The sequence below is a fragment of the Modestobacter muralis genome (assembly GCF_010682105.1).
In the GTDB taxonomy this organism is placed as follows: domain Bacteria; phylum Actinomycetota; class Actinomycetes; order Mycobacteriales; family Geodermatophilaceae; genus Modestobacter; species Modestobacter muralis.
In genome coordinates, this window is record NZ_JAAGWH010000063.1 from 1 (window position 1) to 57,671 (window position 57,671).

The following is a 57,671-nucleotide window of genomic DNA, read 5'->3' on the forward strand; positions in this document are numbered from 1 at the left end:
GACACCGGCACCGGCACGGACACCGGCACCGGCACGGACACCGGCACCGGCACGGACACCGGCACCGAGGCGCAGCCGGTTCAGTACGTCACTCAGGCCCAGGTCGCCGAGGCCCGCGTTGCCGTCGCAGAGGGCACCTGCGTCCCGGACGCCGGCACGGAGACCCCGAACACCCCGGAGACCCCCAGCGAGCCGGGCGACCCGACCACCGACACTCCCTCCTCCGAGGCGCCCGAGGCTGACCTCGTCGACGCTCCCCGCAATGTCAAGGCCACCGTGGGCATCTCGTCCATCCTCATCACCTGGGACGCTCCGGCCGACGCCAGCGGCATCGCCGGCTATGAGGCATTCGCCCTGCCGGACGGCGCACAGAGCGACGCTGACCTGGTGGCGTGCATCGACGACGCCGAGGCCCGTGCTTGCCTGCTGGGTGTCCCGGCCGGCCAGGCCTACTCGGTCGGTGTCTACGCCTTCGACGACGAGGGCAACCTCGGTGAGCAGGGCGAGTTCGTGACCACGACCGTCGTCCCGGCGGTCGAGGTCGCCACATCGGTCCCGGTCGGCAACGCCGAGCTGAAGTCGGCCGATGGCTCCGTCGACAAGATCACCGCAGGTCAGAAGATGACCTTCGTCGGCAGCGGCTACCTGCCCCTCTCCACCGTCACCCTGGTCGTCTACTCCGAGCCGCGCGTCCTGGGCACGGTCCAGGCCGACGAGGACGGCAACTTCACCATCGAGGTCACCATCCCGGCCGACCTGGCCAACGGCGAGCACAGCCTGGTCGCCAGCGGCGTGGACATGAACGGCAACCCCTACGTCATGCGCGCTGACTTCACCGTCACCGGTGGCGTCGCCACGGCTGCCTCGACTGGTGGCCTGGCGTACACCGGCGCCTCGATCGCCCTGCCCCTGATCGGTGGCCTTGCGGCCGTTGGTGCCGGCGGTGGCCTGATCGTCGCCTCGCGTCGCCGCAAGAACGCGTGACCTGTGCCGCCGGTAGGCGGTGAGACACACGGTCGGGCCCCGCTCCTCACGGAGCGGGGCCCGACTGCGTGGTGGAGCCCGCTTCAAGGCGTCGGCTCGCTTACGCTTTTCCGTGGCGTGCACCTGTCGTGCGTCACGAGGACAACCGGGGAGGGCGCTGTGGACCCGAGCCGTGGTCAGCGTGACGAGCGGGACCGCACCCAGCGGATGGGCCTCGTGTCCCAGCCGGGTGGGCGCAGTGTCCGAGGCGACCTGCCGCCGGTGCCGGGCCGCCCGCCCGTGCCGCCGACGACGCCCCGCTGGGAGACCGGGACCGACCAGCAGTCGGGCCTGCACGGCCTGCGCTGGGACGAGACGGCGACCGACGTCCGGCACCAGGACGACCGCTACGACGACGACCGCTACGACGACGACCGCTACGAGCACGACGGTCACGAGGACGACCGGTACGCCGACGACCGGTACGAGGACGACGGTGCCGGTGATCGGCGTCCTCGCGACCCGCTGTGGCAGATCGCGGTGCGCGGCGTCGGCCAGCTGTTGGTGACCGCCGGGCTCGTGGTGATGCTGTTCGTGTTCTACGAGGTCTACGTGACCGACTTCCTCAACGACCGCACGCAGAACCAGCTCAGCGACCAGATCCGCGAGCAGTGGGACGCCGCGCCGTCCACCGACCCTGCCGCCGACCAGGTGGCCCCGCCGGTGGGGGCGCCGGTCGCCGTCGTGCGCGTCCCGCGGCTGGGCGAGGACTACGAGAAGGTCGTGCTGGAGGGCACCGACGAGGACGAGCTGTCCCAGGGGCCGGGCCACTACGTGGGCAGCGCCATGCCCGGGCAGCAGGGCAACTTCGCCCTGGCCGGCCACCGCGTGGGCAAGGGCTCGCCCTTCCTCGACGTCGACACACTGCTCCCCGGTGACCCGATCGTGGTCGAGACCGCCTCCAGCTGGTACGTCTACCGGGTGCTCGGCACGCCCGGGACGACCGACTACGGCGTGGACGCCAACGGCGTGCCGGGCCAGCAGATCGTCACCCCGGACCGGGTGGACGTCATCAACCCGGTGCCCGGCGGCACCGCCGACGGCGCGCCGGCCGGGGCCTACTTGACCCTGACCACCTGCCACCCGAAGTACTCCGCGCGGCAGCGGCTCATCGTGCACGCGGTCCTCGACGGCGGTCCCATCAGCAAGGCCGAGGCGCCCGACGGTCCTCCGGCACTCCAGGAGGGCTGACCCGTGTACGGCTGGATCTGGCGGCACCTGCCCGGCCCGACGGCGAGCAAGGCGGTGCTGGCCCTGGTGCTGGTGCTCGCGGTGGTCGCCCTGCTGTTGTTCGTCGTCTTCCCCTACGTCGAGCCCCGGCTGCCCTTCAACGACGTCACCGTCGACCGATGAATGTGACCCGCTGCCCCTCCCGCCTCGCAAGCTCGGCGTGAGCCTCTACAGCGGGGCCGGAGGAACAGCGGGGCCTGTGGGCTGAGGGGTCAGCGGCCGCTGCGGCTCGGGCGGCGGCCCTGGCGGGAGCCGGAGCGTGAGCCCGGACGCGAGGACCGGCCGGCGCCCTCGCGGGGTGCGCCCTCGCGGCCGGGGCCGCGGCCCTTGGCCGGGCCGGCGCTGCACGGGCGGCAGGTGGTGAACCACGGCGCGATGGACGTACCGCACTCGACGCACTTGCCGGACCGGCCGATGGAGATCGCGTCGGGCAGCAGCTCGGTGATCGTCTCGGCGCAGGCGTCCTCGAGGTCGGCGGCGTCGTCGCTGTCCAGGCCGGCGACGCCGGGGAACTGGCGCAGCAGGGTCTGGGCGTCCCGGGCAGCGGCCGCGGCCTGCTCGTAGTCCTCGACGGTGCCCTTGACCGGGTACTCCGGCAGGATCGTCTCCACCGGCACGGGCAGGCCGATGGCGTGCTGCAGCGCGGCGCGGGCCAACACCAGCCAGCGGGTGCGCCGCGGCGGGTTGTAGTCGATCGCCAGGTTGACAAGGCGCCAGACGGTCTGCAGGTCACCGGCCTCGCCGAGCGGCCCCTTGAGCATGGGCAGCAGGGCGTGCACGCGCAGCACCAGGCTGGTGACGTCGTCGGCGGTCATGCCCTCGTCGCGGGTCGCAGCGCGGGCCCAGGCCGACCAGCGGGTCAGCGCCTCGGGCAGGTCGACGGCCTCGTGGGCGCCGAGGTCCTCCAGCTCCGGGCGCAGCCGCGGCATGCGCTTGGGCAGGTCGCTCATCTCGTCGCCGCGGGCGACGGCGGCACCGGCACCGACCAGGGCGCCCACCGGCTTCAGCCCGGCGACGCCGATCAGGATGCCGACCTGGCCGTGCCCGGTGAGGCCGTAGCGGCCCGCGCGCCCGGCGATCTGGGCGACCTCCCAGGTGCGCAGCGGCCGCAGCTCCTGGCCGTCGAACTTGGTCGTGTCGGCGAAGAGCACCGTCGTGGCCGGGACGTTGATGCCGTGGCCGATGACGTCGGTGGTGACCAGGACGTCGAGCTCGCCCTTGGTGAACCGGTCGATCACGTCGCGGCGGGTGGCCGGGGGCAGCGCGCCGTAGAGGACGCCGACCTTGCCCGGGCGGTGCTGGTCGAGCTCTGCGGCCACGGCGTAGACCGTCTTGCGGGAGAAGGCGACGACGAGCGTCTGGGGCTTCACCCCGTCGACGCGCACGGGGGAGCGGAGGACGTCGAGGCGGGACAGCCGCTTGTGGTTGACGACCTGCACCTGCTGGGCGTCGGTCACCAGGGGCTTGAGCACCAGGTAGGCCTCGGCGGCGGAGATGAGGTGCATCTCGCGGTACTCGCCGGTCAGCAGCAGCCGGGCCCAGTGGTGGCCGCGGTCGGGGTCGGTGACCCAGTGCGACTCGTCGAGGACGAGCATCTCGCCGCGGTCGGGGGCCTTCTCCACGGTGCAGCAGACGATCGGCGCGTGCGGGTCGATCTCCTCCTCGCCGGTGGACAGGCCCACGGTCCCGGCGGGCAGCTGGGCGGAGAGCTTGGCGTAGGCCTCGTGGGCCAGCTGACGCAGCGGTGCGGCGTACACGCCCCGGCCGATGGCGGCCAGCGCCTGCAGCGACTCGTAGGTCTTCCCGGAGTTCGTCGGGCCGAGGTGGAAGACGACCTTCTCCGGCCGGGTGGTGCGGGTGGGCAGCTCGGGGGCAGCGCCGTCGACCCAGATCTGCTGGGCGCGCTTCTCGTCACGCGCCGCGGTGCGGTCGGCGTCACGGGCCACGGTCTCGCGGGCGGCGGAGCGCTCGCGACGGCGAGCGGGGGCGTTCGGGGACACGGTCACAGGCAGGGAGGTCCATTTCGGAGCTGGGGCAGGCGGGAGATCGACGCGCGTGAGCGCGGACCTACACGGAGTGGAACGCCGCCATCGCGTACATCATGCCCTAACGAGAGGACAGACGGCTCCCAGCGGGATGTTAGGCAGGAAGTGACCAGCGATCAAGGGCCTAGGATCCGATCAGGATCCATTCCACAGTCAGATCCTGCCCACTATCTGCACGAATGTGCCCATGTCACGGTTTGGTAACGCGACGCACCATCGGCTCGGCGGGTCGTAAGCGGGGGGTCCGGCGGTGGTCTGGTGCCCCCAGCGCCCGGACCTCCGGGTGACGAGCCCGGCGTTCCGGGCACCATCCCAACTGGGGTTCGACGTGCGCTTCTCCTCCCCGACCCGTCGTGCGGCCGGCCTCCTGGCCGTCACGACCATCGGCCTGTCCACCGCTGTCCTCAGCGTCTCCGGCGTCGCCTCGGCCGCCGACTTCGTCCCCACGCCCGGTGAGTCGTACTCGTTCACCAGCAGCGCCCCGTGGGACGCCGAGGACACCTCCTATGACGTCTTCGGTGCGACCGGCCTGACCGTCCCGGCCGGGTACTGCAGCGTGGAGTGGGACGTCAACGCCGCGATGGGTGGCTACTCCAGCACGGCTGACCGGGGTGTGGGCCGCAGCACGTCGGGGACCACCGTCGTCACGGCCGAGCAGCAGTACGTCTTCGCGCTCGGTGAGGACGGCGGCGACGCCACGTTGCCCAAGGCTGCGGTCCTCTCGGACACCGACCCGGCCGTCGTGCTCTCGCCCGCTGTTGCGGGTGCCGGTGGCACCGGCGGCGCCGTCGGCGGCCAGCCGGGTACCGGCGACGAGGACAACGGCTGGGGCGGCGGCGGTGGCGGTGTCACCAAGGTCAGCCTGGGCGGCACGGTCGTCGTCTCCGTCAAGGGTGACATGGGCGGCGCCACCGAGGCGCTGCCCCCGACTGGTGGCGCCGGTGGCGGTGCGGACGTCGCGCCGGCGTCCTTCGTGCCGGGCGCCGCGATCGCCGACGGCTCGCGGGTCAGCGGCACGGTCTTCCCGTGTGACGTCCCGGTGGTCATCGAGCCCGAGACCCCGGTCGTCACCGACCCGGGCACCGGCAACCCCAGCGACCCCGGCACCAGCGACCCCGACGGCGAGTACGACGAGGTCACCGGCGCCCCGACCGCCAACTGGGTCTCCGGCGTCGAGGGCGGGCTGGAGTTCCAGCTCTGGATCAGCAGCCTGGACTCCGAGAACCCGGTGACCGGTGTCGAGTACACCCTCGACGGCGGGAAGACCTGGAAGGGCGTCGCCACCGAGAACCTCGAGGACTTCCAGTACTCCGGCACGATCACCGGCCTCGAGTCGGGCGCGACCTACTCGGTCTCCTTCCGCTTCACCACCAAGAACGGCGTCACCGAGGCCTCGGAGACCCTCACCGGCCGCACCGCGGTGCCCGGCCCGCTGGACGTCAAGGCCGTCGCCGGCCCCGCCTCGATCAAGGTGAACTGGTCCGCCCCGGCCAGCCTCGAGGACGTCGCCGGCTACCTCGTCACCGGTGCCCCCGAGGGTGCGCAGAGCAGCGACGGCGCGATCGAGTGCCAGCCCGCCTCCGCCCTGGGCACCTCCTGTGCCGTGCCCGCCGTCCCCGGCACGACCTACGTCCTCGCCGTGCACTCCCTCGACGCCGACGGTGAGCCGCTCGGCAGCTCCGACTGGGTCACCGTCGGGCCGGTCCTCGCCTCCTCCGTCGCCACCTCGCTCCCCACGGCCGACGGCACGCTGACCAGCAACGACGCCGACGGCAAGGTCGTCGCCGGTGAGCAGATCACCATCAGCGGCAAGGACTTCCTGCCCGGCTCCACCGTCGACCTGGTCGTCTACTCGACCCCGGTCAAGCTCGGCACCGCCACCGTCCTCGCCGACGGCACCTTCAGCGCCACGGTCACCCTGCCCAAGGACCTCACCAACGGCACCCACCACCTGGTCGCCTCCGGTGTCGACGTCAACGGCAACCCGCGCGTCCTGGTCGTCGAGGTCACCGTCTCCGGTGGCACCGCCGTGCTGGCCTTCACCGGCTTCTCGGCCCTGCCCATCGCCGGCGCCGGTGCGCTGGCCCTGATCGCCGGTGGCGGCCTCCTGGTCGTCTCCCGTCGTCGTCAGGCCGCCTGACCTCCCCGCACCACCTGCTCGTCGCTCCGGCTCCGTCCCGCACCCACGGGGCGGGGCCGGAGCCCGTTGTACGGCTGGTCCGGCCGACCGGCCGGTCACATCCCGCCGGGACGGTGGCCGGCCGATCCCGGTGGAAGTGGTCGCCGGTCTCCCGGTCCGTAGGATCAGCCGGCAGTGGCACGGAGCGGCGACGCGTCCGTGCTGCCAGGAGGGCTCGCCTAGTGGCCGATGGCGGCGGTCTTGAAAACCGCTAAGAGTTCACAGCTCTTCGTGGGTTCGAATCCCACGCCCTCCGCTGACCTGCACGTCGGCACGTGGTTTGGACAGCGTGGACGTTACTCGGACGTTGGCGCAGTCAATTTGCAGCCATTGCAGCGGGTGCAGCGCCTCTCACGCCGCTGCGCGGCTCCGTCGTCGATGACGCAGAGCGACGCCCGTTGCGGGTGTGCTGCAGTTCCGGCCGGAACGTGCGGCGTTGCTACGTCCGTACTTCAGACAGGTGGCGTCCGTCCCGGTCTCAGCAGCGGCAAAGTCGCTGAGGTGGCGGGCCTTCGGCCCGTCACCATCGTTGATGTCTGCTGCCTCGCTGGCCGGCGCCCGTCCCGGTCTAACTCGGCTCGGGGCACTCTGCCATCGGCTCGGGCCGACGCGTCGATCCAGCGGTCTGTTGGTACGGCCCTGTGGAGTTCGCGGAATGCCGGTGGCTGGCTCACGACAAAGGCGGTCCAGTCCCGGCTATTGATGTCACTTGGAACCCGCTCAGGTGGGCGGTGGCGTCACCCGACACATGCACGGTGACGAAGAACGACGTACCCGACCTGTCAGGCGCTTGCGATCCGGAGCGTCCGGTAGCCGCCCTCTGGAGCCGTCTTGCGGTTGCGCTCCGAGAGCCGCATCCCTATGAGGGGCTTCCGATGGAGTGGCACGTGGAGGACGCTTCGGGCGGGAAGTGGCATGTGGTGAGGATCGCTGGTCCCGACGTTCGGCAGCCGAGAGTCATCCTGGGCAACCCCAGCATCCCTTCCCAAATCTTGCCGTGGGGACCGGTCACTCTGACCGTCTGCACGCCGCCCTCCCCGTGGGCTGTCCACATCTGTGGAGGGGACGAGGTCGCGTGGCAGAACCTGCTTATCCACGTTGGGTCCAATGGGGCCTGGCCGCTGCCCGGGGGAGTCGAGGTCGTGGCGTCGGGGCGCTATCTGGTCGTCTACGGTCCGGGCGGGCGGATGTTGCTCTGGCGTTGAAAACACCTGCACGGTCACAACTCTGGTCTCAACCTGTCCCATCGGCCGTACCGCCACGATGAGTCGCGGGGCCTGCGACGGTCCCGCCTGCGACAGCGGTGAGGAGCCTGGCTGCAGCATGCGGCCAGGCTCCTCGCGCGCGCTGTGACTGGAAGATCAGGCGAACCGGACTCGCGGGCTTGGATGGGGCCCGCCGCGCAGCCAAGCGGCTGGTCCGAGCCACTCAGGCCTCACGTCCTGGCCGGGCGAGGGCAGCGAGAGCGGTGCCACGCGTGGGCAGCTGCGAGGAGCGCGTGGGTGCGGTCGATCGTGCCCGCCGACCAGCCGCGGGCAGTCAGATGCTGAAGCCAGTCGTCGACCTCCGCTTGGGAGATCGTCAGCATGGGCCGCGCCCCGAGGCCGGTGGACCGGATCCGGTAGGTGTGGTGGGCGCGGTGGTTCAGTCGGGTCTTCTCCTTGAGGTCGAGGTGCTCCACACGGACGTGAAGGAAGGCGTTGACGACCTCGGAGACCGTCAGCTGCGGCGTGGAGGTCGGTCCGCCGGACTCGCCCCCCATCGGGACGCCCTGCAGCAAGCGATCAGCCGTGGCGAAGCGGGCGCGGTCTGCCGAGCTCCGTCGGTCAGTTCGGGCGGGCGGACGCTGCCTCGTTGCCGCTGCGGGGTGGCGCCCGGCGCGCCCGTGGTGAGCAGCGCTGCGGTGATGCGAGGGGAGCGGGGCTGAGGTGGAGCCGATTGCGCCGTGCCCTGCGTTGGAGACAGCACACTGCTTGGGAGCGTCGAGAGACTGGGACTTGGACATCGAGATTTCCTGTCGTCTGTGAGGAGGTGCACTTGTCACTGGCGACGAGGGTTATCGACTGGGTCGTCGGCATCGGTCGCCGAAGCGGACGCCTTATGAGCAGCGCGGGCTCGTATTCGGCACGCGGTCATACCCACCCGCCGTGTTCAGCGATGAGGCCGTTAGGAGTGACACGTGACCCCGATTCGACCTTCGACGGTCATCGCGCAGCCCCTTATGGGCATCAGGGGCGACGGCACCTGAGGGTCAACCGAGTACCCATCGGGGCGATGAGCCTGCCCGTCTGAAGGTCTCGGCGCGCAGGCCAGAGCTGGAGCGTTGCATGACGGTGCGAAATCGTGGGTCGATGCCCTGAGCCAGGGCGGCGGCGGTCTGGAGCCGGCAGATTCCTAAGAGCATGCGAGACCGGCTGGTTGGGGACGTAGATTCGCTCGGTGGGCAGCCTCGGTGAGCAGTGGTTCGATCACCGTCTGGCGACGGTCGTCTCGGCGGGTGATCGACGGCGGATGACCGCGCTGCCTCGCGGTCGCCATCGAGGTCACCGGCTGGTGTGTGGCGAATGCTCGATGGTGCTGGCGTGGGATCACTGCCCGTGGGAGCCACCGGCACCGCTGTTGATGTGCAACCGGTGTCACGCCATCAACGACCTCACCCGCAGCGTCGGAGCTCTCACGCTGCCTACCTGACCGTTCACTGGCGGCCGGCGCCAAGGCTTGGGCTGGCAGTTGACTTGTGCACCAACTTTTGGGGCACCTAGGGTGATGGGTGTGACCATCCCCCGGCCCAGCGTCGTGTTGGATGAGCAGCTCTGCTTCTCCCTCTACCGGACCTCGAGGGCGCTGACTGCGCTGTACCGGCCGCTGCTGGACCAGCTGGGCATCACCTATCCGCAGTACCTGGTGCTGATGGCGCTGTGGGAGCAGGACGACCAGACCGTCCGCGAGCTCAGCGACCGCGTCGACCTGGACGCGGGCACGATGTCGCCGATGCTCAAGCGGATGGCCGCCCTCGAGCTGGTCACCCGGGAGCGCAGTGCCGCTGATGAGCGGCAGGTGCGGATCCGGCTCACCGAGGCCGGCTACGCCCTCAAGAGGTCCGCCTGCGGGGTCTCCGCTGCGCTGCTCGAGGCCCTCGCGTTCGACGCCGATCGCATCACCGAGCTCCAGCAGGAGCTGGACGAGGTCCTCCAGCGGGTCAGTTCCCGCATCCCCCGGCGAGCGGCGTAGGCCAGTCAGCAGCGGGCCGCAACAGGAGAGGTGTCCGCAGCGACCGGGGCCGTCGAGTCCCCGAGCCTGCCGCAGGTCGGTAGATAGTCAGTTCAAGGTCACGGCCCCGCACCACGGCGGCTGACGTGCCGTAGCGGTGAGGGAGATCGTGCAGATCAAGGAAGGTGCCCTGTACGGGCCTGCGTTCGACTCGTGGCCGGCGCCGGGGCTGCTGCTGGACACGCAGCTGGTCATCGTCGACGCCACCGCCAGCTACCTGCGGGCTGTGGGCCGGGCCCGAGACGACCTGGTGGGCCACTACGTGTTCGACGTCTTCCCCGACAGGGCGGGACATGGTGAGGCGAGCCCGCTGGAGGTCTCGATGCGCACGGCACTGGAGACCGGGCTCCCGGACCGCCTGCCGCTGCTGAGCTACCCGGTGGAGGAGGCCGGCACGTCGGTCCAGCGGTGGTGGAGCGTGGTGAACATCCCGCTCCCGGGTGTCGACGGCCGACCGGTCGGGCTGTTGAACGCGGTCGAGGACCTCACCGAGATGATGGCCGAGCAGGAGAGCAGCCGGCTCGCCCGGGCGGTGGCTGAGGACCTGCGGCGTCAGTCGGAACGGCTGTCCAGTGACCTGCTCGCCCGGCACCAGGACCTGCAGCAGGTCCGGCGGGCCGAGGCGCGCACCGCCCGGCGGCTGGCGGCGCTGGCGGAGGTGTCGCTGGCATTGGCCGGTGCTGAGACGGTCGAGGCACTCACCGACGTGGTGATCGCCGGGCTGGGTGCCCTGGGCGCGGACGGTGGGGCCGTGGGGGTGCTGGACGAGACCGGCACTCACCTGCGGCTGAGCATGACCGACTCCCTGGGGATGGACGCGCGGCGGGTCTTCTCGATGATCCCGATGGGCGTGGAGCTGCCGGCGACGGTCGCTGCCCGGACCGGGGAGCCGCTCTTGCTGGGCGATCGTGTCATCGGTTCGGCGTTCTCACCCGACATGGCCGAGGTCTATGCCACCGCCGGGAGGGAGGCGTGGGCGGCGTTCCCGCTGCAGGTGGAGGACCGGCTGCTGGGCTCGATGACGGTTGGCTGGGACGCACCGCAGGACTTCGCGGTCGGGGACGTGGAGTTGCTGACCGCGTTCGCCGCCCAGTGCGCCCAGGCCCTGGACCGGCTGCTGCAACGGCAGGCCGAACGATCGGCGGCCACGGTCAGCCGGGCAATGTCGGAAGCGCTGCAGCGCAGCCTGCTCACCCCACCGGTACAGCCAGATCACCTGCAGATCGCCGTGCGCTACGTCCCGGCCGTGCACGACGTCCAGGTCGGCGGTGACTGGTACGACGCGTTCCTGGTCTCCGACGGCAGCATGCAGCTGGTGGTCGGGGACGTGTCCGGGCACGGGCAGGAGGCGGCAGCGGCGATGGGGCAGGTGCGCAACGTGCTGCGCGGCATCGCCCACACCATGGTCGAGCCCCCCGCGGCGGTGCTCAGCCAGCTGGACCTGGCCATGGAACACCTGGCGGTGGACACCCTGGTCACTGCCGTGCTGGCCAAGGTCGAGCAGACCGAGGCCGAGGCCGCGGCCGGGATGCGGACGCTGCGCTGGTCCAACGCCGGCCACCCACCGCCGGTCCTCATCCATCCCGACGCGACCGCGGAGCTGCTGGAGCGGCCGGTCGACCGGCTGCTGGGGGTCGACCCGGACAGCCCCCGCCGTGATCACACCGCCAGCCTGGCCCCCGGGTCGACCGTGCTCCTCTACACCGACGGGCTCGTGGAGCGCCGCGGCGTCCCGCTGGAGGAGGGTTTCGAGTGGCTGCGCTCAGCGGCGCAGGCCCTGGCCGCGCGTGACCTTCCGCTCGAGCAGTTGTGTGATGAGCTGCTGGCACAGCTGGGCGGTGAGGCCGACGACGACATCGCGATCCTCGCGATCCGCGCCCATCCGGAGGACCGCCCGCGACCGCCGGAGGCAGGCCCATCGGTCCTGCCGGATGACCTCACCACCGGTTAGCAGTCCGGGTGACGGCCTCCCCGACCGTTTTCAGGTTCTCTTCTTGATGCGGGCCCAGACCAGCTTGTGGTCGGGTTGGTAGTGCACGCCGTGGGCGGTGGTGAGGTCGGCGATGACGTAGAGGCCGTAGCCGCCCTGGCCGGCGGGTCGCTCCCGTGCGGGGGTGGGTGGGAGTTGAGGGGCGCTGTCGATGACGACGACGAGCCAATGGTGCTCCTCGTCCCCGATGTGCAGGCTGGAGGGAGGGACTGCGTGCCGGATGGCGTTGGAGGTCAGTTCGTCGATGACCAGGATGGCCTGGTCGACGGTGTCCTCGACGGCTGGTGTGGGTTCTTCCTCTCTGGCCACGTCGAGTGAGGAGAGCAGGAAGTCCCGAACCTGCCGGCGGACCAGGCTCAGCCCGCGCAGGGACTGCAGTTCCAGGACCAGTCGTGGATTGACGGCCTCGGGGAGGGGGCGGTCGGTGTGCCAGGAGGCGAAGGCCTCGGCGTAGTGCGTCGGTGTCCGGGTGGGGTCGCTCATGCGGTGGGGTCCTCCTGGCCTGAGCGGTCCCGGCGATGCAGCCGGATGGCGACGAGTGCGACGTCGTCGGTGGGGCGCCTGTCGACGAGGCGGGTCAGGAGCCCGTCGCACAGCTCGTCGAGGCTCGCACCGGCCAGTTCGGTCGCGACCGTGGTGAGCCGGTCGAGCCCGGCGTCGAGATCGGAGTCGGGGCGTTCGACGAGCCCGTCGGTGTAGAGCAGCACAGTGGAACCCTGATCAAGGGCGATGACCTGCTCGCTGCGGGTGGTGGCCGGATCGACTCCCAGGAGCAGGTCGCCCTTCGCAGCACCCAGCAGGACGTGACTGCCGTCGGCGTGCAGGACCAGGGGCGGGGGATGCCCGGCGTTGGCCCAGCGCATGCGGGTGACCCCCCGGTCGGCTTCATCGGGAGTCTGCTCGAACCGGGCGATGGCGGCGGTGGCGAGGGTGCTGATCTGCAGCAGCTGCATGGTGGTGTCCACCCCGCGCAGCACCTCGGCGGGCCCGGCATCGCTGTAGCCGGCGATCCCGCGCAGCAGGCTGCGGAGCTGGCCCATGGCTGCGGCCGCGGCGGTGTCGTGACCGACGACGTCACCGATCACGATCGTGGTGGCGTCCCCGGGCTGGAGGAAGGCGTCATACCAATCGCCACCGACCCGGGCGGCCTGGCTGGCGGGCAAGTAGCGGACCACGATCTGAGCGTTGTCGGGCTGGGGTGGGTCGGTGAGCAGGCTGCGCTGCAGGTCCTCGGCCAGTTGGGCGCGGGTCTGGCTCACCCGGCTGGCCTGTAGGGCGGCGCCCAGGCGGTCGGCGATGTCCTGGGCGCTGGCTTCGCTGTCGTGATCGACGGGCCGGTCCGGGGAGCTCAGCAGGGTGAGCGCGCCCAGCACCGCACCGTGGGCACGCAGCGGGTGGACCGACCCGCGCGGGGGGCCCAGCCGGTCCAGGTGGACCCGGGCGGGGGCGTTGACCGGCACCGTGGCGATGGTCTCCGCGGTCAGCAGCTCAGTGACGCCGGTGCGCAGGGCGCGGGCGAAGGGTGCGTGCGGTGGCAGGTCGACCAGGCGCATCTGGGCGTACTCCTGCAGCGCCGAGCGCAGGTGCTCATCGTGGTGCCAAGAGCTGAGGTCGCGGGCGCGGCCGTCGGGACCGATCTCGGTCACGATGCAACTGTCGGCGAGCGCCGGCACCACCATCTGCGGCAGGCGGTGCAGCAGGACGTGAACGTCACCGGAGTTGAGGGCGTGGGAGATCTCGGCGACCAGGGCGAGTCGTGCGGCGGTGCGCGCTGCCCGCTGGTCTCCTTCAACCCGGGCGGTGACGTCGGAGAAGTACACCGACAACCCATCGGGAGTGGGCCAGGCCCGCAGCTCGTACCAGCCATCCAGCGGCGGTGGGTAGTAGGCGGGGAAGTTGACCGGCTCACCGGTGCTGACCGCCCGCCGATAGCTGTCCTCGAAGACCGATCCGACGGCGGCGGGGAACTCCGCCCAGATCACCCGCCCCAACAGCTCCTCGCGGCTGCGGAGCAGGATCTTCTCCGCAGCGGCGTTGACGTGGGTGAACCGCCACTCCCGGTCCAGGGAGTAGAAGCCGGCCGGCATCGCCTCCAGCACCCGGACGACCGCGAGCTCGGTGTCCCGCTGGTCGGTGACGTCGTAGGCCGCACCCAGCAGGCGCACCGGTCGCCCGTCGGGGTCGCACAGCCGGCGTCCCCGAGCCGAGATCCACCGGGTGTCCCCGCTGGGCAGACACACCCTGTAGATCGAGGCGAAGTCGTTGCCCGTGCTGATCGCGGTCGCCAAATCGGCGGTGACCCGGTCCAGGTCGTCGGGGTGCAGCCGGTTGTTGAACCCGTCGATCGAGCTGTCGAAGGTGCCGAGGTCGAAGCCGAACATCTCGATGAGCCGGTCGTCCCAGTCCAGCCGGCCGGAGACGAGGTCCCAGTCGAAGGTGCCAATGCCGGCCGCGTCGATGGCCAGCTCGCCGCGGAGCCGATCAGCCTCCCGAGCATCGAGGAGCGTCCGGTCCTCTGCGTCGTCCACGTCGTCCTCTCTGCGGCGGTGGCCTGAAGCAAGTCTGCCCGCGGCTGGTCACCGGCCAGTGGGTGATCATTCACTGCGCGCGTCTCGTTGCGTACAACAATCGATGCCACCATGCGGTGCCGCCGCCGCAGCCTGATTGACCGAGCGACCGAGCGACCGAGCGACCGAGCGACCGAGCGACCGAGCGACCGAGTGACCGAGCGGACGGTCGCTCAGCCGTAGGCGTCCGCTCGGTGGGAGATGCGAACGACCTGGACCCGGACCTGCTCGTCATGGATGGAGTAGATGACCCGGTACTGGCCACGCCGGGCGGAGTAGTAACCCTCCAGGTTGAAACGCAGGGGCTTCCCGACCCGGTAGGGAGCCTGGGCCAGTGCGCCGAACAGGAAGTCCACGACGGCTGCGGCCACCGCCTCGGGCAGGTCGCGCTCGATGGCGCGCTTGGCTTGAGGGGACAGGACGACCGTGTACGACTCGGGGGTCACGCTCGGCGCGCGGCCAGCGCGGCTCGGATCTCCGCCTCGTCGTGCACCGTGCCGGCAGCGATATCGCGCTCGGCCTGGCGGATGTCAGCCATCGCCTGGGGGTCTGACTGGATCGCGAGGGTCTCGACGAGGGACTCGTAGTCCTCGGCGGCGAGGAGGACGGCGACCGGGGTTCCGTTCTTGGTGATGGTGACGCGCTCATGGGTGCCCGTGACGTTGGAGACGACCTCGCTGAATGAGGCCTTCACCGATGCCAAGCTCTGCGTGACCATGACCAGAATAGTAGTCATAGAAGTGATAGTCGGCAAGCACTTGCCCGGCGCTGATCAGGCGATGTGGTGCTCCCGCGGGCTCGTCCACGTCCTCACCATTTGGGGACCAGTACGTTTCGTTAGTGACCGACGTGCCTGAGATGCCGGCTGATCCGACGGAGCACCTCGGTGAGGTGATGAGCCGGGTGGCCCGTCAGCTGCAGGAGGAGCACGGGGACGTGGAGGGCACGTTGCAGGCGATCACCGCCTCGGCGGTGGCCGCGGTGCCCGGTGCGGTCGAGTGCGGGATCAGCTACGTGATCGGCCGGCGGAAGGTGGAGCCGCGGGCCTGGACCAGCGAGCTGCCCAAGGCCGTCGACGGCCTGCAGGACGAGATCGGCGAAGGACCTTGTCTGGACGCGATCTGGGAGGAGCAGGTGGTCCGGGTCGATGACGTCCGCACCGAGCAGCGTTGGCCGCGGTTCGCCGTGCGGGCCGCGGACCTGGGCGCGGGCAGCCTGATGTGCTTCCAGCTGTTCGTCGAAGGCGACAACCTCGGAGCGATGAACCTCTACGCCACCGAGGTCGGTGCCTTCAACGAGGTCAGCCAGGAGGTCGGCTTGATGTACGCCGCTCATGCCGCCATCGCCTTGGCCGGCGCTGAGCACGAGCAGAACCTGCACAGCGGCATGCGCAACCGGGACCTCATCGGCCAGGCCAAGGGCATTTTGATGGAGCGCCACAAGCTCACCGCCGACCAGGCGTTCGGCGTCCTGGCGCGCACGTCCTCGCTGACCAACCGCAAGCTCAACAACATCGCCGACGAGCTCACCAGCACCGGCCAGCTCCCTGACCACTGAGACCTTGGTGCCGCTGAGCCGCAAGGTCGCCAGGCTCGAGCCGCAGTAACCCAGAAACGGTCAGTGGCCGTCCATTCGGGCCGTTGATTTCGGGCACGGGTTCTGGGCCGGTTGACTCGTCGACTGACCTGGCCGAACGTCCGACGAGTCAACTGGCCATCGGAGCGGCCCAAAAACGGGCGTTAGTGAGCGGTCGAAGAGATGCGCGAACGTCTATCTACCGGTCGAAGTGAGTGCTACGCGTAGGCCCAACGCGATGAGCACTGTGCCGGTGACCCGTTCGATCGTGGTGGCGACCCGCTTGCGGGACAGCACTTGGCCGAGCGCACCCACAGCGAGGGAGAACAGCCGCCACCACACGACGGCCACGCCGAAGAAGACGGCTGCCAGGACGGCGGTGGTCGTGACGGGCTCACCGGGCGAGACGAACTGTGGGGTAAGGTCAGGAAGATCAGCGCGATCTTCGGGTTGAGCAGGTTGCTGACCAGGCCCTGCTGGAAGGCCGCCCTCCGCCCCAGCGCCGTCGGCACGGGCGTTTCGGTGGGCGTGGCGGCGGGGCCCTTGCGTGAGTGCCATAGGGCCATCACGCCGAGGTAGATCAGGTATCCCGCGCCGACGAGCTTGAGGACCATGAAGGCGGTCGCCGATGCGGCGAGGACTGCCGCCAGGCCGACCGCGGCCGCGGTGGCGTACACGGCGATGCCGGCGCAGCAGCCCAGCCCTGTCCACCATGCGCTCGTAACTCCGCCTCGAACGCCGTTCCGCAGGACGAGGGCCATGTCCGGTCCCGGGGTCAGCGTGAGGACTGCGACCACGGCGAGGAAGGGCAGGAGCTGAGCTGGCATGGGCTCAGCGTGCCAAACCGTCAGGCGATGCCCCAGTGCTGCGACGTATGGGCGGTTCAAGCCCGTTGGTGCTGACGAGCACGTGCGGGACACCGGGGGTGGTGTCGACGTCATCCTCTGTGGAGCGAGGCGTGCAGCTGATGGGCGAGCGCGACGTACTCGCGGACGAGCGGGCTGCGGCTGGCGACTGCCCAGGCCAGGGAGACCCGGTTGGGTGCGATGTCGCTGATGGGGCTGTGTGCCACGTCGGGACGGGTGTAGAAGGTCGCCGTCGACAGTGGGAGCACAGCGATCCCTCGGCCAGTTGCGACGTGTTCCAGCTTCTCCTCCACGGTCGAGGCCGGTGGCGCTGCGGTCCGGCGGCCGGTCCGGAGCTCGCTGGCGATGTCGCGCCACTCCGGGACCGCGTCGGGGTCTTGGAGCAGGTGCTCGTCGGCGAGGTCGGTGATGCTCACCGACTCCTTTCCCGCCAGCCGGTGGTCGGCGGCCATCACCAGCACCCGAGGCTCCTCAAGCAGTGGCTCCAGGGCCAGACCGCGCTGGTCGACGGGCAGACGCACGTAGCTGACGTCGGCTCGTCCGTCGAGGACCACGGTGGTCTGGTCGCCCCACCCGGTGCGCAGGACCTCGATGTCGAGTTCGGGATGGGCCGCGCGCAGCGCGCGGACCTCGGCAGTGACGATCAGCCCGGGCATGAACCCCACCCGGAAGGACGCCGGCCCCGCAGCTGCTGCTGTCACCCGCCGCAGCAGCGCCGCAGCCTCCGACAGCAGAGGAGCCGAGTCCACCTGCAATTGCCGGCCGGCCGCGGTGAGGGCGGTGCTGCGCTGGTTGCGTACGAAGAGCTGGACGCCCAGCTCTTCCTCCAGTGCGCGTATCTGGCGGGAGAGGACCGGCTGGGCGATGTGCAGTTCCTCGGCTGCCCGGCCGAAGTGCAGGTGCTCGGCGACAGCGAGGAAGTAGCGGAGCTTGCGCAGGTCCACATCGGCACGCACGGCAATACCTTAAGGGCATCACAGGAGCGGTAACAGGTCTTGGACGGGCACCTCACCCCACGTCGAAGGTGGACGGCGAACACATCGTCCAACCGAAGGGCCCACCATGACCCACCCGCACACCAGCCCCACCGGCGCTCTCACCGGCCAGCACGTCCTCGTCCTCGGCGGCACGTCGGGCATCGGACTGGCCACCGCCCTCGCCGCGGCGGCCGAAGGGGCCACGGTCACCGTCGTCTCCAGCCGCGCCGAGAGCGTCCGGCGGGCGCTGGAGTCCCTCCCGGCCGGCAGCACCGGCCGGGCGGTCGACCTCACCGACGGTGCCGCCGTCACCGAGATGGTCGACGACGTCGCCGGATCGGTGGGGCGGATCGACCACCTCGTCTACACCGCCGGTGAGCCGCTGACCCCTATGCCGCTGGCCGAGCTGGACGGCGACCGGGCCCGCAGCTTCTTCCAGCTCCGCTTCTTCGGCGCTCTCTCCGCCGTGCACGCCGTCCTGCCGCATCTGTCGGCGGCGGGCTCGATCACCCTGGTGACGGGCACCTTTGGGGACCGGCCTGGCCCGGGTTGGGCGGTGCCTGCGGCCATCTGTGGCGCCATGGAGTCCCTGACCCGCGCGCTTGCGCTGGAACTGGCCCCGGTCCGGGTTAACGTCGTCCGTCCCGGCGTCACGCGCAGCCCCTTGTGGCAGTCCCTCAGCGACGACGACCGGGCCGAGCTGTACCGGCAGACCGCGGCCACGGTGCCCCTGGGACGCGTCGGTGAGGTGGAGGACATCGCCGCGGCGTTCCTGTTCTGCATGACCCAGTCCTTCGCCTCAGGGTCGGTGGTCACCGTCGACGGCGCCTCGGTGCTGGCATGACCTCCACGGCACAGACCCAGCCCGACCCGACGCCCACAGGACCGGCCCCGGTGGACCTCGCTGACCGCGCGCCGGCGCGGTCGGCGGAGGCCCGGGTCCAGCCCGTGCTCACACGGGCCACCACGTTGATCCTGGCCGCGACGACCGGCGCCATCGCGGCGAACCTGTACTACGCCCAGCCCCTGCTGGCCACCATCGCAGCCACCCTGGACATCTCCACCGGGACCGTGGCCACCGTCGTCACGGCCACGCAGCTGGCCTTCGCGGCCGGGTTGGTCCTGGTGCTCCCCCTGGGGGACATCGTCGAACGCCGACGCCTGTTGACCGGGCTGCTCGTGCTGGACGCGGTCGGCCTGGTCGGGTTCGCTGTCGCACCCAGCCTTCCCGTCCTGCTGATCTCCTGCGCCCTGATGGGGGTGGGCAACATCGCCGCCCAGGTCCTGGTCCCGGCCGCGGCCTCACTGGCCGGGGACGCACAGCGGGGGAGGGTCGTCGGCACCGTCATCACCGGACTCCTGATCGGCATGCTCGCCGCCCGCACGGTGGCCGGCGTGGTCAGCCAGCTCGTCGGCTGGCGGCCGCTGTTCCTCGGTGCGGCCGTGCTGATGCTGCTGCTGACCCTCGTGGTCCGACGCGTCTTGCCTGCGACCGGTCCGGTCGCTGACCGGCCCACCTACCTGGACACGCTGCGGTCGACAGCCCGGCTCTACCGGCAACTCCCGCTGCTGCGGGTCCGGGCCGCGTTCGGGGCGCTGGGCTTCGCCGCCTTCAGCCTGTTCTGGTCGACTGCCGCGCTGCTCCTGGGCGGCGGTCGGTACTCCTTCGGTCCCGCGGCGATCGGCGGTTTCGCCCTGCTGGGCATCGCCGGGGCGGTCGCGGCCAACGCCGTGGGTCGGCTGCGCGACCACGTCCACCCGCTGCCCACCCTGGTCGCGGTGCTGGTCATCGCTGGCGCGTTCGGGGTGCTGCTGGCTGCTCCGCACGTCCTCGCCTGCATGGTCGTGGGCATCGTCGTGTTGGACATCGGCGTGCAAGGGCTCCACGTGCTCAACCAGCGGACGATCTACGAGCTCGAGCCGGCCGCCCGCACCCGGGTCAACAGCGTCTACATGACCTTCTACTTCCTCGGCGGGTCCCTGGGCTCAGCAGCCGGGTCCCTCGCCTGGGAGCGGGCGGGATGGACCGGGGTCTGCGTGACCGGGCTCGTCATCAGCGCACTCGCCGTCGTCCTGTGGACCGCAACCGCCCGCCGTTCTCCCCGTTCGATCCTCAAGGAGGTCTCGTGTCCCGCGTCCTGATCACCGGCTCCACCGACGGGCTGGGCCTCATGGCCGCCCAGCTGCTCACCGACCAAGGGCACCAGGTCACGTTGCACGCCCGCAACGAGGCCCGAGCCGCCGACGCGCGGGACGCCCTCCCCGCCGCCGAGGACGTCCTCATCGGCGACCTGTCCAGCATCGCCGGGATGCACCAGGTCGCCGCACAGGCCAACCAGCACGCCCGCTTCGACGGCGTCATCCACAACGCCGGGGTCGGCTACCGCGAGCCGCGCCGCATCCCGACCGTGGACGGGCTCAGCCACGTCTTCGCGATCAACGTGCTCGCGCCCTACCTGCTCACGGCCCTGATCCCGCGACCGGACCGACTCGTGTACCTGAGCTCGGGGATGCACCGCGGTGGCGACGTGGACTTGGAGGACCTGCAGTGGGAGAACCGCCGCTGGAACGGCTCCCAGGCCTATGCCGACAGCAAGCTGCTCGACGTCGTCCTCGCCTTCGCGGTCGCCCGCCGGTGGCCCGACGTCCGCTCCAACGCACTCGAACCCGGGTGGGTGCCGACCAAGATGGGCGGGCCCGGCGCCCCGGATGACATGTCCCTGGCACCGGTCACCCAGGCCTGGCTGGCCGTCAGCGACGACCCAGCGGCTCAGGTGAGCGGGGGCTACTTCTTCCACCAGCGAGCACGCGCAACGCACCCGCTCGCTTCATCGGCTCAGGTGCAGGCGGACCTGCTGGCCCGATGCGCCGAGATCACCGGGGTGCAGCTCCCCGGATGACCGTGACCGGAGCGGACATGCCAGACCTACGGCCAGAAGCGTCCCTCCCCTTGACCGCGTAGGGGCTCCGCGAAGTGTGCTTTGACCTGAAACTCATAAGCATTGGGCGGCCCAGAAACGTATGAGTATTGGTCAGTCCGTTAACGGGCGATTGTGGGCCGCCGTTTCGGATTTCTTGTGGCTCACATCGGATGATCCTTGTGGCTCACATCGGATGATCAGAGTGTCGGTAGGTCTGGCTCATCGAGGCCTCGGTAGGCCGTGGCGTCCCTACGGGCAGTCCGTGCGCTGTCGCGGTCCCCGGCCGCGGCCGTCCGGTCGGCCGCGGCGGCGGACCGGTCGGAGGCTGCGGCGGTGCGGTCATCGGCTGCGCCGGCCAGTAGCTGGCCTGCGTGCTGGAGATCGACCCGGAGGCGGGAGCGCTGAATGCTGGTGGCGATCACGTCGGCGAACTGCACGTCGAGCAGCTTGAGCACCTCCCGCAGCAAGTGGAGCAGCGGCTCGTCGGCACCGGAATCGATCGCCTCCTGGATCGCCTCGCTCGCCTGCTGCAGGTGCACATGCTGGTCGGCCTCGCCAGCGTCCAGGGCGTTCAGCCGACGAGTGACCTCTCGGATCCGCTGGTAGGCCAGGTGCTCACGGGCGCGCGCATCCTCGAGCACCAGGTCGGCGGCGGCGTCACGAGCACGGGCAGCGGTGTCCCGGTCCTCTGCCCGTTGGTCGGCGGCGTCGGCGCGTACGTCACGCTCCTCCGCGCTGACCCACCAGGACCTGGCGTGACCCTCCTGCGCCCACGGGTTGTCAGGCTCCGCCGGGTCTGTGGGCGGTTGGCTCTCTGCTGCCGGGTCGTGCACGTTTCCCTCCGAGTACGGGTGCAGGTACAGGTGGCCTGCTCAGTCGCTGAGCTGTTCGGCGTCGCCGGTGTAGATGACCCGCTCGGCGACATCCCGAAGCTTCACGTTGCGCCGCTGACTCAGCACGCGAAGACGGTCGAACGCCTGTTCCTCCGTGATGCGGTGCCGCTCCATGAGGATTCCCATGGCCATGCCGATCTTCCGGTGACTGACCACTGCCCGCTCGAGATGCACGGCACGGTCGGTCGCGGCGGCCAACTCGGTGCGGGCCTCCGCCAGCTCGTCGGCGGAGCCCTCAGCAGCCACGGGAAGAGGTTACGACTGCGCCCGACAGCGATCCGTCCCCGATGGGACCCGAACGGTGTCCCTCGACCTGGGAGCGGTCGGGTGGTGGCCGGTCCGTCAGCGGTCGTGCTCGGTACACGGTGCACGACCGGCCAGGACGGCACTCCGGAGGACCTGTCCGCGAGCGTCGCGGTCGCCTGACCCGACCGCCGCAGGGCCCCCCGGAGTCACGCGCCCGGAGCCGAGCTCGCATGCTCAGCTCCGGCGCGGTGGCTGAGGCATCTCCCCGGTCCTGACCAGGTGGTCGGCGATGTCCCGGAGCTTGACGTTGGCCGCCTGGGAGGCGTACGCGAGGGTCTGGAACGCCTGGTCGGCGGTCAGCTTCTGCCGCTCCATCAAGATGCCCTTGGCCTGGTCGATCACGGCCCGGGACTGCAGCGCGAGCTCCAGGTTGGCGGCGATGTCGCGGGCGGTCTGGTAGTCGTACATGTTGGCGATCGCAGCGGCCGCGGACCGCGCGAACTCGCGGGCCGCTGACTGGGTGGCGTCGTCGAATGCATCCGCTTCGGTGGCGTAGATGTTGAGCCCGGCGTGCAGGCCCTCCATCGGCAGCGGCACCGAGAGAGAGCTGAGGGCGTGGCGTTCCACTGCCCGGGGCGTGTAGTCGGGCCAGCGGGTCTCGGTCCTGGCGTCGGTGATCTCGACCAGCTCGCCGGTGGTGGCCGCGTGCAGGCAGGGTCCGTGGCCCCGTTCGTACTGCGACTCGTCCAGGTCCAGGGCGAGCTGGCCGGTGTAGACGGCGGTGGCGGGGCGGGAGCCGATCAGCACGGAGATGGAGGAATCGACGTGTCCCGGCAGCGTCGACGCGGTGGCGTCGACCACGGCCTGCAGGAGGGTGTCCATGGAGTGCCGGCGCAGCGTCAAGGCGCTGAGGTCCTGGAGGGCACGGTCGGTCTTCGCGGGCAGCGGCTCGTTGGGGGTGGGCATGGCAGACGTCTTCCAGCTCGGCAGTACCGAGGGTGAAGCACCCCCGGCGTCGACCACCTGCGGGAGGTCCAGCTGGGGTGCGCCGCTGTCTGATGCACCAAGGCCGACGGAGCTGCTGCTCCGCAACAACTCAAAGATAACTGCAGGTGGGATCACCGAGGATCCGGTCGGCGCAACGTCCCTGCGCTGAACGGGGCGGGAGCCCGACAGCCAGTAGGCGAGTCGGCTAGGGATCGGCGGCACCGCAACGCCCGCCCTGCACTGAACGGTCGGGTCGCCGCTCGCTGAGGCAGGAGCACTACCAGCCATCGCAGGCCCGAAACGGTTGGGTAATGGGCCGTCCGTTAGTGAGCGTTCGAAGGTGGTCGAGAACGTCCTTTATCTGCCGGTCGGCCGGTGGTGATGATGACGGCGTGTGGCTGATCGAGGACGTGGATTTCCTCGGTGCAGTCCCTCAGGGAACAGCGGTTCGATCACCGTCTGGCGATGGCTGCTGCGCCGGTGGGTGATCGACGGATCATGACGTCGCTGCCCCGCGGCCGCCATGAAGGTCACCGTCTGGCGTGTGGGGGATGCTCGATGGTGTTGGCTTGGGGTCACTGTCCGTCGGACCCGCCGGCACCGCTGTTGGTGTGCAATCGGTGTCGCGCCATCAACGACCTCACCCGCAGTGTCGAGGATCTGACACTTCCTACCTGACCAGTCCCTGGCGGTCATCAGGCTGCCTACCGCGGCTTATCGTTCGTCTGTTGGCAAAGTCAGGGTGACGGCTCGTCGGGCACAGGATCGGGGAGCCGCCGGGGCCCTGCTTCGGCGGGGCGGGGCTGGTCCTGGCGGTGCAGGCGGATGGCGACCAGGGCGACGTCGTCGTCGGGGCGTCCGTTAACCAGCCGCTGGAGGATGGCGTCGCAGAGTTCCTGCAGTGGCAGGTGCGCCAGCTCGGCCACAGCTGCGCGGAGGCGTTCGATGCCGGTGTCGAGGTCGGAGTCGCGGCGTTCGACCAGCCCGTCGGTGTAGAGCAGCACGGTGGCGCCGCGTTCCAGGACGGTCACGGTGTCGGTGCGGGGGCTGCCTTGGTCGACGCCCAGCAGCATCTCGGCGCGCCAGTCGGGGATGGGGGCGACGTTGCCGTCGGGGTGGATGACCAGCGGGGGTAGGTGTCCGGCGTTGGACCAGCGCAGGCGGGTCACCCCGCGTTCGCGCTCGTCGAGGTTCTGCTCGAGGCGGGCGACGACGGCGGTGGCCAGGGTGCCCATTTCCAGCTGGGCCATGGCCTTATCGACGCGGTGGAGCACCTGGGCGGGGCCGGCGTGGTCGTCGGAAGCGGCGATGCCGCGCAGCATGCTGCGCAGCTGGCCCATGGTGGCCGCGGCGGCGGTGTCGTGGCCGGCGACGTCACCGATGACCAGCATGGTGGCCCCGTCGGGCTGCATGAAGGCGTCGTACCAGTCCCCACCGACGGCGGCGGCTGCTGTGGCGGGCAGGTAGCGGACGACGATCTGGCCATGGTCGGGCTCGGGTGGTGCGCTGAGGAAGCTGTGCTGCAGCTGCTCGGCCAGGGCGCGCTGTTGCCCGTACAGGCGGGCGTTGTCCAGCGCCAGCCCGGCCCGCGCGGCGACCTCGGTGGCCGAAGCCAGGTCCAGCGGGCTCACGGTGCCGCGGGCGGGGCCGTTGAACAGGGTCAGCAGGCCCACCGTGTGACCCCGCCCGCGCAGGGGCAGGGTTATGAAGGACTCCGGAGCGAGTTCGGCGATCAGGTCCTGTGCCGGGCCTTCCACCAGGACTCCGCGGATCGCGGAGGTGGCGTCGTGGTTGATGACCACCGGCTGGCCGGAGCTCAGTGCGCGCAAGGCGAACGCCTGATCCTGGAGCGAGGGGATTCGTACCTGGCCGTAGGCATCGAGCACTGAGCGGGCGGCCTCGTCCCGGTGCCACAAGCCGACGTCGCGCACCCCCCGGCGGGAGCCGGGGGTGAAGGTGTCATCGACGAGGGTGACGATGCTGAAGTCGGCGAGGGCGGGCACGACCAGGCGGGCCAGCAGGGCGACGGCGCGGTCGGTCTGCATGGTGCCGGTCAGCTGTTCGGTCACCGCCACCTGAAGGGCCTGCCGGGCGGCGGCGGCCTCGGCCTGCTGCTGGTCGTGGTGGCGGTCGGTGACGTCGAGGAAGTACACCGACAGCCCGTCCGGGCTGGGCCAGGCGTGGAGTTCGTACCAGCCGTCCAGGGGCGGTGGGTAGTAGGCAGGGAAGCTGACCGGCTGACCGGTGTCGACCGCCCGCCGGTAGCTGTCTTCGAAGATCGAGCCGGCCGCGGCAGGGAACTCGGTCCAGATCACCTGCCCGAGGAGTTTGTCGCGGCCGCGCAGCAGGATCTTCTCGGCGGCGGCGTTGACGTAGGTGAACCGCCACTGCCGGTCCAGGGAGTAGAAGCCGGCCGGCATGGCCTCCAGGACTCGGGTGACGGAGAGCTCGGCGTCGCGCTGGTCGGTGATGTCGTAGGCGGCGCCCAGCAGGCGGACTGGCTGCCCGTCGGGGTTGCACAGTCGGCGGCCGCGGGCGGAGATCCACCGGGTGTCTCCGCTGGGCAGGATGATCCGGTAGACGGAGGCGAAGTCGTTGCCGGTGTCGATCGCGGTCTGCAGGTCGGCGGTGACCCGGGCGAGGTCGTCGGGGTGCAGCCGGTCGTTGAAGCCATAGATAGTGCTGTCGAAGGTCCCGGGGTTGAAGCCGAAGATCTCGATCAGCCGGTCGTCCCAGTCCAGCCGGCCCGACACGAGGTCCCAGTCGAAGGTGCCGATGCCGGCGGCGTCGATGGCCAGCTCGCCACGGAGCCGCTCGGCTTCCCGCGCACTGATGAGCACGGGGTCCACGGCCTCGTCCACGTCGTCCTCTCTGCAGCGGTGGTCCGGGCAGACCATCACCAGCGGCCGGTCCAGCGGTGCATCATCCTCGATACCCGCCTCGTTGCGCACAACGAACCCCCCCCCACCGTGCAGGCGCCAGCAGTGGTTGAGCAGACGCACCGTCAGTGATCCCTCGGGCTGCACCCGGTGGCTGTCGAATCCCGTGAGCGTCAGCGTGGGTCAGGCGGGGTGGAAGGTCAGGTGGCCGGCGTGAGGGCCACGTATCCCCACACGTGCTTTCGGCCGGCGATCACCGACCAGCCGTAGGCAGCGCACAACCGGGCGATCAGGTAGAGGCCCAGGCCGCCGGTGGCCGGGTCCCGGTCCACCGCGGGGGCGGGTGTGCGGTCCACCGCGGCGTCGGTGACGTCGATCAGCCAGCCGTCACCGGCAGCGGTCACCGCCGTCTGCACAGGTGCTTGACCGTGGCGGAATCCGTTGGAGGCCAACTCCTCATAAGCCAGGAGCAGGCGCTCGACACCGTCAGCGATGTCGCCGGGAGGTACTCCCGCGTCCAAGACCTTGGCCTGCAGCTCGGTTCGTGAGGTGGTCAGATCAGCGGCCCGGTGCAGTTCCCAGTCCCACGCAGGGAGTGAGTCGTGCAGCTGCTGCGGCAGGGGTCGTTCTTCCCACAATGGTGCGTTCATTGTCGCGCTTGTCCCGCTCTGCTTGGGGAGTAGTGATCCGCGACGGTTGGTGACGTCAAGGGCGCTAAAGACCAGCCGAAAGCTGTCCAACAGCGCTTCTGCACGGTACGTGCCTGCGCGGCCATCAGCAGGGCGACGTCGAGACGTCGAGCGGAGTCCTCGTCGGCGGGGCGCCATAGAGGCAATCTCGGCGATGACCAGGATCGCCCGCTGCACGACGTAATCGACCTCGGCCGTCGGCTCCGGGTCCTCGGCGGCCACTGATGCGACGAGGAAGGCTCGTACCTGTCGGCGGACCGCACTGAGGCTGGGAGCTGCCCACTCGCCTCAGCGAGTGGGCATCTCGTGCTCACAAGCCCGCCTGGCCGGCGCCGCCTCGCCGGATGACGAAGTCGGCGCCGATGGACCGGTCGTTCTCGTGCGGACGTCAGGTGGCGGGGGCCTCGACGCCGGAGTTCGCGAGCACTGCGGAGGGCAGCCGGTCTCCCTGGATCGGGATGGCGTCCAGCGCGGCGGTGAACTCCCGGAGCTCGTCGTCGGTGAAGGTGATGTCCTCGGCGCCGAGGTTCTCCAGCAGGTGCGGCAGCCGGGTGGTGCTCGGGATCGGGACGACCCAGGGTTGCTGGGCCATCAGCCAGGCCAGCGAGAGCTGAGCGGGAGTGGCTCCCTTGCGCACCGACCAGTCCTGCAGCAGCTGGACCACGGGCATGTTGGCGGCCAGGTTCTCCTGGCTGTGGCGGGGCACCGCTGCGCGGAAGTCGTCGGCTGCGAATCGCGTGTAGGGCGTCATCGTCCCGGTGGTGAAGCCGTCCGCCAGGGGGCTGAACGGCACGAACCCGATGCCCAGTTCGGCACACAGCGGCAGAACCTCCGCCTCGGGGTCCCGGGTGAGCAGCGAGTATTCGTTCTGGATGGCGGTGAGCGGCTGCACCGAGTGCGCCCGGCGCACCGTCTGCAGGCCGGGCTCGGACAGGCCCCAGTGCAGGACCTTGCCTTCGGCCATCAGTTCCCCGACGACTCCTGCGACGTCTTCGATGGGGACGGCGGGGTCGACGCGGTGTTGGTACAGCAGGTCGATGCGGTCGGTCTGCAGCCGCTGCAGCATGCCCTCGACCGCCCGCCGCACGCTGTCGGGCCGACTGTTGAGGCCTCCGGTCCGCTGTCCGGTGTCGGGGTCGATGGCCCACCCGAACTTGCTGGCGATGACCACGTCGTCCCGGACGCCGGCCAGGCCCTCGCCGACGATCCGCTCGGACTCGAAGGGCCCGTAGGCCTCTGCGGTGTCGAACAGCCGCACGCCCTGGTCGGCGGCTGTCCGGACCAGGGCGACCATGTCCTCGCGGCTGGTGACCGGGCCGTAGAGGTTGCCCGGCATGGTCTGGCAGCCAAGGCCGAGGCTGGAGACCTGCAGGGACGCCAGCGAGCGGGACGCGGTGAGGGTCGTGGCGGTGGCCACCGCCGCGCCGCCTGAGCCGGTGGCGGCTGGGTTCGTGGGACTGGCCGCCGGGCTGTCTGCGTCGGCGGAGCACGCGGCGGCGGTGAGCAGGGGAGCGGCGGAGAGCACCGCGGCCCCAATCAGGAATCGGCGACGTCCGGAGTCTTTCGGTGAGCCGTTGGAGGAGTGCTGGTCGTCGGGCATGGTCACGTCCTCATCGGTCGGTAGTCGTCGGGTTGGCGAGGTGTTCGTCGAGCCCGACCCAGCTGGCGGCTGGGCCCGGATGGTCGGCTGCCGTGGCGACTCAGGGACGGGTGAGCTGGGGAACCGGGAGCAGGTCCTCGGCGGGGGCATCGTCTGCGTCCGGATATGCGGCGGTCCGCTGGGAAGCCAGGGGCGAGGCCGTGGGGATGAGGACCTGCTGGTGGGCACCGCCCCTCCGAGCGCGGCGCCGCACGAGCAGCCAGGTGGCCACGACCAGCGCTGCCGGCAGTGCCGTCATGGCGAGCAGGTCGCGGGCCATGGGGAGCGCGGCACCGGCGAGGGCACCAGTGGTGATGAGTGCGCTGGACCAGATGAGGGCGGCGGGGAACGTCCCGCGCAGCATCGTGGCGAGCGGGACGCCGGCTGACCCGGCGAGGCGCGGGGCGAGGGTGCGGGCACCGACGATGAACTGGGCCGTCGCCGCCGCCCGCACCGGTCGGCGCCCGACGGCACGGCCCCACGTCGTGGTCGACTCCTGAATGCGTCGGGTCGCCCGATCCGGCAGCCACCGACTCAAGGCGGCGCCGACCGGCATGGAGCGGCCGGTGGCCCCTCCACCTGACCTGCGGTGCCCGAACACCGCGCCGAGGACGGTGGCCGCTGTGACACCGGCGGCCGCCAGCGGCGCCGGCAGAGCACCGGTGCCCGCCATGGCACCCAGTCCGAGGACCAGCGACCCGGCGGGCAGGACGACTCCGACGAGCAGACCCGACTCGAGCACCAGAAGCACCGCCACTACCGCGAAGGCGGTGACGGCGCACAGGTCGAGCACGGTGTTCAGGTCCACGGCTGTCCTCGGAGTCGGTGGGCGGGGAACCGGGATGGCGCCGGTGCAGGTCGTGGTCGACACGGCATCGGCGCCGACTTGCTCAGGCCTCCGGGATCGGCATGCCGTAGCTCTCCAGCGTGATGCTGTCGGGGTCCGGTCCGCTGCGGACGCCGGTGTCCAGGGCGTCGATCTGGGCGACCTGGTCGGCGGTGAGCTCGAAGTCGAAGACATCGAAGTTCTCCGCGATACGCGCCGGCTTGGTCGACTTCGGGATCGTCGAGCGCCCTTCCTGCAGGTGCCAGCGGAGCATCACCTGGGCGGTCGACTTGCCGTGCTCAGCGCCGATGGCCAGCAGCGTCGGGTCCTCGAAGGCGCTCTTGGCGCCGCCGCCGTAGGAGGTGATGCCACCGATCGGGGACCAGCACTGCGTGAGGATGCCGTGCTGGGTGTGCAGGACCTGCAGTTCGGTCTGCTGGAAGTAGGGGTGCAGCTCGATCTGGTTGACGGCCGGGACGACCGTGGACTCGGCCAGCAGTCGGGCGAGGACCTCGGGCATGAAGTTGCTGACGCCGATCGCGCGGACGCGGCCGTCGGCGAGCAGCTCCTCCAGCGCCCGGTAGGCGTCGAGGGTGAGGTCGAAGCGGCTGGTGAGCGGCTGGTGGAGCAGCAGGAGGTCGATCTGGTCGACGCCGAGCTTCGCGGCGCTCTTGTCGAACCCGTGCAGCGCGGCGTCATAGCCGTAGTCGCTGATCCACAGCTTCGTCTCGACGAAGACCTCGTCACGGGGCACACCGGAGCGGGCGATGCCTTCGCCGACCTCGCGCTCGTTGCCGTAGGCGGCGGCGGTGTCGACGTGGCGGTAACCGAGCCGGAGGGCCTCTGCGACCGCGTCGGTGGTGACATCGGGCGGGGTCTGGAAGACGCCGAGACCGAGGGCCGGCATCTCCACACCGTTGTTCAGGGTGCTGGTCGTGGGCATGCCTCGACGCTAGGTCCGCTAAGGCGCCGCAGGGAGTGGCTGTCGTTACCCCCCAGCCTGGTCGCGGCGGCCGGCCCGGGGTCGGCGGACTCCGGCCGCGGTGTCCTCCGGTGGGGTGGTCGTCGGCTTGATGACCGTCACCGCACAGCCAGTGGTGCCCGGCAGGCCAACCCTTCACCAGCCGGCCCGCGGTTGACGGTGCCGCAACCGTGTGCGCCAACGAGGCGACGGCGAGATCAAGGGTCTCTCCCCGTCGTTCCCCGACGCGCCCATGCTGGGGCGCCCCACCTCCAGCGTCAGCCTGCGGGGGTCGCGTCGACCTCGGTGGGCAGCTGGTCCTGCGAGGCCGCCCAGGAGGCGAGGAGCTTGAGCCCGTCGGCGGTCGGCGTCCCGGGCGGAGCTGAGTAGACGTTGAGCTGCAGCCCGGGGGAGGAGGTGAGCTCCATGCCCTCGAAGTCCAGGTCGAGCTGGCCGACCTCGGGGTGGCGGAGCCGCTTCTGGCCGCTGCGGTGGAACTTCACATCGTGGGAAGCCCACCGTTGGCGGAACAGCTCCGAGCGGGTGGACAGCTCACCGACCAGCTCGATGAGGGCCTTGTCGTGCGGGTTCTTGCCGGCCTCGAGCCGGAGCATGGCGGCGGCGTCGTTGGCGATGCGGTCGTAGTCGACGAAGAAGTCCCGCGCCGCGGGGTCGAGGTAGAGGAACCGAGTGGTGTTGGCCGGGCGGCGGCCGTCGGCGAGCACGGGGGAGTACAGCGCCCGGGCGAGGGAGTTCATGGCCACGATGTCGTGGCGGCCGTTGCGGACCCAGGCCGGGGCGTCGGTCATGGCGTCGAGGACGTGCTGCACGGCGGGCTTGACGCTGGAGGCGGCCCGCTTGCGGGGAGAGGTGTGGTGACCGCTCTCCCGGGCCAGGGCGTACAGGTGGGTGCGCTCGGCCTCGTCGAGGCGGAGGGCATCGGCGAGGGAGCTGAGCACGCCCTCCGATGCTCCGGCGAGGCTGCCGCGTTCCATTCGCACGTAGTAGTCGACGGAGACGCCGGCGAGCATCGCCACCTCTTCGCGGCGCAGGCCCTTGACCCGGCGGTTGCCGCCGTAGGCGGGCAGGCCGGCCTGCCCGGGGGTGATCCGGGCCCGGCGCGTGCTGAGGAAATCGCGGATCTGCGCGCTCAGGTCGATGTTGCTCACAACCCCAAGGTAAGCAGCTGCGCGAGGCCGAAAGAGGCCCTGCCAGTACCCCGTTGAGCAGGCACTCCCTGGTCGAGGAGAACAGGCGTTGGCTGGACTCAGCGAGGACGACGGCTGCCTGCGGCCCGTCGTCTCTGACCATCGAACCTCAGCAGAAGGGCACGAGATCGTGCGAGCAACCCTCATGTACGGCGCCGGCGACGTCCGCGTGGAGAACGTCCCCGACGCAGCGATCGAGCAGCCCACCGACGCCGTGGTGCGCGTCGTCCGCGCCTGCGTGTGCGGCAGCGACCTGCACCCCTTCCATGCGATGCCGGCCGGCGAGCAGGGCCAGCAGATGGGCCACGAGTTCATCGGCGTCGTCGAGGAGGTCGGGTCGGAGGTCTCCCTGATCGCGCGCGGTGACTTCGTCATCGCCCCGTTCGCCTACTTCGACAACACCTGCGTCTTCTGCCGCGAGGGCCTCACCACCTCCTGCGAGCACGGTGGCTTCTTCACCACCGCCCAGGCCGAGGCCGTGCGGGTGCCGCTGGCCGACGGCACGCTGGTCAAGGCGCCGGTGGGGGAGGACTCGGCCCTGCTGCCCTCGCTGCTGACGCTCTCCGACGTGCTCATCACCGGTCACCACGCCGCCGTCATGGGCCAGGTGCGGCCCGGCTCCTCGGTCACCGTGATCGGCGACGGCGCGGTCGGCCTGCTCGCGGTGCTGTCGGCCAAGCGGCTAGGTGCCGAGCAGATCGTGCTCATGGGCCGCCACCAGGTGCGCACCGACCTGGGCCGTGCGTTCGGCGCCACCGACGTCGTCGCCGAGCGCGGCGAGGAGGGCATCGCCAAGGTCCGCGAGCTCACCGGGGGCCACGGCACCCACGCCGTACTGGAGTGCGTCGGCTACATGAACGCCTACGAGATGGCCGTCGGCGCCGTCCGCAACGGGGGCGTGATCAGCCGGGTCGGCGTGCCGCAGTACGAGGAGGCCCCGATCGGCTTCGGCAGCCTGTTCGGCCGCAACGTCCGGCTCGCCGGCGGCCCCGGCGCCCAGCGGCCCTACATCGAGGAGCTGCTGCCCGAGGTCCTCGACGGCCGCATTGAGCCCGGCCGGGTCTTCGACCGCACCGTGACCCTCGACGACACCCCGGCCGGCTACACGGCCATGGACGAGCGCACCGCACTCAAGGTCCTCGTCCAGCCCTGACCCGGCACCTGATCGGCACCGCCCCGGCCCGGGGGACATCCCGGGCCGGGACGGCGCCACCCACCCCACCTCCGTAGGAGCACCAGATGAACATCGAACCGACCTTCCCCACGACCAAGAACCCGCCGGATCAGTTCGCCGGCGACGTCTGGCTGGACCCCATCGCCCTGCCCCACGAGGGAGACCAGCGCATGGTGGTCGCCACCGTCCGCTTCGCCCCCGGCGCCCGCACCGCCTGGCACTCCCACGCCCGCGGCCAGTACTTGCGCGTCACCGCCGGCGTCGGCCGCTTCGGCACCCGGGACGGACAGATCATCGAGGTCCACCCCGGCCAGACGATCTACACCCCGCCCGGCGAGGAGCACTGGCACGCCGCCGCCGAGGGCTGCTTCATGGAGCACATCGCCATGCTCGAGAGCGCCGATGACCCCAGCGCCAGCACCATCTGGCTGGAGCACATCACCGACGACGAGTACCGCGGCACCACCACCTCCGGGGCCGACGCGTGAGCGGGCAGGAGCCGTCCGCGGCGCGGAAGATGCTGGGCGACTTCGCGCCCAAGCTGGTCGACCTCACCGACGACGTCCTCTTCGGCGACGTCTGGAAGCGGCCGGAGCTCGCACCCCGCGACCGCAGCTTGGTCACGATCACCGCGCTGGTGGTCGGTGGCAACGTCGAGCAGCTCCCCTTCCACCTCGCGCTCGGCCGGGACAACGGCCTGACGGAGGCAGAGATCGTCGAGGCGATCACGCACCTGGCCTTCTACACCGGCTGGCCGAAGGCGATGTCCGCGATCGGGGCAGCGAAGCAGACCTTCGCCGCCTGACCTGACGCGCGGCGGCCGGGGTCGAGTCATCTGACCCCGGCCGCTGCGCGCCGGTCTCGCTCCTCTGCCCGTCACCCGGAAGCAGGCGATCCACTCATGAAGGCACTGGTCAACGGCACAGCACCCGGCACGGTCCACCTGGCGGACCGTCCGCGACCGGTCCCCGGCCCGGACGACGTGCTCGTCCGCACCCGGGCGCTGGCACTCAACAACAGCGACCTCTCGGCTGCACCCGAGGGGGAGATCGCCGGCTATGACTTCAGCGGCGTCATCGACGAGGTCGGCGAGAACGTCGATCCTGCGCTGGTGGGGCGCAGCGTCCTCGGCGTTGCTCCGGCGTCGTTCGCGGAGTACGTCGCCGCCCACTCACGGCACGTCCTGCAGCTGCCCGAGCAGCTGGGGTTCCCGGACGCCGCACCGCTCCCGACCGCGCTGCTGACGGAGTACGGCGCGCTGCGCCGCGCCGGTGTCCGCGCAGGCGACACGGTGCTCATCACCGCCGGCACCTCAGGGGTCGCGCTGGTCGGCACGCAGCTGGCCCGGGTCCTCGGCGCCCGAACCGTCATCGCCACCACCCGGACCCGGGATCGGGTGGACCTGCTCCGCCGCACCGGCGTCGATCACGTCGTCATCACCGACGAGGAGGACCTCCCCGACCGGGTGCGACAACTGACCGCCGGTGTCGGTGCCGACGTCGTGCTCGACCATGTGGCCGGCGGCATGCTCGCCACAGCCCTCGACGCGGCGCGGACGGGTGGCTCGGTGGTCAGCGTCGGCCGGCTGAGCGGCCCGGTCGCGGAGTTCGACCTGTTCCGGCTCGCGGCACGGCAGGTGACGCTGATGTCGGTGTCGTTCGGGTTCGACCCGGTGGGCGTGATCGGTGACCTCCTCGCGGGGGTACATACCGACGCCATGGACGCGATCGCCGACGGCCGGGTGCGCGCTGTCATCGATTCCCAGCACGCATTCGAGGACGCCCAGAGTGCGTTCGACCGCCTGCGGAGTGGAGAAGCCGAGGGCAAGGTCGTGCTGACCTTGGGCTAGGACGCCGCATGGTGCACAGGAGCTGCACTGCCCGCGCTCGGTGGACGGTGGACCGTCCTCCACCGCGGTGCCATCGTCTGGGCGTCCTGGCCCGAGGCAGACGTGAGCGGTGATGTTGCCCCGACCGGACGGTCGTCGCCTAGCTCTCGCGAGACCGCTCTGACGTCGGGGACGCGCTGGCCGGCGCCGACGACTGCTCGTCGCTGCTCCAGCTCGCGAGGAACGCCAGAGCCTGCTCGGAGGGGCTGGCCGGCTCCACGGTGTAGGTGACGATGCGCAGACCTGGGTCGCCGGGCAGTTCGAGGGCCTCGCCGGTGACTTCGAGGTCGCCGACAATGGAGTGGTGGAGCTTCTTGGTGGAGGTGCGGTGGAACTTCACCGTGTGGGTGGCCCACCAGCCGGCGAATTCCGTGCTGCGGGTGGACAGCTCACCGACCAGGTCGGTGAGGCCGCGGTCGTAGGGGTTGCGGCCGGCGTAGGTGCGCAGGGATGCGACCGAGTCGCGGGCCACGGTGTCCCAACCGAGGTAGAAGTCCCGGGAGCGGGGGTCGAGGAACAGGTAGCGGGCCAGGTTGAAGCCACTGGTCGCGTCGGCGTAGGCGTCGGTGAACAGGGCGCGGCCGAGCCGGTTGGTGGCCAGGACGTCCATCCGCCCGTTGGCCACGTAGGCCGGGGCGCCCAGGCTGTCGAGGATGCGGTGGACGCCTTCGCGCACACCTGTCGGGGCGGAGACCCGTCGGGTGGTGTCGGCGGTCTGACGGCGCGCCTGCCCAGAAGGGCTGGCTGTGCCGGCCAGGTCGAACAGGTGGGCCCGCTCGGCTTCGTCGAAGCGCAGCGCGCGGGCCAGTGAGTCCAGGACCGCCTCGGAGACGCCGGTCAGGTTCCCGCGCTCCAGGCGGGTGTAGTAGTCGGTGCTCATCCCGGCGAGCATCGCGACCTCTTCGCGGCGCAGCCCCTTGACCCGGCGCCGCCCGCCGTAGGAAGGGATCCCGGCCTGCTCCGGGGTGAGGCGCTCGCGACGGCTGGTGAGGAAGTCGCGTACCTCGGTCCGGTTGTCCATGTCCCAACCGTAGGGCGGGTGCCCGCGGCCAGGGAGGGTCTGGCTTTACCGGTATAGGCCTTCACTCCCACACGTGCGGTGAAGGGAGTTCGCTGGTGTCCAGCGGCGAAGAAGTCGCCGCGGACAGCAACGAATGAACCTCTCAACCGGCAAGGGGCAGGTCATGCAGACCATCACACTGAACAACGGCGTCGAGATCCCCGCCCTGGGGCTCGGGGTATTCCAGACCCCGCCGGATGAGACCCGCTCCGCGGTCACCGCGGCCCTGGAGACCGGCTACCGGCACATCGACACCGCCGCCGCCTACGGCAACGAGCGCGAGGTCGGCGAGGCCGTGAAGGCCTCGAGCCTGGACCGGTCGGAGGTGTTCCTGGAGACCAAGATCTGGATCAGCGACTACGGCTACGACCAGACGCTGCACGGTTTCGAGAAGTCCGCGGCCAAGCTGGGGGTCGACCAGATCGACCTGCTGATCCTGCACCAGGCCCTGCCCTCGGAGTTCGAGAAGACCATCGGCGCCTACAAGGCCCTGGAGAAGCTGCTGGCCGACGGCCGCGTCCGCGCCATCGGCGTCAGCAACTTCATGGTCGACCACCTCACCCAGCTGCTCGAGCGCACCGACGTGGTGCCGGCGGTCAACCAGATCGAGGTGCACCCCTACTTCCAGCAGCGCGAGGTGCAGGCCTTCGGTGCCGAGCACGGCATCGTGACCCAGGCGTGGTCCCCGATCGGCGGCATCACCTTCTACCGCGACGGCGAGCACACCAGCACCCTCGAAGACCCGACCATCGTCGGAATCGCCGAGGCCCACGGCAAGAGCCCGGCCCAGGTCATGCTGCGCTGGGCGATCCAGCAGGGCCGCTCGGTCATCCCGAAGTCGACCAAGGCGCACCGGATCGCGGAGAACATCGACGTCTTCGACTTCGAGCTCACCGGCGACCAGCTGGCCGCCATCGACGGCCTGGACACCGGCAAGCGCGGTGGCCCCGAGCCCGAGGCCATCACCCTGGAGGCCTTCGGCCGGGACATCCCCGAGGCCTGACCGCCATGACCACTCCCACCGACAACGCCCAGGGCCGCGTCGCCGTCGTCACCGGGGCCTCCTCCGGCATCGGCGAGGCGACCGCCCGCGCATTGGCCGCGGGCGGCTACCGGGTCGCGCTGCTGGCTCGCCGCGGAGACCGCATCACCGCACTGGCCGATGAGCTGGCCAACGGCTCGATCGCCATCACCGCCGACGTCACCGACCGCGACAGCCTCGTGGCCGCAGCAGACCGCGTCGCTGCGGAGCTCGGCGGCACCGACGTGCTGGTCAACAACGCCGGCGTCATGCTGCTGGGCCCCTTCAGCAGCGACCAGCGCGAGGACCACCGCCAGATGATCGAGGTCAACCTGCTCGGCGCGCTCACCGCGACCGAGGTCTTCCTCGACCAGCTCAAGGACGGCGGCGGGGACATCATCAACATCTCCTCCGTCGCCGGGCGGACCGCGCGGGCCGGCAACGGCGTGTACGCCGCGACCAAGTGGGGGCTCAACGGCTGGTCGGAGTCCCTGCGCCAGGAACTGCTGCCCGACGTGCGGGTCACCCTCATCGAGCCCGGTGTCGTGGCCACCGAGCTGCCCGGCCACATCACCCACGCCGAGACCCGCGAGGGCGTCCAGGCGCTCTACGACAAGGCCGAGGTCAGCGCCGACGACATCGCCGAGATCATCGCCTTCGTGCTCGCCCGGCCCCGCCACCTCGCGATCAACGAGGTGCTCATCCGGCCGGCGGGGCAGCTGTGATGCCCGCCCCGGCCACTGCGGTGGACAGGCGGTCGTTCCTGCGGGTAGCGCTCACGGTCACCGCCAGCGCGGTGGCCGGGGCAGGGCTGGCCGCCTGCAGCACGCCAACGCCGCAGCCCACCAGCACAGCTCCCTCGACACAACCAACGGAGACGGGCTCGACTGTGGCCAGGAACAACGTCCTGCTCGCCTACTTCTCCCGGGCGGGGGAGAACTACTACTACGGCGGGCGCAGGAACCTGGAGGTCGGCAACACCCAGGTGGCGGCCGAGATGATCAGCGGGCTCATCGACTGCGACGTCTACCGCATCGAGGCCGCCGACCCCTACTCCGATGTCTACGAGGACACCGTCGCCCGCAACGTCGCCGAGCAGGACGCCGACGCCCGCCCGGCCATCGCAGCACCGCTGCCCCCGGTCGAGCAGTACGACACCGTCCTGCTCGGCAGCCCGATCTGGAACGTGCGCGCCCCGATGATCATGTCCACGTTCGTCGAGGGCCTGGACCTGGCCGGCAAGACGGTGCTGCCGTTCGTCACCTACGCCGTGAGCCGGCTCGGCAACGCCCCCCGGGACTACGCGCAGCTCCTACCCAACTCGACCCTCGGCGACGGGCTCGCCGTGCAGGGCGAGGAAGCCGGCGACGCCCAGGCCGACGTGGAGCAGTGGCTGCGAGCCGCCGGACTCCTGCCCAGCTGAGACCCACACACGACCACCCAGCTCGTGCAGGGCACGCCTGTGCCCCGAGCAGATCGGCGCCCGACATGTCGAACACCCGCACCACCCAGGTGAGGCTCCCCAGCGGGCCCACCGCTGACACCGCCCGGCCGGCTCACCCCGGAGCCGCCCTCGGGGTGGCGATGCTCGGCTTCTTCGTCGTCGCCCTGGACTCCCAGGTCGTCAACGTGGCCCTGCCCAGCATCCGGGAGGACCTCGGTGGAGGGCTGGCCGGCCTGCAGTGGGTCGTTACCGCCTACACGCTGATGTTCTCCGCGCTGATCCTGTTCGCCGGCACCTTCTCCGAGCGGATCGGTGCCAAGCGGGCCTACGGCGCGGGCATGGTGCTCTTCGTCCTGGCCTCCGCCGCCTGCGGTCTGGCCCCCGACCTGGGCACGCTGATCGCCGCCCGCTTCGCGCAAGGCCTGGGCGCTGCGCTGGTCACCCCCACGGCTCTCGCGCTCATCCGCGAGGCCTACACCGACGCCGGCGCGCGTGCCCGGGCCATCGCCTACTGGGCCATGGGCGGCTCCATCGCCGCCGCGGCCGGCCCCATCGTCGGCGGTGCACTGACCCAGGTCGACTGGCGGATCATCTTCTTCCTCAACCTCCCCGTCGGGGCCATCGCACTGCTGGTGCTCACCCGGGTCGGCACCTCCCCGCGGGAAGCGGCGCCGTTCGACTGGACCGGACAGGTGACCGCCGTCCTCGGCCTGGCCGCGCTGACCTACGCGATCATCGAAGGCGGCGAGGGCGGCTACGGCCGCCCGACGATCCTCACCGCGTTCGCCGTGGCGGTGCTGGCGCTGGTGGTGTTCCTGCTCGCCCAGTCCCGCGGCCGGCACCCGATGGTGCCCCTCGAGCTCTTCCGCTCCCGGCGCGTGATCGTGGCCCTGGCGGCGGCGTTCATCGGGATGTCGGCGTTCTACGGCGTCGTCTTCGTCCAGAGCCTGTACTTCCAGCAGGTGCGCGGGGAGTCCGCCTTTTCCACCGGGCTGCTGTTCCTGCCCATGACCGCGCTGGTGGCCGCGGTCAGCCCGGTGGTTCCCCGGGTCGCGGCCCGCTACGGCCTGCGCGTGCCGATCATCGGCGGGCAGATCGTGCTGGTGGCCGGCCTGATCGCGCTGGCCTGCGTGCCGGCCAGCACCCCCACCTGGGTCGTGGCCGTCCTCATGGTCCCGGTCGGGCTGGGTGGCTCCTTCACGGTGCCGCCGCTGACCACGCTGGTGATCGACAGCGTCCCGGCCCGCCGGGCCGGCACCGCCAGCGGCGTGCTGAACATGTCCCGCCAGATGGGCGGGTCCCTCGGTGTCGCGGCCGTCGGGTCGGTGCTGGCCGTGCAGGCCAGCTTCATGACCGGCCTGCGGATCGGCCTGATTGCGCTGGCTGCGCTGGTGGTCGTGACGATCGTCGCCGGCCTCACCCTGCGCGACGTCGACGCGGCGACGGCTGACTGAACCGCCGAGCACCCGCACGACCAGCACCCGCACGACCAGATCTTCACGAACACCTACGCGAGGAGCACTCCATGCAGCACACCACTCTCGGCACCCTCGACGTCTCCCGGATCGGCCTGGGCGCGATGGGCATGTCCATGGCCTACGAGGGCGGCGGCGCACTCGATGACGCAGGGTCCATCCGCACCGTGCACCGCGCGCTGGACCTGGGCGTCACCCTTCTCGACACCGCCGAGATCTACGGGCCCTACATCAACGAGGAGCTCATCGGCCGGGCCATCGCCGGCCGCCGCGACGATGTCGTCCTGGCCACGAAGTTCGGGCTGGTCTCCCACGCCGGTGAGGGCCCGTGGAACCTCGACAGCAGCCCGGCCAACATCCGCACCGCGGTCGAGGGTTCGCTGCGCCGGCTGGGCACCGACCACATCGACCTGTACTACCAGCACCGCCTGGACCCCAAGACCTCCATCGAGGACACCGTCGGGGCGCTGGCCGAGCTGGTGACCGAGGGCAAGATCAGGCACATCGGGCTGTCGGAGGTGTGGATCGACACCATCCGCCGCGCCCACGCCGTCCACCCGATCACCGCGCTGCAGTCGGAGTTCTCGCTGTGGACCCGCGACCCCGAGGGCGATCTCCTCGCGGTGCTGCGCGAGCTGGGCATCGGCTTCGTCGCCTACTCCCCGCTTGGCCGGGGTTTCCTCACCGGCTCGATCACCTCACCGGCCGACCTGGGTGAGGACGACTCCCGCAAGGACCACCCCCGGTTCACCCCCGAGGCCTTCGAGCAGAACATGCGCATCGCCGAGGAGACCAAGGCCGTGGCCGCCGAGGTCGGCGCCACCCCGGCCCAGGTCGCACTTGCCTGGTTGCTGGCCCAGGGGGATGGCATCGTTCCCATCCCCGGCACCCGCAAGGTGCACCGCGTGGAGGAGAACGCCGCCGCCGACGACGTCGTGCTGACTGCTGAGCAGGTGCAGCGACTCACCGACCTCCCGCCCGCGGTCGGTGGACACCACACCGACGAGCAGATGACCATGATCGAGCGCTAGGCAGCCATCCACGCCGCCGCCCGGGCGCGGCGGCGGAGGGGCCACACGGCCCTCGTGAACAGGCTGCAGCACCGCCCCCGTCGTCGTCGAGACATCGGGGGCGGTGCTGTCAGCGTGGATCAGGCGCGGACGTCGAAGCTCCCGCCGCGCCCGTTCCCGCCGGAGCTGATGGAGGCGGCCGGCGCGGACTGGACGACCGGTGCCGGTGCCGAGGGCGGCGTGGGGGCCACCACCGGGAACGTGGGGCGGGCGCCGCAGCTGACTGAGCCGATGGTCATGAGCTGCTCCTGTTCTGCCCGGAGTCCGATCTCCTGGCCCTGATCCCATCGGCATCAACAGCCACACGCTGAAGATGAAACCGCCGTAGAGACGCCGTTCACACCGAGCGCGGCAACGCCGACCGCCTCCGCGGCGACACCACCGAGCCCGACGTCCATCGACTGACCTGCACGGCACATCCCCGGGCCGCCGAGCGGCTCCCACACCCACGGCTGACCCTCACCGGGTCGTCCGGACACGGAGAAGTCCATGACCTCATCACCCGTCCGCGACGTGCTGGTCGTCGGTGCCAGCGGCAGCATCGGCGCACTCGCCGTCGCCGAATCGATCCGGCAGGGCCACCGCACCCGCGCCCTGGTCCGCGACCCCCGCCGGGCCGCAACGCTGCCGGCCGAGGCCCGGGCCGTGATCGGGGACCTCGCCCGCGCCGACACCCTGACTGAGGCCGTTGCCGGGGTGGACGCGATCGTGTTCACCCACGGCTCGCACGGTGGGGCCGCCGACGCCGAGGCCGTCGACTACGGCGCCGTGCGCAATGTGCTGGCCGCGCTCGGCGACGCCCCTACGCGGATCGCCCTGATGACCACCATCGGGGTCACCAAGCACACCCCCGGGCATGACTGGAAGCGCCGCGGAGAGCGGCTGGTGCGCGCCAGCGGCCGGCCCTACACGATCGTGCGGCCCGGCTGGTTCGACGCCAACGACCCCGACCAGCTCGGCCTCGTCTTCCTGCAGGGCGACCGCCGCTGGGCCGGCAGCCCGGCCGACGGCGTCGTCTCTCGCCGGCAGATCGCGCAGGTCCTCATCATGAGCCTCACGTCGGCGGCCGCGGACCGAAAGACCCTTGAGCTCGTCGCCGAGCACGGCGCCCCGCCGGCGGATCTGAACCCGCTGTTCGCCACGCTGCAGGCCGACCCCGCCGACGCCCTCGACGCGGTCCTGGACACCGACAACATGCCGCTGGCCGCCGAGCCCAACCGGGTGCGCGCCGAGCTGGATGCCGTCCGCGCCCGCCGTGGCTGACCACCCGGCTGCGCCAGGAGGGGTGTTCTCCCAGGCACTCCCTGGGTCGTCGAGGTCGACCTACGTTCAGGGGATGGACCACACCTTCACCCTGAACAACGGGGTCCAGCTCCCAGCGGTCGGCATTGGCACCGGCCAGAGCAGCCCGGAGGACACCGCGGCGGCCATTGAGGCTGCGTTGAAGGCCGGGTACCGCTACATCGACACCGCCGCCGCCTACGGCAACGAGCGGCAGGTCGGGGAGGGCATCGCCCGCTCCGGGGTGGACCGGTCGGAGGTGTTCATCCAGACGAAGGTCTGGCTGACCGACCATGGCTACGACCAGACGCTGCACGCCTTCGACAAGAGCGCCGGCAAGCTCGGCGTCGAGCAGATCGACCTGCTGATGCTCCACCAGCCCGTTCCCGAGCGCTTCGATGACACCGTGGCCGCCTACCGAGCGCTGGAGACGCTGCTCGCCGACGGGCGGGTGCGGGCGATCGGCGTCTGCAACTTCATGCCCCACCGCCTGGCGGACCTGCTGGCCCGCGCCGAGGTGGTGCCTGCGGTGAACCAGGTCGAGCTGCACCCCTACTTTACCCAGCCCGATGTCCAGCGGGCCGATGCCGAGCACGGCGTGCACACCCAGGCCTGGTCACCGATCGGCGGCGTCACTTTCTACGCCGGCTTCGGTGAGCGACCGGGCCGGGTCAGCACTTTGCAGGACACCACCGTCGCTGCGATCGCTGAGGCGCACGGCAAGTCACCGGCCCAGGTGATGCTGCGCTGGCACCTTCAGGCCGGCCGCTCCGTCGTCCCCAAGTCGGTGACCCCCGCCCGCATCACCGAGAACCTCGACGTCTTCGACTTCGAGCTCAGCGCCGAGGACGTCCGAAGGCTCGACTCGCTGAACAGAGGGGTGCGTGGCGGTCCCGACCCGGACGTCACCGACCCGGCGCGCTTCGAGCTGACGATCCCGGAGAACTGAACCACCGCTCGGGCCGCTGTGCGCCGGCTGCGCCGAGCCCGGATCGCCCACCCTCAACTCCGCACCCCATGACTCCCGACCCGCCGCACAGGACGGCGGACGTCGAGGGCAGAGACCGTGGACACCGAGCGTTCCAAGACCCAGCAGGCAACGTACGTCGTGCAGGCCAAGCGTCACTACCTGGGTAACCAGATCGGTTTCCTAGAGCAGCTGGTCAAGGACCCACAGCAGTGAAACTTGCTCAAGAACGTGACCGCCACGGTCAGGTTCGTCGAGCGCGCCGTGGAGGCGCTGGATCGTCTGCGCCCGGCGCAGTTTTCCTATAACGACGCGGTCGACCAATCGTTGCTGTGTGCCAAGGCGGTCGGCCAGGTGCCCCCTGCGCCGGTCGCCCGGCGCAGCCGCCGATCCGCCGGATTTGTGCATCAGTCGGACCACCGCAGCCCCAGGCGGCCAACCACCCCCGTCCCTCCCGGCCAACAGGAAGTCAGCGGGCGTAGTTGGCCTCGCGGGCCAAGGCGGAGTGCTTGCAGCGCAGCGAGGACCCGCGACCGTGACCGAGAAGGCAGAAACAGCAGAGACGGCGCAACCCCTGATGGGCATGAGGGGTTGGGGAGTAGGAGGGGCGGAAGACGGCGCAAGGGAAGGAAAGCCTTGCCGAGAACCTCAGACGCGCCTGTGTCGTGCCGACCGGACAGTTGTCCGGTCGGCACGACACAGGCGCGTCTGAAGGATCGGGCGCAGGACATTTGCGGAGGCGTCGCGTGTCTCGAAAGCCTGATGCGAGAGCAGTGGGGCGTTGTCAGCCTTGCGCTTAGGGCGAGCAGGGACCACGCAGGGACGTTGACGCTTGGCCGACCTCCCAGAGAGCAGCCCCTGAACTGTCAGGGTTCGCGGGTAGACACGCTAACGATCCCGCTGAGAAAAGGGAATTAGCGGTTGTTGATGTTGGTCGGGAAGGGGGGTCGGATGACGGGCGTGGCGGTACGGGTGGGAGGCGCGTCAGACGGCATCGCGGGAGCGGGGCCAGCGGCGGGGGAGGACCTGGTCGCACTGGCCGCCGAGCTCGAGTCCCTGGCTGCGGAAGCCGCCGACCTGGTCGCCGCTGGACGCGCTGAGGCCACCCACCGCGCTTACGCCAGCCGCTGGCGTGCCTTCGAGACCTGGGCCGCCGACCGGGGCTTGATCGCACTCCCCGCCGAGCCCGCGACCGTGGTGCTGCACCTGACCTGGCTGCACCGTCAGGGGCGGGCCCGCTCCACCGTCGCGCAGACCGCTGCAGCGATCGCCTCGGCCCACCGAGAGGCCGGCATTGAGACTCCGCCGACGGCCCACGAGGCCGTTCGACGCTTGCTGCGCGGTCACCGCCGCGCTACTCGCGATCACCTGCAGCGGCAGGCCACTCCAGTTTTGCTCGATGGCATCCGGCGGTTGGCCGCTGCCTGCGATCGTTCGTCCCTGGCCGGCTTGCGCGATCAGGCGGTGCTCCTCGTCGGCTGGGTCGCCGCTCTTCGGCGCAGCGAGATCGCCGGCCTTGACGTCGAGGACCTTCGGCGGGAGCCAGACCGGACCAGCCTGCACATCCGCTGGAGCAAGGCCGACCAGAACGGGCGAGGGGAGTGGCTGGTACTGCCGCGGAGCAATCCCATCGCCGGGGACGCAGCGCACGCCCTTGACGCCTGGATCGCCGCGGCGGGCATCCAGCAGGGGCCGGTCTTTCGGGCCATCGACCGCTGGGGCTGTCCCCGCACGACTCGACTGTCCGCTCGTGCGGTCGGCGACCTGGTGGGCCGGTACGCCGCAACGGCCGGGCTGTGCCATCACCCAGCCATCGAGCCGTGCCCGCACGTATGGACCGGCCACAGCCTGCGTGCCGGCTGCGCCACCCAACTGGATCTCGACGGTGTCGACCTGCGCCAGATCGAGCGGTATCTGCGGCAATCCACGCCCGGTATGGGAGCGCGATACGCCCGCCGCGAGCGAGAGTGGCGAGCGACGGTGGCCGAGCGCCTCGGCGCAGGCCGCTAAACACCGGCTCTCTACCGCGAACGCACGACAAAAGCGCGCTCACGCCGGCGTCAGCCCATCGCAGACTGAACGACGGTCGGGGACCGCCTCCCGCGGTCCTCCCGGGTCCCGCTTGATCTCCGCGACGTGCAGATCGATGACGGCAATGCCCGCAGCGGGAGGCGGACGCTGGTGTCAGCGCGACATTGCTACGGCCAGGATCCCGGGAATGCTCGATGGGAGTGGGGGCTGGCGCCCTCGTCGTAGCGACTGGCCTGAGGTGATCGCGCTGCCCGGCAGCATCGGTGTCGGAGCCTCGACCTCGGCGCCTGAGTGACCACAGCGGGCCTGTCTGCTCTGCCGGAGAATCAAACGATTGGCCACCGGTCGCGCCGGTCAGGCTCCGGTCCTACCCGCGGACAAAATCGTCACGGCAGAATTCGGATCGCTGAGACCAGTCTCGACGACCGCGCCTAACAGTGGCCTGCTGGGAGCGCCCTTGAGCGACTGGCTCCCTGTGGGAACGGCAGGACGGACCCACCAGGGGCAGCGACTGGCGGATCCACATCTGTAGACGTGTCCCCGTCGACCTGCTCCGCGCCCCCTACGTCGGTAGCCGCCAATGTCTCCGCGATCACCTCGGCGGCACGAAGGCCCGTAGCCGCTTGATCCAAGACTCCGCAGACCGTGCTCAGATAAGCGTTCAGGACTCCGATCGCCTCGTCCGGGTGTCCAGCGTAAGGACCTCCTTCTACGCTGACACGCCCCTGCGTTGCCTCTCCTTCGAGCCAGACGCGGATCTGGCGAACCGCAGTGGGAAGGTCTTGCAGCAGGTCGCCGACGCTCCGGATCGCGATGGAAGCGTCCAACGTGTCGTGGAGCCCGTTCGCCTGCGCGGTGCATGACTTGAGGTGGCGAACGCACTCGGTTGCGGCCGCGGCGTAGACCGGAGCCATTGCGCCCAGGTACTTCGACTCCTCGTGTGGCTCCATGCCGGGGAATGTACGGCTGGGCTCTGACAATTCTGGACCAACGGCGATGCCGTGTGCCCGCGTGGGAGTCCGGCGGCGGCGCACTCACCGCGTCGTCCTCGTCTGTTGCAGACGATCGCTCAAGTAGCGCGACCGCTCGTGTGAAAATCGCCGGTCCACCGGCCGATGACCCAGTTCGTCATCCGCTGGCCAGATGACGACAGGACCCATTCACTCTCTCGCTCACTCTGGAGTCACCTTGTCCCTCGTCTTGGATGCCTGGATCAAGGCGTGCAGCCCCGCGATCGGTCTGGACCAACTCGTACTGCTACACGTATCCGACGAACTGAACATCCCGGATACGACAGTGGAGCAGAGCGTCCCCTCGGGGGACGCGATCGGTCCGTCCTACCAGCATCAGAACGTTCATCGGCGCACGGGTGGCGGATACCTCTCGATGCGCGATCTCGGGGCCCGAATTTGGTGCGACTCACGATTGAGCGCCGCCGAGTGGAACGCAGGGGCTCGCGTCCGTCGCCTCCGCGGGCTTCCCAACCCAGGGGGTCAGGCCTACTTCCCTCCTCTGCTGTGGACCGTGCAGGGAGGTCGGTACCGGGACGACTTCACGGGTCAGATCCTCAATCGGCGCGAAGTGTGGCGCATCCCGCTGGTGCGGGAGGCGGCGCTGGTTCGCGTTCCCGCGTCAGCCCCGGCGGCCAAGAAGGACGGGTGGTCGGTGGCGCGGGGGTGGAAGGACGCCGAGGACGCGATCGTCGAGGCCCGGCGGGAACGGGCGGTCCAGTCGGATCCAAGGGCGCCCTGGGATGACTGCGCTGCGCGAGACGACGTCCGCAAGTACCTGGCCCAGTGTCGTGCCGTCCAAGAGGCCGAGGCGATGGGGGACATCGATACGGCGGAGGTCCGGGGCGTCAAGGTTATCCCGGGTGCCTACCTCGGAGGTGGAGCGGAGCATGCCGCCGCCCTCGATGCGATTGGTCAGCGTGCGGCAGCCAATGTGGCGGCGACATCAGCAGACTCGCGCAGAGGGAACCTCCCCGGCGCCACGCCCGTGGGCGGCGAGTCGTCCTCGCCATGGGACGAGTGAATGCCCAGCATGCGCAAAGCGGTGTTGGGTGCGCCCCACCCATGGTGGGTGACGTCGGGTCGCCTGATCGTTGCGTCGGCAATTCGGGGTTGAGTCCGTACCTGACGTTCACAAGGTCCGGCGACCTTGATAAGACAAGTCCCTGCAGGCTGGGTTATGCCAGGGCTGGCCCTTTAGCTTCTGCTAATTCCGGTGGCTTGGCGAAATCTAAGGCATGCTTTGGTTCCTGCTTGGATCCCATCTTCATACCAGCGGGGGAGAGGGCTGAGAAGTCGGGCGCAATGCGCGCCGACGTTAGCGTCCTCGTCTGTGACCAGTTCGTCGCATGCTGACCATCCGGTCAGGCGCTGAGCATGTGCCGCGGTCAAGAGCGACTGCGACTGCCGCGGCATGCGCATCTGCCGCGATTCTGACTGGCGGGCTGCGCGGACCCCGCTGCGATTCACTCGTCGATTGGCCGAGCGCCCCCGATCTGACTCGAAGAGTCGTTAACGTCTATGGCGATAGTCGATCGACAAGCTCCCAAAAAGACTCGCGAAGAATTTTCATGATATGGCCGTTCGAGCGATCGAGGTGCCGATTGCATGCCGGTCCGAACCAAGTCGCCCTCAACCTCGGAGAGTTCACGTGCCTCAAAGTGCCGCTGCCAGTAAGCCCGAATGGACGCTGGCCGACCTGCGGTCCCTGCCACCCACCGTCCCCGCCCGCCAGGCCGACTCCATCATTGGCATGTCGATCAGCACCGGCAAGCGCCTGCGCGCCGAGGGGGCGTACCCCGTGCCGTGGGTGAGCATCGGCCGTCACCACCGCGTCCTGACCGCTCCGCTGCTCGCCTTCCTGGGGCTGAGGGTGGACGACTTGTCAGACCCAGCGGGCACTATGCCCGCCCAGGCCGCTGTTGACGGCGTGCCACAGCAGGAGGGTGCGGCGTGACGATCATCCGAGGGTCGGTGCGTCGGCGACACACCAGCGCCTGCAACGAGCGATTCAGGGCGGTCCCCGGGACGGACCGAAAGTGCACCTGCCCCTGGGGTTGGCACGTGAGGCTGCCACCGCACCCCGTGACTCGTGAGCAGAAGCGCCCCAGCAAGGGCGGCTTCGCGCGCAAGATCGATGCGGAACGGGATCTCGCGGCGTTCATCGACCGCGCGAGCGTCACCATGGGCCGCAGCGAGGGGATGACGGTCGCCGCCTGGCTCGACCTGTGGATCGGGTCTTTGCACGACCATGCCATCACCACGCGCGAAGGTTACGAAAGCATCGTGCGCCTGCATCTGAAGCCGCTCATCGGGGACATCCGACTGGTGGACCTGATGGCGGAGCACATCGACTCGATGATCGTCCTCCTGCAGTCTCCGGCCTATGCCCCGGCGGGTCGCACCGGTAACCGGTTCAAGGGGGCGAAGGGGCTCTCGTCCGCCACTGTTAATCGCATCCTCGATTGCCTTCAGTCGGCGCTCGGTAGCGCGGAGAAGCGAGATCACATTCGGCGAAACCCCATGCGAGCGGTTGAGAAGCCGCACGAGGAGAACAAGCAGGGTGCCTTTTGGGCGGCCGAGCAGGCCGCAGCGTTCCTCGACCACCCGCTGGTGGTCGAGCACCCTCTCTATGCGGCCTGGCATCTCGCCCTAACCACGGGCGCCCGACGAAGCGAACTGTGCGGACTCCGATGGTCCGACGTAGACCTCGACATCGGACTGTGGCGGCTCAGCCGAGCGCGCGTCCAGCGCAGCAGCCGGGTGGTCGAGAAGCGAACGAAGAACCGGTCCAGCGAGCGGAAGGTGTTCCTGGACTCCGAGACGATCGAAGTCCTGGTGGCGCATCGTCGGCGCCAGGCAGGGGCACGCCTCAAGGCGGGACCAGCCTGGGGTGGGGGAGGGGAGTACGTGTTCGTCGATGAGTTCGGCGACCCTGTCCGGCCTGACCGCCTGTCCCGCAACTGGAAGTCGCTCGTGACACGGGTCGGCGCTCCCGACGTCCGCCTCCACGACCTCCGGCACACGTCGATCACCCTCGGCGCCATCGATGCAGGTCTGCCACTTGCAGTCATCATGGCTCGCGCGGGGCACTCGCGCGTCACTACGTCGCTTGACTACACCCACATCGCCGACGAGGTCGCGCGTCGCGCTTCCGAGGCGATCGCCAGCCAGATCCAGCAGCACCGCTCAGGACGGGTCAAGGGCGGCTAGGGGTCACGCTCGGAAGCGCGGGCTGTCAACCCTTGGTGTGACTGCGACATCGGTCTTCAGTGCTGGACTGGAAGGCCCTGCGAGTGGCTCGGGCTGTCAGCGCTGGCCGGCGCCGCGCGCAAGGGGAGGGGCGTCAACCTCCTATGCGTGGCCAGGGGCCAGCGGGCGGTCTCTGGCGGCCGGCACTTGCTGGGGTCGATGCGTCTACCTGCTATGCGTGCGTTGACCTGCATCTTTGCCGGGGGCGTCAACCTCGTATGCGTACCCGTGGTCTGCCGTGGCTGGAGCAGGGCGTCTACCTCTTATGCGTAGCTTTGAGGGACGTCGCCTTGAGCTCCAGCGACGGCTGGCCACAGGCCGGGCGAGGCGGGTGTCCTGTCCCACTTGACGAGTGTGCAACGGATGCCGTGGCCCGGCCTGGAGCTCGCCGTCGCCGGCGCGGGGCTTGTAGTTGGTGGCCTCCATTGAAAGGTTATGGACACCTTGTTCGTGCGCCGCGACACGTTGACAAACTCCCCATAGCGGGTCAAAGTAGCTCCGTGAACCTCGCCCAGTCCTACACCCTCGAGGCCTTCGAAGAGCTGATCAAGCGCGAGACGGACCGCGTCGAACTCAAGACGGGCGTGAGCCGCGACAAGGTGTCCGAGGCTGTCGTCGCATTCAGTAACACCGAAGGAGGCGTCATCTTCGTCGGGGTCACCGACGACCGTCGAGTGACCGGGCAGTCGCTCACTCAAGGCGTGCATGACAAGATCCATCAAGCAATTCACGACGCTCGTGACTGTGGGCGCTATGAGATCATGCAGATCAGTGTGGCGGGTACGCCCGTAGTGGCGATCACAGTTCACCGTAGAGAAGAAGGGTTCGCTCAGACCAGCAACGGGCGGGTCCTGGTTCGGCATGGAGCCCGGAATGACGCGCTTTTTGGCTCTGAGATGTGGGACTTCGTCAGCGGACGGTCTCTCAGGCGCTTCGAAAGCGCCGACTCGAACACCCCAGTTACCGAAGCCGAGCAGGGCTACCTAGACGAACTTGCCCTCGTGCACGGTTGGAGCGAACTGAATCCGGAGGGTCTACGCCAGCGCCTGACCGAGCGTGGACTGGTCCTTTCAAACGGGAACATGACCATCGCTGGCGCACTTTTCCTTACGGACCCGGCGCAATCGCTCGGAGTCAGCAAGGCCTTCGTAGAAGTGCGCCGCTACCCCGAAGTCGGTGGCGAGTACGATCGCAGAGTCGTATTCGACGGACCTCTTCAGCAGCAGGTCGTCGACGCCCTGTCCTTTATCATGGGCGAGTTGGGCAGTGACTTGGTCGTAACTGGACTCTACAGATATGACCTGCCTCGCCTTCCTGAAGTAGTCGTGCGAGAGGCAGTTGCAAATGCCGTCGCGCACAGGAGCTACGAGGCGCATCGCACGGCTGTCTTGGTCGAGATGAGGCCGGACGGTGTACTTGTCACATCGCCGGGCGGCCTCCCTGAGCCAGTGACCATCCAAAACCTACGCCAGGCGCAGACGGCACGGAACCCGACTGTGATTGATGTTCTACGCCGATTTTCTTTGGCAGAGGACGCTGGCCGCGGTATCGATGTCATGGAGGATCAAATGGCCGAAGCACTCCTTGATCCTCCTCAGTTCCAAGATGAGAACGGATTCGTCAGCGTATTTCTCCCGTTGCGTGGGGCTATCACGGCTCGCGAGCGCGCGTGGGTCCAAGAGCTTGAGCGGAGGGGGACGTTGGAAGCGAGCGACAAGATCCTTCTTGTCCAGGCTGCCCGAGGCTCGGAGCTGACTAATGCTGTGGCCCGCAGCGCCTTGAGCACTGAAGACAGCGGGCTCGCGAGGAAGGCGCTGCACCGACTCCGAGACAACGGACTGCTCGAGCAGCATGGGGAGCGAGGTGGAGCCACCTACACCCTGTCGGCTTCGATTGCACCGCCCGCTGCTTACCGCCTCACTCCAACACAGCTCCGTGACATGTTGGTCGAGCGAGCGGCGGAGGCTCCGCTGACCAACGAGTCTGTTCGCCAGTTCACGGGCTTGGACCGTCAGGACACCCGCGTGCTCCTCAAGCAGCTCGTCGCCTCGGGGCGCCTGCGGCAGCTGGGCGAGCGCCGCGGGACCCGGTACGTCCTTCCGGGTGAATAACAGTGATGTTCTTCCGGCCTGCGACACCGTGGACATGTAGTCCATAACTAGCCATAGTCCTGCGCCCCGCCGGACTTCGGCAGCGCGGAGAGCCGGTGGCCGCTCAGGCATGACGGAGTGACCGGCATTGTGCAGTTACCGAGCGTCACAGCTTCAGGGAGTCCTTGCAGTCGTATTGCAGCCAAGCCAAGACCAACCGAGCTGTCCCGAGAGGGACCGTCGCGGTCCTCGCATGGCCCTGAGCAGGGCGGTCGTAACCGAGCACCTTCGTCATAGCCCGAGGGAGCCCTCGACACCCGGTCTTGAAAACCGCTATGGGGTGAAACCCATCGTGGGTTCGAATCCCACGCCCTCCGCTCTGATCAGCACGGTCGTACGGGCGCGACCGGAGGTGGACCCTGTGCAGAGTCACAGCGCCCACGCGACGGGTGCTGCGGGGTACCCCTTCGGCTGCGGCAGCTCCACCTGTCGCGCCGGCTCCCCGCTGGCGACGCATCGTCCACTCGACCTGCTTCGCACCTCAGGCCGTCATCGCGGGCGGAGTGTGGGTGCGGGAGCGCTTCCCGCCCATCGAGCTCAGGCCCTCCTCGCCGGCTGAGCCCGATCAGAAGCCCGGGAACACCCGCCGCAGGTCGTCGAGCGTGACGCTGCCGGTGACCGCGGTGCCGGCCGGCGTGTGGCGCTCAGCGAGGCGGCCGCCGAGCAGCCGGTAGAACGACTCGGTCGTACCGGTGAAGGTCGCCAGCGGGTCGGTGCCGGCGGGCACGAGCCGCGCGCTCTGGTCGACGACGAGCGTCCAGTCGCCGGCCGCGACCTCGGTGGGCTCGCTCAGGGCGTCGGGCTGGGCAGTGAGGGCGAGCATGAAGCTGAGCTGGTCGGACAGCAGGGTCAGCATCAGACCGGCGGTGGTGGCGTCGACCGTCGCGGCCGGGTCGAGGCCCACGGTGACGTCCCACGTGTGCTGGGCGACCTCGTTGAGGCGCATGCCGGCAGCGACCTCCAGCGGGACGGGCTCAGGGAGCCGCGGTCGGCGGATGGTGACCGCGTCGCGCTGCTCGGGCGTCAGGGACTCGAGGGGTCTCGACGAGGACCGTGCCGTGGTCGACGTACCCCTGTGCCTGCTCGCGGGGCGTCATCGCGTTCCAGCGGTCCCAGACCGCCTGGTTGTCGCCCCCGGGGACCCCCGTGCCGGCCGCTGCCGCCGCGAGCGGCCGCAGCATGATCTCCGACCCACTGCCCAGGTGGGAGAGCACGTCACAGATCCGCCACTCGGACGCGCCGCTCGGCGCGACCAGTTGCTCGTCGTCGAGACCGTCGATCACCTCGACGAGCTGGTCGTGGTGCTGGCGCAGCGAGACGATGACCTGGTCGGCGAGGGCACTCACGGCGCGACCGTAGACCTCGTGCACCGCGTGGACGGGACGAGCGGTCCCTGGTCCGGTCGCCCCCGATCGGGGCACAGAGGACGAGACACCGAGGAAGTGGTTCGTCTGCTCGCGGCGGGGTGCCGTGAGCGTGAGACCGAGCCCCGACTCCGCGAACAACAGTGAGACGACGACCAGCCATTCGCTGCCATCACGGCCGGGTGGGCAGCCTCATCCCGGAACGCGGATCGAGTGGCGCGCGACCCACGCTCCGCTGAGGAGCGGGACCACGCTCAACGCCGCGATCGCTGTCCCGCACAGGACGAACGCGAGCCTGAGCACCGACGACCTCCGTACGCCTGACCGTTCGAGCAGCCACGTGAGGAGGAGCGCCGAACTGCTGGCGAGCGCCCCGAAGGCGGCGCCCACGACCAGACCTCCCCGGCTTCCGAAGAACGACCTGGCCGCCAGGTCGAAGGCACTGCCCAGGCTGATCGCCCCCGTGGCTGCACCTGTTGCACCGGCGATCGCCGCGCTGACGAGGACCGCCCGGCCGGAGGACCAGTGACTCGACTGCACGACCACCTGCCCCTGCTTGCACGCACGGGTCGGATGACCCCACTGAGTGTCGGCGCCATCGGGGCCGGTGTCGAGTCGTCCCGGGTCGAGTCCCTCGCGTGCGAGCCCCTGAGGTCATCTGGAACTGGCCCCGAGGACGGTCGGGCATCGGTCCGCCCGTTGACGGGCAGTCCTGGTCAGCGCCTCAGCTGGGCGAACGTCCCGCGGCCGGGGCGCTGGAGGAGACCCATCAGGGTCGGCTGCCGGGGTCGCCGCCGACCCCGTCCGCGGGGGTGGAGGAGAGGGACTGGGCACCGATCACCGCGAGCATCTCCAGCTTCTCGTGGCTCTCGCTGCCGGGCGCCGCGGTGTAGACCATGAGGTGGTGGGCCTGGTGCGGGTCGACCAGGGTCTGGCAGTTCAGCTCCAGCCGGCCGACCTCGGGGTGCTGGTAGCGCTTGACCTCGTTGGGGTGGATGCCGACCTCGTGGGTCTCCCACAGGGTGCGGAACTCCGCGCTCTCGGCCAGCAGGAGGTCGGTCAGGTGGGCCGCTCGTGACCCCGGCCCGCCAACGGCGAGGAGGGCGCGGAGGCCGGCGGCATACATGCGTGACATGTGGGCGTGGTCCTCGGTCACGTACAGCGCGCGGGCCGCCGGGTCGGTGAACCAGCGGTACCCCCGGCTGCGAGCGGGGCCGGTGTACCGCGTCGCGTCACCGACGAGGGCGATCCCGAGCGGTGTCTGCCGCAGCGTCTCGCCGACCTCGGTGACGATCTCGGCGGCGGTGTCACCGAGGCGGTCGAAGATCCGCAGCAGACCAGGGCTGACGTGCTCGCTGCTCGACCCGCGGGTCGGGGGCTGGTGCCCGGCCAGCCGGAACAGGTGGTCCCGCTCGTCGAGGGACAGGTGCAGCCCCTGGGCGATCGAGGCGATCATCTGCGCCGAGGGGTGCGGGCCGCGCTCGCGTTCCAGGCGCGTGTAGTAGTCGGTGGACATGTGGCACAGGCCGGCGACCTCCTCACGGCGCAGACCGGCGGTCCGGCGGCGCTGACCGCGGGGGAGACCGACGTCCTCGGGTTGCAGTGCGCCCCGGCGTTCGCGGAGGAACTCCGCCAGACCTGGTCGATCGATGGCCACGCGGGTCCTCCTGAGGGTGGGGTGCGCCGCCCGTGAGGGCGGCACCGCTGTGTCTACCGGCAGGGCGCAAGCGCATCCACGTCCCGTCGATCCCCCTCTCACCAACGGCCCACAGGGGGATCGGTGGGCCCTGCCACCGGCGGTCGGCAGCGGGGACGGTGTGGTCACGACGCGAACGGCGCGTCACCGACGACAGGGACCCCACCATGGCCCGCACCCCGATCGACATCACCGTCCCCGATCTGACCGGCAAGCGCGCGGTCCTCACCGGCGGCAGCGACGGCATCGGCCTGGTCATCGCCCGCCGCCTGGCCGCGGCCGGGGCCGAGCTGGTCCTCCCGGTCCGCAACCGCGGCAAGGGCGAGACCGCCGTCGCCGAGATCCGTGCGCGCGTCCCCGGGGCGGACATCACCCTGCACACGCTGGACCTGTCCTCGCTCGCATCGGTCACCGCCTTCAGCGCGGCCCTCCTCGCCGACGGCCGGCCGATCGACGTCCTGATCAACAACGCCGGCGTCATGACCCCGCCGGAGCGGCAGGCGACGGTCGACGGCCACGAGCTGCAGCTCGCCACCAACCACCTGGGGCACTTCGCGCTCGTGGCGCAGCTGCTGCCGCTGCTGCGCGCCGGCCGGGCACGCGTCACCTCACAGTCCAGCGTCGCGGCCAACAGCAACGCCGTCCACTGGGACGACCTGGACTGGGAGCGCTCCTACCACCCTGGGCGCGCCTACAGCTCCTCCAAGATCGCCGTCGGCCTGTTCGCCCTCGAGCTCGACCGCCGCAGCACGGCCCACGGCTGGGGGATCACAAGCAACCTGTCCCACCCTGGGGTGGCCCCGACCAACCTGCTCGCCGCTCAGCCCGCCATCGGCCGCCCCGCGGAGGGGCGGGAGATCCGCGTGATCCGGCGGCTGTCGGCGATGGGCGTCCTGGGGACCCCGGAGACCGCCGCGCTCCCGGCGCTGCTCGCCGCGACGTCGCCGGAGGTCACCGGTGAGCGCCTCTACGGCCCCAGCCGCTTCCAGCACATGAGCGGGGCGCCGGCCGAGCAGCAGCTGTACCGGTCACTGCGCAGCGTCGAGGACGCCCGGCGCATCTGGGCGCTGTCCGAGCAGCTGACGGGCGTCTCGTTCCCCGCCGAGGGCGCGGGGGCCGACCGTCCCGCGCTCGACGTCGTCCGTGGACCCGGCCTGACGGCCTGAGGGCGGGCGGGCGTGCACGAGGCACCCCGCGGTCACCGGACGGTGAGCGCCGTGTGTGGCTGTTCCGGCTCCCACGCCCTCCGCTCCCGGCCGCAGACCCGGCCGCCACGCCGGGTGCGCCCGAGGCGCTGGAGGTCATCGACCGCGGAACCCGCTCGAGACGGTCGATGACCGTGAAAGCCCAGGTCACCCGGGTCGTCCTGTCGACTCGTGGACCTGGGAGGGAGCGGTCAGCGGCTCCGCGGAGGCGTCGCGCAACGATTCGGTGACGCAGCCGTCCGCGGCCCTGTCCGGACCCCGTCGGCGGACGCGTGCCCGCCCTACCTTTCGGCTGTCCGCGGCACTCCTGCCGCGACGGACACCGAGGAGAGCCGCGTGCACCAGCTCGCGTCACCACGCACCCGCCCGGCCATGGACGGCGTCGCCGTCGCCCCGTCCGCGCTGCACGCACCTGTGCGCACGGGTGCGCTGTGACCCTCCTCTGGCCGACCGTGTCGGCCTTCGGCTTCGTGCTCTCCGTCGGCCTGGTCGTCGCCCTCGGGCGGGGCTCCACGTCCCGGTACGAGGTGGAGCGCGACCGGACGCGGAACCGGGTCCAGCCGGCGCCCGCGACCGCTCCGTCCGACGTCCCCGCCGCTCCCGTCCCCGGCGGGGCCGCGCCGGTGGCCGGGCCGCACCCGACGGTCGGCCGGGTGCCCGAGCCCGCCGACCAGGCGGTCGCGGGGCACGCGCTCGACCGGCAGGAGGCGTCGGGCAGCGTCGCCACGCTGCCGCAGGCACGCCCGGCCGGGCTGCCCGGTGTCGCCGGCTCCGAGCCGGCCTGGTGGCTGGTCACCGAGGGCGACCACGAGGTGCTCGCCGGCCCCTTCGCCGACCGGGTCGAGGCCGGGTGGGCGCTGATGACCGGCCCGGAGGACGCACCGGTGCACGCCCTCTACGGCCTGCGCCGCCCGGACGGCGGGGTGGCGCGGCGTCAGACGCCCGAGGACCTGGCCTGGCTGACCGAGCTGGGCGACCAGCTCGACCGGCTGCCGCAGGCCTGGGACGAGCGGATGGACGACGACGACCCGATGGTGTCCCTCGTGGTGGAGGTGACCGCCGCGCTGGTCGAGTCCGGCATCCCCGTGCACGACTGCGCCGGCGACGGTGCGGCCGGCGGGGTGTGCCTCACCCCCGAGCCGGGCTGCGACGGTGTCCTGGTCAGCTGGCACCAGCACGACCGGATGAGCCGCGACCAGGTCCGCGGTGCCGAGACGGTCGTCGCGGTCCAGCGGGCGATGAACGCCGCGGTCGCCGAGTGCCTCCAGCTGCTGGGCTTCCTGGTGGCGCCGGTCGGCTCGGTGGGCTGCTCGCTGGTCATCGACGCGTGGTCCGGTCGGTGAGGCCGCGCCGGCTGCTGTGAGCGGCGGCACTCACTCGCAGGAGGGGGCCGACCCCGCGGCACACCGCAGGACCGCGCCGCCGGTGCCGAAGAGGTGGTGTGCAGCTGCCGCAGTCGATGAGGGCCCGGGACCCGCGGGCCGCAGCCAGGACCGCCGTCCTGGTGCTGCTGGTCTGCGCCGTGACCATGCTGGTCTTCTCGCTCTTCGGCCCCAACGCCGTCTCCACGGCCGGGATCATCGCCTCCTGGCTCACCGCGGCGGTGCTGGTCGGGCTGGCCCTCACGTACCACCTGACGTCGCCGGAGCGGATCGACCGGCGCGGCGGGTACGTGTTCATCGCGCTGATCGGGGTGGTGCTCTGCTGCGGGATGAACTGGATCACGAACGACCCCTCCGCCGGCGGTCAGGCGTTCCTCGCCTTCCCCGTGCTGTGGGCCGGGGTGCACCTGCGCCGGGCCGCCGTCCAGGTGGTCACGGTCGCCGCCCTGGCCGGTGACGCCGTGGTGCTCTTCCACCTGGAGCCGGTCGGCTACGCGGTCAGCGACCTCAGCTTCTTCGGCGCGGTGCTCGCCGTCATGGCGCTCATGCTCACCCGCTCGGGGGAGACCCAGGACCGGCTGGTCGCCATGCTGAAGGAGCAGGCTTCCGTCGACTCCCTCACCGGACTGGTCAACCGCCGGGTGCTCGACGAGGCGCTCACCGAGGCCCTGACCACCCAGACCCGGCCGCTGGGCACCTCCCTGGTGCTGGTCGACATCGACTCGTTCAAGTCCATCAACGACCAGTACGGCCACCCGGTCGGCGACGACGCCCTGGTGCACATCGCCGGGGTGCTCCGCTCGGTGGTCCGCCCCAGCGACGCCGTCCTGAGCCGGATGGGCGGCGACGAGCTCGCCGTCCTGCTGCCCGACTGCCCGGCCGACGTCGCCGCCCGGCGCGCCGCCGACGTGCTCGACGCCGTCCGCGCCGCGCCGCTGCAGCTGCGCGACGGCACCCTGCTGGCCGTGTCGGTCAGCCTGGGCGTGGCCCACGCGCCCTCGCACGCCGAGCAGCTCGAAGAGCTCTACGCCGCCGCCGACACCGCCCTCTACGCCGCCAAGCGGGCCGGCCGCGACCAGGTCCGCGTCGCCGAGGTGCGCTGAGCCCGGGCGTCGCCTGTCCTCCTGCACCAAAGGCCGTCCTCCCGCAGCAACGCTGGTGCGGTAGGACGGCCTTTGATCAGGTCACCTGATCTACTGCGCACCACTACCGGAGCCGGCGCACCGTGCC

At 70.4% G+C, this 57,671-nt stretch carries 53 protein-coding genes and 1 tRNA gene (1 of these 54 running past the window's edge); 30 read left to right on the forward strand and 24 right to left on the reverse strand.

What is annotated here, in order from left to right:
* The 3 genes from GCU67_RS19630 to GCU67_RS21205 all read left to right on the forward strand — a co-directional run.
* A partial coding sequence (locus GCU67_RS19630; protein ID WP_163613059.1) for an Ig-like domain-containing protein occupies window positions 1–984 on the forward strand: 984 nt, incomplete at its 5' end.
* Window positions 985–1,143: 159 nt separating this feature from the next.
* Entirely contained in the window at window positions 1,144–2,214 is a 1,071-nt protein-coding gene (locus GCU67_RS19635; protein ID WP_338105172.1) for a class E sortase, read from the forward strand.
* 3 nt (window positions 2,215–2,217) lie between these two features.
* Complete coding sequence (locus GCU67_RS21205; RefSeq protein ID WP_170311088.1) at window positions 2,218–2,376, forward strand: hypothetical protein; 159 nt, start codon at window positions 2,218–2,220, stop codon at window positions 2,374–2,376.
* Window positions 2,377–2,465: 89 nt separating this feature from the next.
* Here GCU67_RS21205 and GCU67_RS19640 read toward each other — a convergent pair whose 3' ends face one another.
* A complete protein-coding gene (locus GCU67_RS19640) occupies window positions 2,466–4,259 on the reverse strand; it encodes a helicase-related protein (protein WP_163613060.1) in 1,794 nt (597 codons plus the stop codon).
* A gap of 322 nt (window positions 4,260–4,581) precedes the next feature.
* Here GCU67_RS19640 and GCU67_RS19645 point away from each other — a divergent pair, with 322 nt between their 5' ends.
* Window positions 4,582–6,438 (forward strand): fibronectin type III domain-containing protein, encoded by a 1,857-nt coding sequence (locus GCU67_RS19645; RefSeq protein ID WP_163613061.1) that lies wholly within the window; start codon window positions 4,582–4,584, stop codon window positions 6,436–6,438.
* Between the two features lie 207 nt (window positions 6,439–6,645).
* Window positions 6,646–6,733, forward strand: a tRNA-Ser gene (locus GCU67_RS19650).
* Between the two features lie 1,179 nt (window positions 6,734–7,912).
* On the opposite strand, the gene GCU67_RS19655 is transcribed toward GCU67_RS19650, so the two are convergent.
* Window positions 7,913–8,257 carry a hypothetical protein gene (locus GCU67_RS19655; RefSeq protein ID WP_163613062.1) on the reverse strand — a complete coding sequence of 115 codons (345 nt, stop codon included), beginning with the start codon at window positions 8,255–8,257 and terminating at the stop codon, window positions 7,913–7,915.
* A gap of 986 nt (window positions 8,258–9,243) precedes the next feature.
* Here GCU67_RS19655 and GCU67_RS19660 point away from each other — a divergent pair.
* On the forward strand, window positions 9,244–9,708 hold the full coding sequence (locus GCU67_RS19660) for a MarR family winged helix-turn-helix transcriptional regulator (protein ID WP_163613063.1): 465 nt from the start codon (window positions 9,244–9,246) through the stop codon (window positions 9,706–9,708).
* A gap of 136 nt (window positions 9,709–9,844) precedes the next feature.
* The gene (locus GCU67_RS19665; protein ID WP_163613064.1) at window positions 9,845–11,698 is read left to right on the forward strand and encodes a SpoIIE family protein phosphatase; all 1,854 of its coding nucleotides are present in this window, start codon (window positions 9,845–9,847) and stop codon (window positions 11,696–11,698) included.
* 30 nt (window positions 11,699–11,728) lie between these two features.
* On the opposite strand, the gene GCU67_RS19670 is transcribed toward GCU67_RS19665, so the two are convergent.
* From GCU67_RS19670 to GCU67_RS19685, 4 genes are all read right to left on the reverse strand, one after another.
* Window positions 11,729–12,220: an ATP-binding protein gene (locus GCU67_RS19670; RefSeq protein ID WP_163613065.1), complete on the reverse strand. Its 492-nt coding sequence runs from the start codon at window positions 12,218–12,220 to the stop codon at window positions 11,729–11,731.
* Entirely contained in the window at window positions 12,217–14,265 is a 2,049-nt protein-coding gene (locus GCU67_RS19675; RefSeq protein ID WP_163613066.1) for a SpoIIE family protein phosphatase, read from the reverse strand. Before GCU67_RS19675 ends, GCU67_RS19670 begins: the two co-directional genes overlap by 4 nt.
* 212 nt (window positions 14,266–14,477) lie before the next feature.
* Window positions 14,478–14,750 (reverse strand): type II toxin-antitoxin system RelE/ParE family toxin, encoded by a 273-nt coding sequence (locus GCU67_RS19680; RefSeq protein ID WP_163613067.1) that lies wholly within the window; start codon window positions 14,748–14,750, stop codon window positions 14,478–14,480.
* Window positions 14,747–15,022 carry a type II toxin-antitoxin system Phd/YefM family antitoxin gene (locus GCU67_RS19685; RefSeq protein ID WP_163613068.1) on the reverse strand — a complete coding sequence of 92 codons (276 nt, stop codon included), beginning with the start codon at window positions 15,020–15,022 and terminating at the stop codon, window positions 14,747–14,749. The genes GCU67_RS19680 and GCU67_RS19685 overlap by 4 nt, the downstream gene beginning before the upstream one ends.
* Window positions 15,023–15,144: 122 nt before the next feature.
* On the opposite strand from GCU67_RS19685, the gene GCU67_RS19690 reads away from it, so the two are divergent.
* Complete coding sequence (locus GCU67_RS19690) at window positions 15,145–15,861, forward strand: GAF and ANTAR domain-containing protein (protein WP_338105174.1); 717 nt, start codon at window positions 15,145–15,147, stop codon at window positions 15,859–15,861.
* A 236-nt stretch (window positions 15,862–16,097) separates the two neighbouring features.
* On the opposite strand, the gene GCU67_RS19695 is transcribed toward GCU67_RS19690, so the two are convergent.
* Together GCU67_RS19695 and GCU67_RS19700 are read right to left on the reverse strand one after the other, a co-directional pair.
* Entirely contained in the window at window positions 16,098–16,706 is a 609-nt protein-coding gene (locus tag GCU67_RS19695; protein ID WP_211661771.1) for a LysE family translocator, read from the reverse strand.
* Window positions 16,707–16,816: 110 nt separating this feature from the next.
* A complete protein-coding gene (locus tag GCU67_RS19700; RefSeq protein ID WP_163613069.1) occupies window positions 16,817–17,701 on the reverse strand; it encodes a LysR substrate-binding domain-containing protein in 885 nt (294 codons plus the stop codon).
* A gap of 106 nt (window positions 17,702–17,807) precedes the next feature.
* Here GCU67_RS19700 and GCU67_RS19705 point away from each other — a divergent pair, with 106 nt between their 5' ends.
* The 3 genes from GCU67_RS19705 to GCU67_RS19715 are packed head-to-tail and all read left to right on the forward strand — an operon-like array spanning window position 17,808 to window position 20,622.
* Window positions 17,808–18,566, forward strand: a complete 759-nt coding sequence (locus GCU67_RS19705) for an SDR family oxidoreductase (RefSeq protein WP_163613070.1) — start codon at window positions 17,808–17,810, stop codon at window positions 18,564–18,566.
* Window positions 18,563–19,864, forward strand: coding sequence for an MFS transporter (locus GCU67_RS19710; protein ID WP_163613071.1), 1,302 nt, complete (start codon window positions 18,563–18,565; stop codon window positions 19,862–19,864). The genes GCU67_RS19705 and GCU67_RS19710 overlap by 4 nt, the downstream gene beginning before the upstream one ends.
* Window positions 19,849–20,622 carry an SDR family NAD(P)-dependent oxidoreductase gene (locus GCU67_RS19715; RefSeq protein WP_163613072.1) on the forward strand — a complete coding sequence of 258 codons (774 nt, stop codon included), beginning with the start codon at window positions 19,849–19,851 and terminating at the stop codon, window positions 20,620–20,622. The genes GCU67_RS19710 and GCU67_RS19715 overlap by 16 nt, the downstream gene beginning before the upstream one ends.
* Before the next feature lie 218 nt (window positions 20,623–20,840).
* Here the strand turns inward: GCU67_RS19715 and GCU67_RS19720 are convergent, their stop codons facing one another.
* The 9 genes from GCU67_RS19720 to GCU67_RS19760 form a co-directional block, all read right to left on the reverse strand.
* Window positions 20,841–21,476, reverse strand: a complete 636-nt coding sequence (locus GCU67_RS19720) for a hypothetical protein (RefSeq protein ID WP_163613073.1) — start codon at window positions 21,474–21,476, stop codon at window positions 20,841–20,843.
* Between the two features lie 39 nt (window positions 21,477–21,515).
* Entirely contained in the window at window positions 21,516–21,782 is a 267-nt protein-coding gene (locus GCU67_RS22580; protein WP_211661772.1) for an ANTAR domain-containing protein, read from the reverse strand.
* A gap of 234 nt (window positions 21,783–22,016) precedes the next feature.
* Entirely contained in the window at window positions 22,017–22,748 is a 732-nt protein-coding gene (locus GCU67_RS19730) for a GAF and ANTAR domain-containing protein (RefSeq protein ID WP_163613074.1), read from the reverse strand.
* Window positions 22,749–23,506: 758 nt separating this feature from the next.
* Window positions 23,507–25,630, reverse strand: coding sequence for a SpoIIE family protein phosphatase (locus tag GCU67_RS19735; RefSeq protein WP_338105175.1), 2,124 nt, complete (start codon window positions 25,628–25,630; stop codon window positions 23,507–23,509).
* 218 nt (window positions 25,631–25,848) lie between these two features.
* A complete protein-coding gene (locus tag GCU67_RS22140; protein ID WP_246215420.1) occupies window positions 25,849–26,559 on the reverse strand; it encodes an ATP-binding protein in 711 nt (236 codons plus the stop codon).
* Window positions 26,560–26,725: 166 nt separating this feature from the next.
* Window positions 26,726–27,937 (reverse strand): aldo/keto reductase, encoded by a 1,212-nt coding sequence (locus tag GCU67_RS19745; RefSeq protein WP_163613075.1) that lies wholly within the window; start codon window positions 27,935–27,937, stop codon window positions 26,726–26,728.
* 100 nt (window positions 27,938–28,037) lie between these two features.
* Complete coding sequence (locus GCU67_RS19750; RefSeq protein WP_163613076.1) at window positions 28,038–28,784, reverse strand: DedA family protein; 747 nt, start codon at window positions 28,782–28,784, stop codon at window positions 28,038–28,040.
* Between the two features lie 82 nt (window positions 28,785–28,866).
* Window positions 28,867–29,745 carry an aldo/keto reductase gene (locus GCU67_RS19755; protein WP_163613077.1) on the reverse strand — a complete coding sequence of 293 codons (879 nt, stop codon included), beginning with the start codon at window positions 29,743–29,745 and terminating at the stop codon, window positions 28,867–28,869.
* A gap of 296 nt (window positions 29,746–30,041) precedes the next feature.
* A complete protein-coding gene (locus GCU67_RS19760) occupies window positions 30,042–30,932 on the reverse strand; it encodes an MmyB family transcriptional regulator (RefSeq protein ID WP_163613078.1) in 891 nt (296 codons plus the stop codon).
* Window positions 30,933–31,101: 169 nt separating this feature from the next.
* Here GCU67_RS19760 and GCU67_RS19765 point away from each other — a divergent pair, with 169 nt between their 5' ends.
* From GCU67_RS19765 to GCU67_RS19780, 4 genes are all read left to right on the forward strand, one after another.
* On the forward strand, window positions 31,102–32,124 hold the full coding sequence (locus tag GCU67_RS19765; protein WP_163613079.1) for a zinc-binding dehydrogenase: 1,023 nt from the start codon (window positions 31,102–31,104) through the stop codon (window positions 32,122–32,124).
* A gap of 86 nt (window positions 32,125–32,210) precedes the next feature.
* On the forward strand, window positions 32,211–32,633 hold the full coding sequence (locus GCU67_RS19770; protein ID WP_163613080.1) for a (R)-mandelonitrile lyase: 423 nt from the start codon (window positions 32,211–32,213) through the stop codon (window positions 32,631–32,633).
* A complete protein-coding gene (locus tag GCU67_RS19775; RefSeq protein ID WP_338105176.1) occupies window positions 32,630–32,950 on the forward strand; it encodes a carboxymuconolactone decarboxylase family protein in 321 nt (106 codons plus the stop codon). The genes GCU67_RS19770 and GCU67_RS19775 overlap by 4 nt, the downstream gene beginning before the upstream one ends.
* Window positions 32,951–33,046: 96 nt before the next feature.
* The gene (locus GCU67_RS19780; protein WP_163613081.1) at window positions 33,047–33,994 is read left to right on the forward strand and encodes a quinone oxidoreductase family protein; all 948 of its coding nucleotides are present in this window, start codon (window positions 33,047–33,049) and stop codon (window positions 33,992–33,994) included.
* 139 nt (window positions 33,995–34,133) lie between these two features.
* Here the strand turns inward: GCU67_RS19780 and GCU67_RS19785 are convergent, their stop codons facing one another.
* Complete coding sequence (locus tag GCU67_RS19785; protein WP_163613082.1) at window positions 34,134–35,054, reverse strand: helix-turn-helix transcriptional regulator; 921 nt, start codon at window positions 35,052–35,054, stop codon at window positions 34,134–34,136.
* A gap of 163 nt (window positions 35,055–35,217) precedes the next feature.
* Between GCU67_RS19785 and GCU67_RS19790 the strand changes: the two genes are divergently transcribed.
* From GCU67_RS19790 to GCU67_RS19810, 5 genes are all read left to right on the forward strand, one after another.
* Window positions 35,218–36,096 carry an aldo/keto reductase gene (locus GCU67_RS19790; protein WP_163613083.1) on the forward strand — a complete coding sequence of 293 codons (879 nt, stop codon included), beginning with the start codon at window positions 35,218–35,220 and terminating at the stop codon, window positions 36,094–36,096.
* Window positions 36,097–36,101: 5 nt separating this feature from the next.
* The gene (locus tag GCU67_RS19795) at window positions 36,102–36,839 is read left to right on the forward strand and encodes an SDR family oxidoreductase (protein WP_163613084.1); all 738 of its coding nucleotides are present in this window, start codon (window positions 36,102–36,104) and stop codon (window positions 36,837–36,839) included.
* Window positions 36,840–37,003: 164 nt separating this feature from the next.
* Entirely contained in the window at window positions 37,004–37,537 is a 534-nt protein-coding gene (locus GCU67_RS22585; RefSeq protein ID WP_338105177.1) for a flavodoxin, read from the forward strand.
* Between the two features lie 65 nt (window positions 37,538–37,602).
* Window positions 37,603–39,012: an MFS transporter gene (locus tag GCU67_RS19805; RefSeq protein WP_246215421.1), complete on the forward strand. Its 1,410-nt coding sequence runs from the start codon at window positions 37,603–37,605 to the stop codon at window positions 39,010–39,012.
* A 71-nt stretch (window positions 39,013–39,083) separates the two neighbouring features.
* Window positions 39,084–40,064: an aldo/keto reductase gene (locus tag GCU67_RS19810; protein WP_163613086.1), complete on the forward strand. Its 981-nt coding sequence runs from the start codon at window positions 39,084–39,086 to the stop codon at window positions 40,062–40,064.
* A gap of 119 nt (window positions 40,065–40,183) precedes the next feature.
* On the opposite strand, the gene GCU67_RS19815 is transcribed toward GCU67_RS19810, so the two are convergent.
* Window positions 40,184–40,342 carry a hypothetical protein gene (locus GCU67_RS19815; RefSeq protein ID WP_163613087.1) on the reverse strand — a complete coding sequence of 53 codons (159 nt, stop codon included), beginning with the start codon at window positions 40,340–40,342 and terminating at the stop codon, window positions 40,184–40,186.
* A gap of 250 nt (window positions 40,343–40,592) precedes the next feature.
* Here GCU67_RS19815 and GCU67_RS19820 point away from each other — a divergent pair, with 250 nt between their 5' ends.
* The 7 genes from GCU67_RS19820 (at window position 40,593) to GCU67_RS19850 (ending at window position 50,755) form a co-directional block, all read left to right on the forward strand.
* Complete coding sequence (locus GCU67_RS19820; RefSeq protein ID WP_163613088.1) at window positions 40,593–41,366, forward strand: SDR family oxidoreductase; 774 nt, start codon at window positions 40,593–40,595, stop codon at window positions 41,364–41,366.
* A gap of 73 nt (window positions 41,367–41,439) precedes the next feature.
* Window positions 41,440–42,333, forward strand: coding sequence for an aldo/keto reductase (locus GCU67_RS19825; protein WP_163613089.1), 894 nt, complete (start codon window positions 41,440–41,442; stop codon window positions 42,331–42,333).
* A gap of 969 nt (window positions 42,334–43,302) precedes the next feature.
* Entirely contained in the window at window positions 43,303–44,361 is a 1,059-nt protein-coding gene (locus tag GCU67_RS19830) for a site-specific integrase (protein WP_211661773.1), read from the forward strand.
* Between the two features lie 1,209 nt (window positions 44,362–45,570).
* A complete protein-coding gene (locus tag GCU67_RS19835) occupies window positions 45,571–46,416 on the forward strand; it encodes a hypothetical protein (protein WP_163613091.1) in 846 nt (281 codons plus the stop codon).
* Window positions 46,417–47,145: 729 nt separating this feature from the next.
* The gene (locus GCU67_RS19840; protein WP_163613092.1) at window positions 47,146–47,349 is read left to right on the forward strand and encodes a hypothetical protein; all 204 of its coding nucleotides are present in this window, start codon (window positions 47,146–47,148) and stop codon (window positions 47,347–47,349) included.
* Between the two features lie 107 nt (window positions 47,350–47,456).
* On the forward strand, window positions 47,457–48,605 hold the full coding sequence (locus GCU67_RS19845) for a tyrosine-type recombinase/integrase (protein ID WP_163621141.1): 1,149 nt from the start codon (window positions 47,457–47,459) through the stop codon (window positions 48,603–48,605).
* 539 nt (window positions 48,606–49,144) lie between these two features.
* Window positions 49,145–50,755 carry an ATP-binding protein gene (locus GCU67_RS19850; protein ID WP_163613094.1) on the forward strand — a complete coding sequence of 537 codons (1,611 nt, stop codon included), beginning with the start codon at window positions 49,145–49,147 and terminating at the stop codon, window positions 50,753–50,755.
* A 604-nt stretch (window positions 50,756–51,359) separates the two neighbouring features.
* On the opposite strand, the gene GCU67_RS19855 is transcribed toward GCU67_RS19850, so the two are convergent.
* From GCU67_RS19855 to GCU67_RS19870, 4 genes are all read right to left on the reverse strand, one after another.
* On the reverse strand, window positions 51,360–51,740 hold the full coding sequence (locus tag GCU67_RS19855) for a hypothetical protein (RefSeq protein ID WP_163613095.1): 381 nt from the start codon (window positions 51,738–51,740) through the stop codon (window positions 51,360–51,362).
* A 28-nt stretch (window positions 51,741–51,768) separates the two neighbouring features.
* On the reverse strand, window positions 51,769–52,140 hold the full coding sequence (locus GCU67_RS19860) for a maleylpyruvate isomerase N-terminal domain-containing protein (protein ID WP_163613096.1): 372 nt from the start codon (window positions 52,138–52,140) through the stop codon (window positions 51,769–51,771).
* Window positions 52,141–52,350: 210 nt separating this feature from the next.
* Window positions 52,351–52,704, reverse strand: coding sequence for a hypothetical protein (locus GCU67_RS19865; protein WP_163613097.1), 354 nt, complete (start codon window positions 52,702–52,704; stop codon window positions 52,351–52,353).
* A 223-nt stretch (window positions 52,705–52,927) separates the two neighbouring features.
* Entirely contained in the window at window positions 52,928–53,815 is an 888-nt protein-coding gene (locus tag GCU67_RS19870) for an MmyB family transcriptional regulator (RefSeq protein WP_163613098.1), read from the reverse strand.
* A gap of 206 nt (window positions 53,816–54,021) precedes the next feature.
* On the opposite strand from GCU67_RS19870, the gene GCU67_RS19875 reads away from it, so the two are divergent.
* The 3 genes from GCU67_RS19875 to GCU67_RS19885 all read left to right on the forward strand — a co-directional run bounded on the left by GCU67_RS19875 (window position 54,022) and on the right by GCU67_RS19885 (window position 57,544).
* Entirely contained in the window at window positions 54,022–55,020 is a 999-nt protein-coding gene (locus GCU67_RS19875; RefSeq protein ID WP_163613099.1) for an SDR family oxidoreductase, read from the forward strand.
* Between the two features lie 470 nt (window positions 55,021–55,490).
* Window positions 55,491–56,402 (forward strand): hypothetical protein, encoded by a 912-nt coding sequence (locus tag GCU67_RS19880; RefSeq protein WP_163613100.1) that lies wholly within the window; start codon window positions 55,491–55,493, stop codon window positions 56,400–56,402.
* 98 nt (window positions 56,403–56,500) lie between these two features.
* Window positions 56,501–57,544 (forward strand): GGDEF domain-containing protein, encoded by a 1,044-nt coding sequence (locus GCU67_RS19885; RefSeq protein WP_338105178.1) that lies wholly within the window; start codon window positions 56,501–56,503, stop codon window positions 57,542–57,544.
* Between the two features lie 103 nt (window positions 57,545–57,647).
* Here the strand turns inward: GCU67_RS19885 and GCU67_RS19890 are convergent, their stop codons facing one another.
* A protein-coding gene (locus tag GCU67_RS19890) for a geranylgeranyl reductase family protein (RefSeq protein WP_163613101.1) crosses the window boundary here: on the reverse strand, window positions 57,648–57,671 show its 3' end. It continues 1,092 nt past the right edge of the window; only the last 24 of its 1,116 coding nucleotides appear in the window; its start codon lies off the right edge, out of view; its stop codon occupies window positions 57,648–57,650.

Excerpts from the sequence above, each read along its gene's own strand:
- GCU67_RS19745 (WP_163613075.1), bottom strand. The coding sequence starts at position 27,937 with ATGCCCGACGACCAGCACTCCTCCAACGGCTCACCGAAAGACTCCGGA.
- GCU67_RS19815 (WP_163613087.1), bottom strand. The coding sequence starts at position 40,342 with ATGACCATCGGCTCAGTCAGCTGCGGCGCCCGCCCCACGTTCCCGGTG.
- GCU67_RS19840 (WP_163613092.1), top strand. The coding sequence starts at position 47,146 with ATGTCGATCAGCACCGGCAAGCGCCTGCGCGCCGAGGGGGCGTACCCC.
- GCU67_RS19855 (WP_163613095.1), bottom strand. The coding sequence starts at position 51,740 with ATGCGCCTCAACGAGGTCGCCCAGCACACGTGGGACGTCACCGTGGGC.
- GCU67_RS19830 (WP_211661773.1), top strand. The coding sequence starts at position 43,303 with ATGACGGGCGTGGCGGTACGGGTGGGAGGCGCGTCAGACGGCATCGCG.
- GCU67_RS19730 (WP_163613074.1), bottom strand. The coding sequence starts at position 22,748 with ATGCCCACCCCCAACGAGCCGCTGCCCGCGAAGACCGACCGTGCCCTC.
- GCU67_RS19875 (WP_163613099.1), top strand. The coding sequence starts at position 54,022 with ATGGCCCGCACCCCGATCGACATCACCGTCCCCGATCTGACCGGCAAG.
- GCU67_RS19805 (WP_246215421.1), top strand. The coding sequence starts at position 37,603 with ATGTCGAACACCCGCACCACCCAGGTGAGGCTCCCCAGCGGGCCCACC.
- GCU67_RS19695 (WP_211661771.1), bottom strand. The coding sequence starts at position 16,706 with ATGCCAGCTCAGCTCCTGCCCTTCCTCGCCGTGGTCGCAGTCCTCACG.
- GCU67_RS19685 (WP_163613068.1), bottom strand. The coding sequence starts at position 15,022 with ATGGTCACGCAGAGCTTGGCATCGGTGAAGGCCTCATTCAGCGAGGTC.
- GCU67_RS19770 (WP_163613080.1), top strand. The coding sequence starts at position 32,211 with ATGAACATCGAACCGACCTTCCCCACGACCAAGAACCCGCCGGATCAG.
- GCU67_RS19710 (WP_163613071.1), top strand. The coding sequence starts at position 18,563 with ATGACCTCCACGGCACAGACCCAGCCCGACCCGACGCCCACAGGACCG.
- GCU67_RS19670 (WP_163613065.1), bottom strand. The coding sequence starts at position 12,220 with ATGAGCGACCCCACCCGGACACCGACGCACTACGCCGAGGCCTTCGCC.
- GCU67_RS19660 (WP_163613063.1), top strand. The coding sequence starts at position 9,244 with ATGGGTGTGACCATCCCCCGGCCCAGCGTCGTGTTGGATGAGCAGCTC.
- GCU67_RS19785 (WP_163613082.1), bottom strand. The coding sequence starts at position 35,054 with ATGGACAACCGGACCGAGGTACGCGACTTCCTCACCAGCCGTCGCGAG.
- GCU67_RS19810 (WP_163613086.1), top strand. The coding sequence starts at position 39,084 with ATGCAGCACACCACTCTCGGCACCCTCGACGTCTCCCGGATCGGCCTG.
- GCU67_RS19705 (WP_163613070.1), top strand. The coding sequence starts at position 17,808 with ATGACCCACCCGCACACCAGCCCCACCGGCGCTCTCACCGGCCAGCAC.
- GCU67_RS19795 (WP_163613084.1), top strand. The coding sequence starts at position 36,102 with ATGACCACTCCCACCGACAACGCCCAGGGCCGCGTCGCCGTCGTCACC.
- GCU67_RS19820 (WP_163613088.1), top strand. The coding sequence starts at position 40,593 with ATGACCTCATCACCCGTCCGCGACGTGCTGGTCGTCGGTGCCAGCGGC.
- GCU67_RS19755 (WP_163613077.1), bottom strand. The coding sequence starts at position 29,745 with ATGCCCACGACCAGCACCCTGAACAACGGTGTGGAGATGCCGGCCCTC.
- GCU67_RS19780 (WP_163613081.1), top strand. The coding sequence starts at position 33,047 with ATGAAGGCACTGGTCAACGGCACAGCACCCGGCACGGTCCACCTGGCG.
- GCU67_RS19790 (WP_163613083.1), top strand. The coding sequence starts at position 35,218 with ATGCAGACCATCACACTGAACAACGGCGTCGAGATCCCCGCCCTGGGG.
- GCU67_RS19825 (WP_163613089.1), top strand. The coding sequence starts at position 41,440 with ATGGACCACACCTTCACCCTGAACAACGGGGTCCAGCTCCCAGCGGTC.